Origin of the sequence: Asanoa ishikariensis, from assembly GCF_900107455.1 — a bacterium.
Lineage (GTDB): Bacteria > Actinomycetota > Actinomycetes > Mycobacteriales > Micromonosporaceae > Asanoa > Asanoa ishikariensis.
In genome coordinates, this window is sequence record NZ_FNQB01000005.1 from 400440 (window position 1) to 458110 (window position 57671).

At 67.9% G+C, this 57671-nt stretch carries 52 protein-coding genes, 3 pseudogenes and 1 riboswitch (2 of these 56 cut by a window edge); of the genes and pseudogenes, 20 read left to right on the plus strand and 35 right to left on the minus strand.

The genetic code is table 11. The annotated features are described in order from the left end of the window. Both BLV39_RS38765 and BLV39_RS38770 read right to left on the minus strand, forming a co-directional pair. Positions 1-906, minus strand: partial view of a hypothetical protein gene (locus BLV39_RS38765; RefSeq protein WP_143050075.1) — the beginning only. It extends 1662 nt beyond the left edge of the window; the window shows 906 of its 2568 coding nt (coding positions 1-906); it begins with the start codon at positions 904-906; its stop codon lies off the left edge, out of view. 50 nt (positions 907-956) lie between these two features. After that, positions 957-1098, minus strand: a riboswitch (adenosylcobalamin (AdoCbl) riboswitch). 139 nt (positions 1099-1237) lie between these two features. Beyond that, a complete protein-coding gene (locus tag BLV39_RS38770; RefSeq protein WP_239084038.1) occupies positions 1238-2131 on the minus strand; it encodes a prenyltransferase/squalene oxidase repeat-containing protein in 894 nt (297 codons plus the stop codon). 121 nt (positions 2132-2252) lie between these two features. Here BLV39_RS38770 and BLV39_RS38775 point away from each other — a divergent pair, with 121 nt between their 5' ends. Further along, positions 2253-2933 carry a hypothetical protein gene (locus BLV39_RS38775; protein WP_425304728.1) on the plus strand — a complete coding sequence of 227 codons (681 nt, stop codon included), beginning with the start codon at positions 2253-2255 and terminating at the stop codon, positions 2931-2933. Between the two features lie 465 nt (positions 2934-3398). On the opposite strand, the gene BLV39_RS43405 is transcribed toward BLV39_RS38775, so the two are convergent. After that, a complete protein-coding gene (locus tag BLV39_RS43405) occupies positions 3399-3545 on the minus strand; it encodes a hypothetical protein (protein WP_176985270.1) in 147 nt (48 codons plus the stop codon). Between the two features lie 111 nt (positions 3546-3656). On the opposite strand from BLV39_RS43405, the gene BLV39_RS45215 reads away from it, so the two are divergent. Continuing rightward, positions 3657-3977 carry an HNH endonuclease gene (locus BLV39_RS45215; RefSeq protein WP_090804132.1) on the plus strand — a complete coding sequence of 107 codons (321 nt, stop codon included), beginning with the start codon at positions 3657-3659 and terminating at the stop codon, positions 3975-3977. 217 nt (positions 3978-4194) lie between these two features. After that, the gene (locus tag BLV39_RS45220) at positions 4195-5412 is read left to right on the plus strand and encodes an ApeA N-terminal domain 1-containing protein (RefSeq protein ID WP_373315430.1); all 1218 of its coding nucleotides are present in this window, start codon (positions 4195-4197) and stop codon (positions 5410-5412) included. Between the two features lie 379 nt (positions 5413-5791). On the opposite strand, the gene BLV39_RS38785 is transcribed toward BLV39_RS45220, so the two are convergent. From BLV39_RS38785 to BLV39_RS38800, 4 genes are all read right to left on the minus strand, one after another. After that, positions 5792-7324, minus strand: a complete 1533-nt coding sequence (locus BLV39_RS38785; RefSeq protein WP_090803722.1) for an AlbA family DNA-binding domain-containing protein — start codon at positions 7322-7324, stop codon at positions 5792-5794. A 236-nt stretch (positions 7325-7560) separates the two neighbouring features. Next, positions 7561-7704, minus strand: coding sequence for a hypothetical protein (locus tag BLV39_RS43410; protein ID WP_176985307.1), 144 nt, complete (start codon positions 7702-7704; stop codon positions 7561-7563). A gap of 291 nt (positions 7705-7995) precedes the next feature. Continuing rightward, a complete protein-coding gene (locus tag BLV39_RS38795; protein ID WP_090804135.1) occupies positions 7996-8670 on the minus strand; it encodes a 2'-5' RNA ligase family protein in 675 nt (224 codons plus the stop codon). Between the two features lie 5 nt (positions 8671-8675). Further along, a complete protein-coding gene (locus tag BLV39_RS38800; RefSeq protein WP_483294850.1) occupies positions 8676-10103 on the minus strand; it encodes an NsdA family TPR-like regulatory protein in 1428 nt (475 codons plus the stop codon). A gap of 772 nt (positions 10104-10875) precedes the next feature. Between BLV39_RS38800 and BLV39_RS38805 the strand changes: the two genes are divergently transcribed. The 8 genes and pseudogenes from BLV39_RS38805 (at position 10876) to BLV39_RS38835 (ending at position 20305) form a co-directional block, all read left to right on the plus strand. Further along, positions 10876-11082: a hypothetical protein gene (locus BLV39_RS38805; protein WP_090803730.1), complete on the plus strand. Its 207-nt coding sequence runs from the start codon at positions 10876-10878 to the stop codon at positions 11080-11082. A 1013-nt stretch (positions 11083-12095) separates the two neighbouring features. After that, positions 12096-12383, plus strand: a complete 288-nt coding sequence (locus BLV39_RS43415) for a winged helix-turn-helix domain-containing protein (RefSeq protein ID WP_176985308.1) — start codon at positions 12096-12098, stop codon at positions 12381-12383. Between the two features lie 235 nt (positions 12384-12618). After that, positions 12619-12753 carry an FxLD family lanthipeptide gene (locus BLV39_RS38815; protein ID WP_090803735.1) on the plus strand — a complete coding sequence of 45 codons (135 nt, stop codon included), beginning with the start codon at positions 12619-12621 and terminating at the stop codon, positions 12751-12753. Positions 12754-12840: 87 nt separating this feature from the next. Continuing rightward, on the plus strand, positions 12841-15882 hold the full coding sequence (locus BLV39_RS38820; RefSeq protein ID WP_090803738.1) for a lantibiotic dehydratase: 3042 nt from the start codon (positions 12841-12843) through the stop codon (positions 15880-15882). Beyond that, the gene (locus BLV39_RS38825; protein WP_090804137.1) at positions 15879-17141 is read left to right on the plus strand and encodes a lanthionine synthetase C family protein; all 1263 of its coding nucleotides are present in this window, start codon (positions 15879-15881) and stop codon (positions 17139-17141) included. Before BLV39_RS38820 ends, BLV39_RS38825 begins: the two co-directional genes overlap by 4 nt. A gap of 83 nt (positions 17142-17224) precedes the next feature. Then, positions 17225-17890 (plus strand): annotated as a pseudogene (locus BLV39_RS44585) (thiopeptide-type bacteriocin biosynthesis protein); the annotation flags it as partial. A 141-nt stretch (positions 17891-18031) separates the two neighbouring features. Then, positions 18032-19267 carry a methyltransferase, FxLD system gene (gene fxlM, locus BLV39_RS44590; protein WP_239084058.1) on the plus strand — a complete coding sequence of 412 codons (1236 nt, stop codon included), beginning with the start codon at positions 18032-18034 and terminating at the stop codon, positions 19265-19267. Positions 19268-19744: 477 nt separating this feature from the next. Beyond that, positions 19745-20305 (plus strand): NUDIX hydrolase, encoded by a 561-nt coding sequence (locus tag BLV39_RS38835; RefSeq protein WP_090804142.1) that lies wholly within the window; start codon positions 19745-19747, stop codon positions 20303-20305. 127 nt (positions 20306-20432) lie between these two features. Here the strand turns inward: BLV39_RS38835 and BLV39_RS38840 are convergent. From BLV39_RS38840 to BLV39_RS43850, 3 genes and pseudogenes are all read right to left on the minus strand, one after another. After that, a pseudogene (locus BLV39_RS38840) lies at positions 20433-21065 on the minus strand (mycothiol-dependent nitroreductase Rv2466c family protein). Beyond that, complete coding sequence (locus tag BLV39_RS38845) at positions 21058-21939, minus strand: 3'-5' exonuclease (protein WP_204082980.1); 882 nt, start codon at positions 21937-21939, stop codon at positions 21058-21060. The pseudogene BLV39_RS38840 and the gene BLV39_RS38845 overlap by 8 nt, the downstream one beginning before the upstream one ends. Before the next feature lie 151 nt (positions 21940-22090). Beyond that, complete coding sequence (locus tag BLV39_RS43850) at positions 22091-22297, minus strand: phosphoribosylaminoimidazolesuccinocarboxamide synthase (protein WP_204082981.1); 207 nt, start codon at positions 22295-22297, stop codon at positions 22091-22093. 471 nt (positions 22298-22768) lie between these two features. On the opposite strand from BLV39_RS43850, the gene BLV39_RS38855 reads away from it, so the two are divergent. The 3 genes from BLV39_RS38855 (at position 22769) to BLV39_RS45225 (ending at position 24735) form a co-directional block, all read left to right on the plus strand. Beyond that, positions 22769-23698, plus strand: a complete 930-nt coding sequence (locus tag BLV39_RS38855; RefSeq protein WP_090803743.1) for an inositol monophosphatase family protein — start codon at positions 22769-22771, stop codon at positions 23696-23698. A gap of 230 nt (positions 23699-23928) precedes the next feature. Further along, positions 23929-24456, plus strand: a complete 528-nt coding sequence (locus BLV39_RS38860) for a class I SAM-dependent methyltransferase (protein WP_090803746.1) — start codon at positions 23929-23931, stop codon at positions 24454-24456. A gap of 18 nt (positions 24457-24474) precedes the next feature. Further along, the gene (locus BLV39_RS45225) at positions 24475-24735 is read left to right on the plus strand and encodes a class I SAM-dependent methyltransferase (RefSeq protein WP_373315431.1); all 261 of its coding nucleotides are present in this window, start codon (positions 24475-24477) and stop codon (positions 24733-24735) included. A 151-nt stretch (positions 24736-24886) separates the two neighbouring features. Here the strand turns inward: BLV39_RS45225 and BLV39_RS38865 are convergent, their stop codons facing one another. Together BLV39_RS38865 and BLV39_RS38870 are read right to left on the minus strand one after the other, a co-directional pair. Beyond that, positions 24887-25132, minus strand: coding sequence for a hypothetical protein (locus BLV39_RS38865; protein ID WP_143050081.1), 246 nt, complete (start codon positions 25130-25132; stop codon positions 24887-24889). Positions 25133-25198: 66 nt separating this feature from the next. Next, a complete protein-coding gene (locus tag BLV39_RS38870; protein WP_090803752.1) occupies positions 25199-25570 on the minus strand; it encodes a hypothetical protein in 372 nt (123 codons plus the stop codon). Positions 25571-25743: 173 nt separating this feature from the next. Between BLV39_RS38870 and BLV39_RS38875 the strand changes: the two genes are divergently transcribed. Next, the gene (locus tag BLV39_RS38875; RefSeq protein WP_090803755.1) at positions 25744-26724 is read left to right on the plus strand and encodes an ATP-dependent DNA ligase; all 981 of its coding nucleotides are present in this window, start codon (positions 25744-25746) and stop codon (positions 26722-26724) included. Between the two features lie 162 nt (positions 26725-26886). Here the strand turns inward: BLV39_RS38875 and BLV39_RS38880 are convergent, their stop codons facing one another. Then, positions 26887-27291 carry a histone-like nucleoid-structuring protein Lsr2 gene (locus BLV39_RS38880; RefSeq protein WP_090803757.1) on the minus strand — a complete coding sequence of 135 codons (405 nt, stop codon included), beginning with the start codon at positions 27289-27291 and terminating at the stop codon, positions 26887-26889. Positions 27292-27575: 284 nt separating this feature from the next. On the opposite strand from BLV39_RS38880, the gene BLV39_RS44925 reads away from it, so the two are divergent. Beyond that, positions 27576-27707 (plus strand): hypothetical protein, encoded by a 132-nt coding sequence (locus BLV39_RS44925; protein ID WP_280515081.1) that lies wholly within the window; start codon positions 27576-27578, stop codon positions 27705-27707. A gap of 599 nt (positions 27708-28306) precedes the next feature. Here BLV39_RS44925 and BLV39_RS38885 read toward each other — a convergent pair. Both BLV39_RS38885 and BLV39_RS38890 read right to left on the minus strand, forming a co-directional pair. Further along, on the minus strand, positions 28307-30148 hold the full coding sequence (locus BLV39_RS38885) for an AfsR/SARP family transcriptional regulator (RefSeq protein WP_143050082.1): 1842 nt from the start codon (positions 30146-30148) through the stop codon (positions 28307-28309). A gap of 64 nt (positions 30149-30212) precedes the next feature. Then, positions 30213-32123: an Hsp70 family protein gene (locus tag BLV39_RS38890; RefSeq protein WP_143050083.1), complete on the minus strand. Its 1911-nt coding sequence runs from the start codon at positions 32121-32123 to the stop codon at positions 30213-30215. Between the two features lie 630 nt (positions 32124-32753). On the opposite strand from BLV39_RS38890, the gene BLV39_RS38895 reads away from it, so the two are divergent. The 3 genes from BLV39_RS38895 to BLV39_RS38900 are packed head-to-tail and all read left to right on the plus strand — an operon-like array spanning position 32754 to position 37449. Beyond that, positions 32754-35396, plus strand: coding sequence for a BTAD domain-containing putative transcriptional regulator (locus BLV39_RS38895; RefSeq protein WP_143050084.1), 2643 nt, complete (start codon positions 32754-32756; stop codon positions 35394-35396). Continuing rightward, positions 35393-35686 carry a hypothetical protein gene (locus tag BLV39_RS42685; protein ID WP_143050085.1) on the plus strand — a complete coding sequence of 98 codons (294 nt, stop codon included), beginning with the start codon at positions 35393-35395 and terminating at the stop codon, positions 35684-35686. Before BLV39_RS38895 ends, BLV39_RS42685 begins: the two co-directional genes overlap by 4 nt. After that, positions 35683-37449 (plus strand): hypothetical protein, encoded by a 1767-nt coding sequence (locus tag BLV39_RS38900; RefSeq protein ID WP_143050086.1) that lies wholly within the window; start codon positions 35683-35685, stop codon positions 37447-37449. The genes BLV39_RS42685 and BLV39_RS38900 overlap by 4 nt, the downstream gene beginning before the upstream one ends. Positions 37450-37708: 259 nt before the next feature. On the opposite strand, the gene BLV39_RS38905 is transcribed toward BLV39_RS38900, so the two are convergent. The 20 genes and pseudogenes from BLV39_RS38905 to BLV39_RS44935 form a co-directional block, all read right to left on the minus strand. Beyond that, positions 37709-41050: a hypothetical protein gene (locus tag BLV39_RS38905; protein WP_090803772.1), complete on the minus strand. Its 3342-nt coding sequence runs from the start codon at positions 41048-41050 to the stop codon at positions 37709-37711. Between the two features lie 281 nt (positions 41051-41331). Continuing rightward, a complete protein-coding gene (locus BLV39_RS42690; RefSeq protein ID WP_143050087.1) occupies positions 41332-41565 on the minus strand; it encodes a hypothetical protein in 234 nt (77 codons plus the stop codon). Positions 41566-41580: 15 nt separating this feature from the next. Beyond that, complete coding sequence (locus BLV39_RS38915; RefSeq protein WP_090803775.1) at positions 41581-42618, minus strand: M23 family metallopeptidase; 1038 nt, start codon at positions 42616-42618, stop codon at positions 41581-41583. A gap of 154 nt (positions 42619-42772) precedes the next feature. Then, a complete protein-coding gene (locus tag BLV39_RS38920) occupies positions 42773-43876 on the minus strand; it encodes a hypothetical protein (RefSeq protein WP_090803778.1) in 1104 nt (367 codons plus the stop codon). A gap of 174 nt (positions 43877-44050) precedes the next feature. Then, a complete protein-coding gene (locus BLV39_RS38925; protein ID WP_090803781.1) occupies positions 44051-44275 on the minus strand; it encodes a hypothetical protein in 225 nt (74 codons plus the stop codon). Between the two features lie 8 nt (positions 44276-44283). Further along, positions 44284-44844: a hypothetical protein gene (locus tag BLV39_RS38930; protein ID WP_143050088.1), complete on the minus strand. Its 561-nt coding sequence runs from the start codon at positions 44842-44844 to the stop codon at positions 44284-44286. A gap of 38 nt (positions 44845-44882) precedes the next feature. After that, positions 44883-45170: a hypothetical protein gene (locus tag BLV39_RS38935; RefSeq protein ID WP_143050089.1), complete on the minus strand. Its 288-nt coding sequence runs from the start codon at positions 45168-45170 to the stop codon at positions 44883-44885. Positions 45171-45416: 246 nt separating this feature from the next. Continuing rightward, positions 45417-45929 carry a hypothetical protein gene (locus BLV39_RS38940; protein WP_090803789.1) on the minus strand — a complete coding sequence of 171 codons (513 nt, stop codon included), beginning with the start codon at positions 45927-45929 and terminating at the stop codon, positions 45417-45419. Continuing rightward, positions 45913-46854, minus strand: a complete 942-nt coding sequence (locus BLV39_RS38945) for a DNA-processing protein DprA (RefSeq protein ID WP_090803791.1) — start codon at positions 46852-46854, stop codon at positions 45913-45915. The genes BLV39_RS38940 and BLV39_RS38945 overlap by 17 nt, the downstream gene beginning before the upstream one ends. Beyond that, positions 46854-46982 carry a hypothetical protein gene (locus BLV39_RS44930; protein WP_275414334.1) on the minus strand — a complete coding sequence of 43 codons (129 nt, stop codon included), beginning with the start codon at positions 46980-46982 and terminating at the stop codon, positions 46854-46856. Before BLV39_RS44930 ends, BLV39_RS38945 begins: the two co-directional genes overlap by 1 nt. Positions 46983-47176: 194 nt before the next feature. Next, the gene (locus tag BLV39_RS38950) at positions 47177-48472 is read right to left on the minus strand and encodes a DUF4192 domain-containing protein (RefSeq protein WP_090803793.1); all 1296 of its coding nucleotides are present in this window, start codon (positions 48470-48472) and stop codon (positions 47177-47179) included. A 139-nt stretch (positions 48473-48611) separates the two neighbouring features. Then, positions 48612-49961 carry an NAD(P)/FAD-dependent oxidoreductase gene (locus BLV39_RS38955; RefSeq protein ID WP_090803796.1) on the minus strand — a complete coding sequence of 450 codons (1350 nt, stop codon included), beginning with the start codon at positions 49959-49961 and terminating at the stop codon, positions 48612-48614. Between the two features lie 452 nt (positions 49962-50413). After that, entirely contained in the window at positions 50414-51454 is a 1041-nt protein-coding gene (locus tag BLV39_RS38960; protein WP_090803798.1) for an ArdC family protein, read from the minus strand. Between the two features lie 391 nt (positions 51455-51845). After that, complete coding sequence (locus tag BLV39_RS38965; RefSeq protein ID WP_090803801.1) at positions 51846-52520, minus strand: hypothetical protein; 675 nt, start codon at positions 52518-52520, stop codon at positions 51846-51848. 111 nt (positions 52521-52631) lie between these two features. Then, complete coding sequence (locus tag BLV39_RS38970) at positions 52632-53057, minus strand: hypothetical protein (RefSeq protein ID WP_090803803.1); 426 nt, start codon at positions 53055-53057, stop codon at positions 52632-52634. Between the two features lie 186 nt (positions 53058-53243). After that, positions 53244-53585: a hypothetical protein gene (locus tag BLV39_RS38975; protein ID WP_090803805.1), complete on the minus strand. Its 342-nt coding sequence runs from the start codon at positions 53583-53585 to the stop codon at positions 53244-53246. 651 nt (positions 53586-54236) lie between these two features. Beyond that, positions 54237-55271 carry a GGDEF domain-containing protein gene (locus BLV39_RS38980; protein WP_090803808.1) on the minus strand — a complete coding sequence of 345 codons (1035 nt, stop codon included), beginning with the start codon at positions 55269-55271 and terminating at the stop codon, positions 54237-54239. 98 nt (positions 55272-55369) lie between these two features. Then, positions 55370-56032, minus strand: coding sequence for a hypothetical protein (locus BLV39_RS38985; protein ID WP_090803810.1), 663 nt, complete (start codon positions 56030-56032; stop codon positions 55370-55372). A 276-nt stretch (positions 56033-56308) separates the two neighbouring features. Next, positions 56309-56800: pseudogene (locus BLV39_RS45230) on the minus strand (GP88 family protein); the annotation flags it as partial. A 192-nt stretch (positions 56801-56992) separates the two neighbouring features. Then, positions 56993-57118 carry a hypothetical protein gene (locus BLV39_RS44935; RefSeq protein ID WP_275414335.1) on the minus strand — a complete coding sequence of 42 codons (126 nt, stop codon included), beginning with the start codon at positions 57116-57118 and terminating at the stop codon, positions 56993-56995. 9 nt (positions 57119-57127) lie between these two features. Here BLV39_RS44935 and BLV39_RS38995 point away from each other — a divergent pair, with 9 nt between their 5' ends. Continuing rightward, positions 57128-57671 carry the 5' portion of a DUF4407 domain-containing protein gene (locus BLV39_RS38995; protein WP_176985310.1) on the plus strand. It continues 23 nt past the right edge of the window, so the window shows 544 of its 567 coding nt (coding positions 1-544); its start codon is at positions 57128-57130; the stop codon falls past the right edge of the window.

Consider the following 57671-nt stretch of genomic DNA (forward strand, 5'->3'; position numbering starts at 1 on the left):
GCTGTTGGTGTTCGGCGCCTGGGTGGTAACCCCGCCGCCCCAGCCGCCACTGTCGTCCTGGTTCGCGATCAGCCAGCTCACGGCGCGGTCGATCGGCTCGTCGAGACCGTTCGCACCGGCTTCCCGCGCGGCCAGCAGCGCGGACAGGGCCAGCCCGGTGGCGTCGCCGTCGGGTGCCGACTGGTCGGCGGCCTTGCCTTCGTCGCAGCTGGCCAGCCGCGTGGCGCCCTCGTCGTAGTAGAAGAAGATGCGGAAGTACCCCTCGGAGCACTGCTGGGTGAGCAGGGTGTCGATGGCGAGCTGGTCGTTCTCGCCGGCCGCGGCCAACCCGATGACGGCGAGGGACTGGCCGAACATGTTCGAGTTGTTGCTGACGTAGTCGGCGTACTCGGGATTCTTCGAGTAGTCGCTGACCCGGCCGGTGTCGCGGCCGGAGCGCAGGATGGCGGCTTTGGTCTCGGCGACCATGTCGTACCCGTCGAAGCTCCGCGGGTCGCGGCCGGCGACCTCGGCCGCCACCAGCACCTTCGCGGTCGCACCGCCGACGATGATGGCGTCGAACCCGGCATCGGGTACGAGGCCGTCCCATGTGAAGTAGTCGCTGGCGTGGCCGTCGTCGTCGAGGTTGCGGACGATCGGGGCGGCGAGCGCGCCGTCGCCGGAGGCGTACATGGCGAACAGGGTGTCGATCATCAGCCCGTAGTCAGGCAGGATGCCGCCGTTCGGGTTCTGCAGGGTCCCGTCGGGAGCGAGTTGGCGGGCGAGCCACGCCGAGTTGGAGCGGGCGGCCGGGCGGTCGGCCGCCTCCGCGTCGCGGGGTGCCGCGAGCAGCACGGCCGCGCTGACGGCCACGATCGCGACCAGGGCCAGCGCTTTGCCCGCGGTGACGCTCACCGGGTGTCTCACACATCGTCCTTCGGGTGGTGCGCGAGAACGAGGTGTGTGCCTATGCGGCGCGGGTCCCCTCTGTTTTCGCGACAGCGGTTTGACTCACCGCCCGCGTGATGGACCCGACTTGTCACCAGAGGTGACCCACGGTTGCGCGACAGCGCCGGACTTTGACCGGCTTCCTCTATCGCGGGCAGCTCAACGTATGGAGTTATGTCGACGCGATGTGGCGCCGAGCAGCCTGGACACTAACGGGAGGAGTCCTCGAACGCCACTGTGACGTTTCGCATCAACCGCACCTGGCCGCGTGGCCGGACCCCTTGGGAGTGGGTCCGGCCACGACGGTCCGTCACAACGGCAGCCGTTTTGACCGGCGCGCCAGCGAGGGCGCGCCAGGTGCTGCGCCGGTGCCGGACAGATCGGCGAACGGGGCACCGGCCGCACCCGGCACCGCTTGCGCGGTGGCGCGAGGCGCTGTCGAGGGATCGAACCCGGCCGGGCTGTAGGCGATGGCGCCGCGGTCTTCGGCGGCTCCGTCGCAGCCGACCTGGAGGCTCAGGATGAACTGCCGGGCCTTCTGCCAGGCCACGGGTCGTCCGGCTGCTGCGAGGGCCTGGGCTGCGAGGCCGGTGCTGTTGGTGTTGGCCGTTCCGAACGCGGCGAACGAACCGTCGGCGGCCTGGTTGCTGACCAGCCATTGGATGCCGGGTGCCGCGTCGCTTCGGCGACCGGCGGCGATCAGTGCCTGCACGGCCATGGCGGTCGAGTCGACGTCGCTGTCGCACACCGGTTGGGCGAACTGGAGGGGAAAGCCACCGTCGGTGCAGCGGCTGGCGGCGAGGAATGCCACCGCGGAGTTCGGGGCGCCGCCGGAAGGTTCCAGGGCGAGGATGCCGAAGGACTGCGAGAAGGCGTTGCTGAAGTCCCCGAACGCGGAGCGGTCCGTGAACCGACCGTCGGCGCCGAGCAGGCCACGCAAACGCGCGAGCAGGTCGACGCCCCCGAACGACGCGGGATTCTGGCCCCGGACCTGCACTGCGAGGGCGGCCTTCGCTGTCGCGCCCGCGTACGCCTCGGTGCCGTCACCGATGTAGCCGGCGAGGACCGCAGGCTGCGCCAGCCAGGTGGTCGCGGCGGCCGCGTCCACGCGGTTGTGCGGCGGGGCCGCCGAGGCGGGAGCGGCCGCAACGGTGGTGAGGGTCAGGGTGGCGAACGCGGCTGCCAACGCTCCGCGGACGCGCATCGATCGCAAGGCCATCAGACTGTGCCTTTCCGGCACGCGCGTCGAGGCAACCCAGGACCCACACGGCGGGCCGGACGGCTCCGACCCGCGAGCCACGACGGGTGGTGAGGAACCTGCTGATGTGTCGACGGGCATTCGGGCTCACGGCGCGCACCAGGTGCGCGCACGTCTACCGTTGCGGGCCAGCGCCGGACTTCGACCGGACTTCCCCCATCAACGCACGGCTATCCAGTTGTCGCGGACAGTGTGCACACGATCTTGGAGGCTGACCGACGCCGAAGCAGCCGATGTCGCCAGCGCCTCCTTCACCAAGTTGCTGGAAGAACGTCTCATCGGCCGTATCTACGCGGCTGCCGAGTCCGCCCGGCAAGAGGAACGACGTAAACGACAGCGGTCGCTTATTGCAGACATCGTCCATGCCGCCGACAACTGGACCAACACGATGCAGGAACTCGCTATTGGCAGCGCACGACGTCGGTGGGAAACGCGCGACATTGTCGAGTGGGTAAACAGCGATAGTGGGCGTGCGTTGGTAAGCAACATGCAGCTCATCAAGTCGAACGCACGTAAACTTCGTCTCGAAACACCGCACCCGGATCTGCTAGTGGCACTCGATGCCGCGCAAACGGCCGTGAGCAACCCAGAGGTCTTTGATCCGATCTGGAACGGATCTGGTAGCGCACCAGAGGCGAGGGCGGTCGTCTACCGACATCTCAACTACGTCAAACGAGTCTTCCTAAATCTCGAGCAGATCGGGATCAAGGTGCTGGCTGAGCCGCAGCCCGACGGCACGCAACCCTGATCATCGATGGCCGCCCAGGCAGGAAGACTCAGCGGCGGTGCCAATCTCGCTTTGAATGCGCCATCGGCCAGCTCGCGTCCGGTGGCGAGGATGGTCTCGTCGCCGCTCATTGCCTCGTTAGTGGGCCGACCACCTGTGCGGGTCCACGCCGATGACAGCTCGGTCCCGATGCGACGTTCAAGAGTCCTCCGCGCTCGAACCGACTGGTGTTGAACTGGGAGGGCGACGCTACTATCCCGATTCATGACGACCGAGCCCACGCCGGCCTTGCAGATCGACGACCCCTTGACCGTGCCGGCCAGCCTCCTGCCAGACGTCCTTGAAATGGTTCAAGCGAATCGCGATGGTGATTACTACCAGTTCACGTTGGGGGCTGAGTTGGACGGCTCGATGTACTGTTCGGCATTCACTCACTGGGTGGGCTGGACGGATGACACGATGCGCTATGAAATCCGGGAGCCCTCGCTAGTCGTCGGGGTTGCCGCGTTCGAGCAGCTTTACTACATCGACCAGCCGGCGCTGGTCGTAGAGGGCGCACGTCAGTTCGCGGTTTGGAACGTGCTCGGTGGCCACGGCATTGTCGAGCGAGCAACGGCGGAGGAGTTGATGCAAGATCGGCTCGTGCCGGCTGCATGCTCGCAAGCACCTACTGGGTCGGGGTTTGTGGTCCGGAGCGGATGCAGCAGCCAGGAATTGCAATACGCGCCGACCGCGAAACTCCGTATGGAGGTGCTCACCCGAGACGGATTTCGTTGCCGAGCTTGCGGGCGTAGCCCGAACGACCATGTCGACCTCGAGTTGCACGTTCATCACATCAGGCCGTGGGGCATGGGAGGCCTAACGCACCCGCTCAATCTTATAACGCTATGTAATACCTGCCATCGAGGGCTTCCTGCACGAAATGGCCCAGATCACTATGTGCGAGCCTTTCACGATCTCGTTCCAAGGAATACGGCCGGGCCAGAGGTCGAGCGCGGTGCCATCCAATACCGCGACGCGGTGTTGCGGTATCGCGAATGCGTTGTGCGCCGGTTGGCGGAATAAGAGCCAGCGTGCGCGGCGGGCCGAAGGCCCAAAGCGCAGCTCCGATAGGGCGCGCCGTGAGCAGCGCCTTAATTCTGTTTAAGCGCAACTCAGCAGTCAGTCGCGAAGCGGAGGGCGAGACAACACAGTGACCCAGGAGAAGATGGATAAGGTACTCGCCGGTGCAATCGGCCATTTTTGGCACAACGATCTCGCCATAAGAAAGACTGATCAGAAGATGGAACGTGGTTATGTTCGGCTTAACGAGCATGACGAGGTCGAGATTGCGAGTCTCAATGAGGATCCACGTCGTCGCCTCTTTGATGAATCGATTCCCTTCCCCAGGTCGATCACAGGAATTACTGAGCACGGCGGCATCATGGCGCTTGCCATTACGGGCAGAGGGTCCACGATCGGCTTCGGCCACGTAGCGAGCGTACTCCGCTATCGGGCGGGAGCAATTGTCGTGGGCGTGAATCCCAACGAATTGAGAACGGCCGGAATCAAGTCGCTTACGCTTTATTACTCCGGACTCGGATCCTGGGCTGGCATCGAGCGTGCGGACGAGGAATTCGGCCAGGACTCACGCGGCATCCTAAAGACTTACTCAATCGCTCTAGACGGCGCGGTTGATGAGACCGTCGGGCTCTCCGGTGGAACACAACTAAAGGTGTCCTCGCACTGGAGTGTGACAGGACCAAGCGATCGACGGATCCTAGCGACTCCCACCGCGATAACGGTGCAAGCAAATCGGCCGCGCCCTGCTAATGAGCTACGAGAGCGGCTTCACTGGGTGCATGCTCTGGCGTGCCTGGCTTATTCCGGGTTTATTGTCGCGGATGGCGGAGCGGTTATACCTGATCTTGGGCGTGAGGGTGAGAGCCCAACATATTGGGATCGGAGATTCATGCGCCGCCCAAAGGGAGCGCCGGAACCAACCGACCATGACTTTCCGATGTTTAGACTTGCGAGCATCGGCGGAATTGGCGGGCTGGGCCGATGGGTGCGGATCTGCGAGCAGCACCCTCGGGCGGTGCGCCCAGTAGTCGATGAGTACCTTCAAGGATTCCGATCGCCGAGTGTCCGGCTCTTAGAGGTTGCGTCCGGGATCGAGTATTGGGTCAATAGGCATCGGCGCTCGGCAGGGTGGGCCAAGGCAAGCGGCAGCAAGGCCCTCGTCCTGTCGAAGCACGTCGGGAAGTCCTTCGATCAATGGACCGGAAATTCGGCAAACTGGGCGCGGAAGTTCTGGGACGCATACAACGGCCTAAAGCATGAGCCATCATTCACGATGGATCCTCGCGAGACTGCAATACTAGCCGCTAGTGGCAGTCTGTTGCTGGGCGTCTCGGTTCTGAACCGTGCTGCACGAAGCAAGGCACCAGCGCGTGAGATATTCGGTACTGGTCATTTCAACTGGCAACTCAGAGACGCCGTGCGAGACCTGGTAGCCTAAAATACTCCGTCGTTCTCCGGCCTCGCCTTTGCTGGCAGATCGTCCCGCCGCGAAGCATGAGGCCCGGCTGTTCCCGGCCCTGGCGGCGTGGCGAGCGGCCACGTAGCGAGTTGACGGCCTCCCACACCGCCTTGACGAAGCACGGCTGTACGCCGCGGCATTGTGCTCAAGGGTGAGTGAGGGCGAGGCGATGCGTGTTGCATCGGTCTCAGCCACGGGTCGCTCGGAGCTCTACCTGAGTCGGAACGACGACGACCCCTGGTTCCTCGGTTGCGATCGTGGGGTAGGCGCGGCGCTTGTGAGGGAGTGGATAGGGCCAGCGTCCTCTCGGATACAGGTCGACGGCTTTGTTCGGACAGCGAGGTGCTGTTCTGGAGCGCTAATTCGCATGCGTTCTGGTTGTCGCGTGACGTTTCAGAAAGTCAAGTACAGCCATGTTGCGCGTGTAGGTGAAGCTTTCCCAGCCGTCGTATTGGAATCCTGCCTGGTGTGCCATGGCGTCGATCTCACCCATCGCATTGGCGATCCGCTCCTCGTCGTCGTGGCCGCCGACCTGGCGGCGCATGGCCTGATCGGTAGCCAACTCGACGAAGATCGGTTCGGTGCGGTGGTGGTTGTAGCGGGCAAAGTTGGGCCAGTAGCTTGGGCTGCCGGAGCCAACTGGATCGGCAAGGAACACGACGCCGGTGAGCGCGTCGAACTGGCACAGGCTGTCGAGGATCTGGTCGTCGTCGGCCGGCACACCGGCGTGTAAGGCTGCGGTTCCACGGACGACGTTGCGGGCGAGGCTGATGATGTCGGAGCTACCTTCGTCCAGCATCCGGGAGCGGCTGGCATTCACGATGGTGTAGCGGAACCAGTTGCGATAGAAGTCGAACTCCGAGCCTCGGACTTGCTGCTCGGCGAGCTGCCGGACGGCTGGCCAGTTTGTCATCCGTACCGCAAGCGAGCCAAGCCCGTAGGCGTGGGCAGCGATGTGTAGCCGCCGTTCCAGGTTAGCGACTCGATCACCGGGCCCGACGGGGTGCTCGAAGATTCGGGCCAGTGCCTCGACCGCATCAGTGAACCAAGGCTGCTCTCTGTAGGTAAGCGCCTGGGCTGCAACGCTGGTAATCCGCTGCAGCAGGGTGCCGAAGTCGGGCAGATCGAGGCTGGCCGCGTCTGTGACGGCCTGCAGCAGGGCGCGGCGCAGCGGTATGTGGTCCGACCGGCGGAGTAGCTCCAGGGTCAGTTCGTCGAAGGCGTTGGCGTCCAGCCTCCAGGTCATCGCAGCGGCGGGAAGCTGCTGCAGATTTTGGGCGCTGAGTCGCACGTTGATCATTGCACTGATCTCATCGCGATACTCGGTGCGCCAATCTTCCTTGTGGCGAGCGACGATGGCCGCGATGATGCGTTCCCGATCGTCGGGCTCCCACACCACCGATGAGGTGCCGCGACGCACGTACACCTCGCCGCGGCGGAACTCGGATCCCCTGCGTTTGCCGCCTTTTGCCTGTGAGTCATCGATCTCGTAGTCGCCGTTGCGGCTGAAGATGTGGAAGCCCTTGGGGCTCGCGCCGACGTACAGCAGCACCATTGGGCAACCGTCGATTGTGTGCCGGGCGACACCAAGCACAAATGGTTCCGAAAGGTACTTGACGATCTTCGACCGGACACGAGACTCGTCGAACAGCTCCAGATGGCGAGCCGTCAAGCCTGGGGCCGGGCGGCCGTCGTCTTGTGCACCGATGACGATGTATCCGCCGAGCTCGTTGCTGAGCATGGCGGCGATGTCCTTGACCAGCGCAACCACGTCGTAGGTGATGGAAAGGTCGGACATCGTCTTGAAGTCCAGGCCTGCCTGTTCGCAGCCTTCGTCCAGCAGCGAACGCAACTTTTCTTCTGTTAGCACCGGCTCGACGACGACCGCCATCTGAGGCCCTTCTACCTGCTCTGCTCGACACGTGAGGGTTAACCCGTTCAGGTTGAGTCGATCCACCGTGGACCCAGTACCGGTCGGCCCTTGACGTTCGTTCGGATCAGTGGAATAACTCACCGTGCGGCGACGCAACTTCCGCCGTAAGGTGCAAGAAGACCCCGCCCGGTTACCGAGGTGTCGCTAGCATCTCGGTGTCTGGTGCGGGGTCTCTTGCCTCTCAAGGAGCTACATCAGAGTGCGGCGCACTCCCGGCAGAGCGGCTTGCCGCCCGTGCCGCTGCGGCGGTTCTCCGGCTCGATGTTGTTCCCCGTGTTGCACCGTGTTTCGTTGTGGTGCACCGACGAGAGGATGGAGTGCCACGAAGCAGTCTTCACTTCGCCGCCCTCCTTTCTCTGCTCCCGGCCGAGACCGAGCGCCTCGGCCTGCGGCACCGCCTTGCGGCGGGGTCGATCTCGATGACCGACCTGAAGAGTGAAGCACAAAGGACAGACGGTCGGCTCGCCCAATGACTTGGGCAGAGAGCGCGATCAGTGGGCGCAAATGACCATGAAGGGGGACGACACACCCGACGGAATGTGGCGTTTGACACATGCCGCAGCTCCGATCATTCCCTCTTTCGGGTGGACTGTCGACTCCTCTGTCAACAAACCGACAGGTTAGCCACGCTAACGACTTAACGACCCACAGAGGTGGATAGCATCCACCGTGTCCCACACATACTCCCTGTCGTTGCGCCGCAACTCGATAAGTTCGACGGCTTCTACTTGTAAGGACACGGGTCGGAGTCGACGCAGCGGTCTTAGGCTGGCGACGATTTCTCCACTGGGAGCGTTGGCGCCGCTGTAGGCCACGGTGATGTGTGGCCGAAACTCGACGTCTTCCGGCACTCGAGACCAGACCGAGGCGATCGCGTCGCGTATGGCGGTGCGGAGTTGGGTCAGCTTGTCCCAAGGCCGTACCAAGAGCCCGATGCCCTCGGCATCCGGATCGACGGGCCCCAAGTTGATCTCAAAAGAAGGAAGTTGGGCGCAGCGGTCCCGTGCCGCCTCCACGATGTGCGTGATGTCTTCTCCGGACACCTCATCGGCGAATCCCAGGCCTTGCACGGTCAGGTGCAGTCCCGACAGCGGAACGAGGTCAAGGGCCTCCGTCGGTAGGCCTGACTGGATCTCGGCGACGAGCCGATGGAGATCCGGCTGGTTCTTGAACGTCAGGTGCCAGGTGTAGAACGTGCGCGCCGGTCGCCAGCCAGGACGCCAATACCAGTGGTTGGTTAACCGGTCCGCGCGCTGGTATGCCTCCCAGCGAGCGGAGAGGCTCTCCTCTTCGCGCGTGGTCACGCACGTCATGGTAAAGCGGTGCTGGCAACCAGCGCCCGCTGGCTGATGCGCCGATCGTTGAAGGCGTCGGCAACGGAACGTATGGCGGGGACGTCGCTCCAGCGCTGCGTCGAGCGCAGGAATTCGGCCGTGCGCTGGCTAACCGACTCGTACGGGTGCCCCTCGGTGAGGTTGAGCGCTTGCAGCACCTGTGCCGCACCCTCCTCAGGATCCGCTGGGTTCCGGCCGATGGCAGCCATGGCCTTGTCTAGCCGGGATAGAGCTCGGGGACCTTGTAAGCCGGCGGCGTCGAAGGCAGCAAGTGCGGTGTCCAGGTAGCCGTCGACCTTTCCGGGCCTTCCGATCGCGAGATATGCGGTCGCTGCGTTGGCCGCAACGCGCGGCGGACAGTAGGCCTCCAGCGACAGGCTCGGGCTGATGTGCGCCCGCGGAGGCATGGACGAGGTCAGGTCGAAGGCGCGGTTGACTGCTTCGTCGACACCGCGCTCATCGCCAATGCGGGCGAGCGCACGCGCTTCTCCGTTCACCGCTAGGCGTACCTGATGTGTCGGCGTCTGCGCCCGCCTCTGTCCATCCTGGGCATATGCGAGAGCGTCGTGATAGTTGCCGTTGTAGTAAGCGACGAGGCTTTGTACTGCGCGTGACCAAGCCTGAACGTCACCGATTGCCGATGCCTCAGCGATCTCAAATGATTCTCGTGCGTACGCCTCGGCAGATGGCCGTGCCCCCAAGTCGAGCGCCAGTGCGGCAAGGATCCCGGTGAGGTGAGTCGCTGCTACGTAGAGGCGTAGGCGCTGGTGGGGATGCTGACTTCCTTGCAAGAGTCCGACCACAAAGTCGTGCAACTGCCGCGCAACCGGCGTGACCAGGAAGGGACTTTCCCGCTCAACCTTGCCAATCAGCTCGCCGACCGAGAGCTCAATATGGGCAAGGAACGACTCGGATGTGTTGGAGCTCCGCGCGAGTCGGCTCCTCGCGTCAATATCAAAGGGACTCTCCATCATCGCCGTCTCCGTCGCGCCACCCGCGGCGACGGGCAGTGCTGGTGGGGGCAGCAGATCTCCGGCTACCGAGCCCGACTCATGGGTCGACCGAGAACCGGGCTGCTCGGGATCTGGAGGGTCGGAGTACGGAACTGCGAGCGCTTTGCGGCGTCGGTCCTCGAAGCCGAGCTCGGCATCTGTCGATGCCCCGAGGACGTGGCGGTAGGCGGCACGCCGCCACTCGCGTGGCCAAGTGACTCTTCCTTGTTCGATCTTGGCGATCGTGTTCTCGGTGATTGGCGTGTCGGGGTCCGGCTTTGTCGATAGCCACGTGTTGCAAACGTCTGCGAGTTCCTGGCGGCTCATAACTCGGCCGGGCATACGTTGGGACTGAATCCGCTCACGCGCCAGCCTGAATCTGTTGGGCCCCCGGGTGCCGTCGCCGGACATCAACCGCCGCCCTTCGCGCTAGCTGTCGTGTGGCGTTGAACCACAGCGTAACCCCGCGAATTTGCAGGTCGGAAGCCTCGATGATCTCCACTTTCGACGTTTATGCACGTCAAGGCCCATCGTGCCACCTAACATGCCTAGCTACTTGCCAGCGCTAAGGACGTTCTCTGCCGCCGGGGCCTACGCGATCGTGGAGCACTATGAGGCCCCGTTCACAGATTAGTGACCAAGGTCCCAGCGGGGATCGCAATCTGCTTCTTCAACACGCTTCAATCGATGGGTTGGCCTCCTATGGGAGGCGAGCTGCGGCTACCGTCCTGACTCTCTGGTCTGGCAGGTGGTCCGCCTTCACAACCCCATTCGGCCGTTCGCTGGCGAGGTCGCGCGCTGGCGACGCCAGTCCTGGGACCAACACGTTGATCCATCCCTGCGGCGTGCCCGCGGACGTTAGGCAAAGAAATAGAGGCCAGGCCCAGCTCTCGGACAACGAGGTCGATGAGATCTTCAGGTCGGGGACTCTTTGGTCGTGGGTCTTCGTCGCCGTGCTCTCGGTCTTGGCCGTAGTCCTCATCTCCTGGAGCGGGACTACAGGGTCTTCAGCCTCTAGGCCGTCCGAGTCGTTCGCCAACATGGCGATGGGAAGTCCATCGTGAGGCGCTGGACGAGCCCGCGTCTGCTGTCCGACTGCGACAGCAGAGCTCGGTGGGAGGTTCTATCTAACGGTGAGTTCTGGTACATCCGTGACGGCCAGGATGGCGGTAGGGGCGCGGTTTTGGAGTTCACCTCGAAGGAGTGGGTGGACCTCGTCGCCGCGGTCGAGGCGGGTAGGTGGCCCCCGTGGGTGACCGTGCTGCCTGACGGTGGTGCTGAGGTGCGGATGCCGGGCAACCCGTTTCCTGTGCTCATCTTCGACCTGGCGGAGGTGGAGGCGTTCGCTGGCAGTGTCCGCAGCCAGCAACGTGACCTTCTGCCCGCCTAAGCCAAGTGCCGTTCGTTCGTGCATTCGATCGATCCTGTCGCCGTGGCGGGTGCTGGATCGCCCCTCGAAGGACCTCAACAATATGAAGATCAACGAACGCGTGGCGCGGCTAGCGGGATCTCCGCGCCGACTAGTTCGACGCCCACGTCAACACCCGAACTGGACACTGGTGGCATCGACGCTGCGATTGGCGGTAGCCCCGGTGTTCCCCGGTCGTCGTAAGCGCGCTGGACTTTCGCCTGGCGGGCCGCGTAGTGCCGCGAAGCCTCGTGACCCGATCGGGATCGGCGGTGGTCACGAATCGTCCGCAATCGATTCGGCTACGAGACCGGGGCGGTGCATGGCGCGTCCTGCCGGCCGGCGTCGTGCGCGGGGAAGGCGTTTGCTGGGCCGGGTCCGTCGACTGCGGCTGCCCACGGACACGACCCGCGCAGACCCCGGTGACCTATCGGGTCCTGACGTGTCGCGGTTCTCGCGGGTCGTCGCGGTTTCGAACGCATCGGGACAGCCAGGGTCCGGCAGGCCGTGTCTTTCGGTGGTGGCAGGCAGGCACAGGGCACACGGTTCGGGCGAACCGCATGTGTATGGCAGCGAGTCGTTTTTGCTTCGGAAGCCTTCGGATCTTGGCACAGAGTGTCCCGCTCGGACTTTGACGGGCGGACGAGCAGCTCATCGGGCGGACCAGGTGTGGCTGTCTCTACTGATCGCAGGAATCCATGCCTGTTCAGGCCTATCCGGCTCGACGAAATGGAGTCAGACCGGACCTTAGCCAAGGACGAATAGTCGCGGTCCGAACGGTTTCGCTGCGCAGATCGATCCAGACCCGGCGGACCTTCGAGGCACAGGCTGGGTGGCCGGTGCGTATCCCCCGTGCGCGCCGGCCACCCCCAGCCCGACGGTCGCCGAGGCGCCCAGGACCCGAACTACCAGAACTATCACTGGCCGCCCGTGCGCAGATCCACGCACGTCAACCGCGATGGCCCAGGCTGCCGGCGCTGCGAAGGGAGGACATCATGAGCCCGCCCATGTACCAGGAGATTGTCGATGACATCCGGCAGCGGATCATCTCGGGCCAGTTGGCTCCCGGGGCAGCGCTGCCGTCGTGCCGTGAACTATGTCAGAGCTGGGGCGTGAGCCGGCAAACTGTTGGGTCCGCGATGATCGTGCTGCGTACCCAGGGCCTGATCGTTGGCGCACAGGGCAGGGCCGTCTACGTCACCGCGGACCACCAGAAGATAAGCGCCCTCAGAAGCAGCGCCGAGCTTGCCAAAGGTACCGCGCTGCCAGCCGCTCACCCGTGAGGGCGTGGAGATGCCCGCGGCGCTCGAACGATCGGCCAGAGAGGGGCGCGAGCCCGCCAGCGTCACGCGAGCTCATCGAGGCGTCCGCGCTAGCCCAGCATCGTAGGGCCCGGGCGCGGTCCACCATTTCGCACTTGATCCGATCGTTTCACGTCTCGCCGATCCCAACTTTGTCGTCGTGCTGGTAGCCGCGGGGGCTACCCGCCCGTCATCTCGGATCCCTTGGAGGGAAAGCATGAATGACCACCTCGACGTCGATGGCGACCCGTTCGAGCTCGACGTGCAGATCGTCACAGAAGGTCCTGTCACTGCGGCGTTGCTGTCCAGCACGGACGACGGCTGCGACACCGTGAAGGGAAGCGACTGCTAGTCCGATGTACGTGCCGGTCCCGGTCAGCGACCCGAAATCTGACCGGACCGGCACCTCGGGGAACACAACGACGAGAGGGCGGCGCCGGTGAGAGGTGTCAAGTTCCGAAGGGTCGACGCTGCGACGATCCGCATCTGCGTTCACTCCTGGCCGGATGCCCCAACTACGTGGCCGGCCTACGGGGATGCCGCGGCGTTTCGTGGCTGGGTTCGAGAAGCTTGGGGCACCCCGGGGCTCGCCGAGGCCGTGTGGACCGCTAGCCCGCAGTTCGCTTCCCGTGTGGAGGCGATATGCGCGGGTGTGGCACAGGACGCGGATCGTATTTCGCCGGTCGCGCTTTCCTTGGCCCGCTATCTGGTGCGGGCTCAGCGCCGGGCGACACCCTTCGGACTGTTCGCCGGCGTAGCGGCGGTATGTTTCGACACGGCGGCCCCGGTCGCATCGTCGGGGGTGTTGGCAACGCAGGTGCGGCCGGATGCGGCCTGGCTCGCATCGGTGGTCAAACGGCTCGAGGCCGATCCGAATGTTCGCTCAGGCCTGCGCGTTCAGGCGAACAACCTGGCCGTTGTGCAAGGAACACGCGTCGTCGTACGACGCCGGCCGCACGCTTCACCGCCGGGGGAGGGGACCTGCTCGGTCAGGAACACGCGAGCCGTGCAACTAGCCGTCTCATCGGCCGCCACGCCGCTGTTGTGGGCGGAGTTGGTCGAAACGCTTGCCGCCGCCTTTGCCGAGTTCCCTCACCAGTCCGCCGAGACACTGGTCGCCGATCTTGTCGACCAGGGAGTATTGATTTCCGTCCTGCGGCCACCGTCGACCTGCACGGACCCGATCGGCCATATCCTCGACCACCTTGACCCGAATGAAGCTGACGACGGCGATGGTCAGCGGTGTGTCGCCGCCCGTCTGAGGTCGTTGGCCGCCCATGGTCACGCGCGCGTCGCGCACCCGGCAGAGCCGCGTGCGCTGGCAGAGCGGATGCGCGGCCTGGCGAACGTTGAGCAACCTCTCGCGATCGATCTTCGGCTTTCCGATCGCGTCACGCTTCCCGAACAGGTAGCCGCCGACGTCGTGGTGGCCACCGACGTACTGAGACGGTTGACGCCTGACCCGACGGGACGGCCGGAATGGTGCGTCTACCGTTCCCGGTTCGTCGATCGCTACGGGATGGCCGCTGTCATCCCACTCGCGGATGTCATCGATCCCGTCACTGGTTTGGGCTACCCGACGCACTTTCACACACCGGCAGACGGGGCAGATCCGTCCTTGTCCGGTCGCGACGAGCGACTGCTGGCTTTGGCGCAGCAGGCATCGATCGACGGCGCACGTGAGGTTGTGCTCGATGACGCCGCCATGGTCGCGCTGGCCGGCACCGACCACGACAGCTACCGCGTCAGCGCGCACGTTGACGTCTCGGCCGAAATACGTGCCGTCTCGTTGGACGCGCTCTCGGCCGGTCAGTACACAGTCGCGGTTACCGGTATGGGCCGCTCGGCGCTCGCGACCGCAGGGCGGTTCCTCGACCTGTTGCCCGAGGTCGACAGGGAAAAGATGTCCAGGGAGTTCGCCCTGCTGCCCGTGGCGGTCGAGGGGGCCATGCCGGCGCAGGTGAGCTTTCCTCCGCACAATCTGCGTTCGCAGAACGTCCTGCGCGCCAGGCAAGTCCTTCCGTGGCTGATCTCGCTCGCCGAGTGCCGACCGCCAGCGGTGGGTGCGATCGACCTCGACGATCTCGGGGTTGCGGCCGACCGCGATCGGCTCGTTCTGGTCTCTATGTCGCGCCGCCGGGTGGTCGAACCAACCGTTGCGCATGCCGGTGCGGTGCACACGATGCCGATGATCGCCCGGTTTCTGGTCGAGTTACCGCGAGCCACTGATGCGCGGCTCAAGCCGTTCGACTGGGGAGCGGCCTCATGTCTGCCGTTTCGGCCCGCACTGCGGTACGGCCGCGTCCTGCTGACCGCCGCGCGGTGGCGTATCGACCCGGCTGCCCTGCCCGACGTGAGCGCGGCAGAGGCCGAGTGGGCGGCTGCGTGGGATGCATTACGTCAGAGGCTCGACCTGCCTGCTTGGGTCCAGGTCGGTCACGGCGACCAGCGGCTTCGACTCAACCAGGATCACGCCGTGGACCGTGCGCTGCTGCGTGCCCACCTACACGCCAGCGCCGGACCTGTCACGGTGCTCGAGGCGGCTGGCCCGGACGATTTCGGCTGGCTGTCCGGCCGAGCCCACGAGATCGTGGTGCCGGTCGCATCCACCGTCGCGCCCGCCCACGCGCCGGCAGCAGTCACCGCACGATCGACGTGGCCGCCGCCCGCTGCGGCCAAGCCGGTCATTCCGGGATCCTGTGGCCTGGTGTCCGCGTCACTCACCTGTGCACCATCCATGATGGACACCATCTTGTCGCGATGGCTGCCGATGCTGCTTGCAGAATGGGATGAGCCGCCGCGATGGTGGTTCGTCCGCCTCCAACATCCTGTGCCGCATCTGCGGCTTCGCTTCCACACCGACGACTACGGCCACGCCGCGCACAGGCTCGGCCGGTGGGCCGCCCGGCTTCGACAGTCGGGCTTTGCCGGAGACCTCAGCCTGGACACCTACCATCCTGAGTCCGGGCGTTATGGCGACGAGCCCGCGCTGACGGCTGCCCACGACTTGTTCGCCGCCGACTCCAGCGCGGCTCTAGCACAGTTGAGCGTTGTGGCCCACCGTCGGAGTAACGGGCAGGCGCTCACCGCCGCCAGCATGGTCGACCTGGCCGCCGCGATGCTCGGCAGCCGCGGTGACGGCTGGGAATGGCTGGTCGCCCGCCGCGACCGGCCAGGTCTGCCACCGATCGACCGCGCGGTGCTTCACGACGCCGTCACGCTCGACCGAGCCGGCGTCCCACCGCCGGTCCGCCGGGCCTGGCAGGAGCGGGCAGCGGCGGCGACCCGCTACGCAGCCGCACTGGCCGCTTCCGGCGGCGCTGTCACCTCGGACTCGGTGCTCGCGTCGCTGCTGCACCTGCACCACATCCGCGTCCACGGCCCCGACGAAACCGCCGAGGAGGCCACCTATCGAATTGCCCGCCACATCGCGTTGGCAGCGGTGCGCCCTCGCCGCAGCGCCGCGGGGGCCTCCCGATGAGGATTCCGCCGCTCGATCCTCCGCTGGAGCAGGCGGTCGACTCCACGGCCGTACGCATCGCCGACATGCTTGCCCACCCGCCGCCACCGGACTTCGCGCCGGATGACTACGGGCCGCGCAGCAGACGCTGGCACGCCCAATCGCTATCCAAAGGAGCCGCCGGGGTAGCGATCCTGCACGGCGTACGCGCACAGACCGGCCACGGAGAATGGGAACCGGTCCACGAGTGGCTGCGGCGCGCGACCGCCGACCCGCTGAATAACGCCGGCGGGGCCGGTCTGTGGTTCGGTGTGCCCGCCGTCGCCCATGCGCTGACGACCGCTACACCGCACGCCCACCCCCGAAACCTCGGCCTTCTTGATCGCGCCGTCGCCGACCTGGTCCGCCGCCAGCTGGATGCCGCGGCGGCACGTTTCCAGGAAAGGGCGCGGCCCTCGTTGGGGGAGTTCGACCTCGTACGCGGGCTGACCGGGCTGGGCAGCCACCTGCTGCGCCGCAACCCCGACGGACTCCTGCTCCGCCGGGTGCTGGCATACCTCGTGAGGCTCACCGAACCAGTCGCCGCCCACGACGAAGCCGGCCCGACCGCGCCGGGCTGGTGGGCCGCCGACCCGCTCGTCCGCGGAACCGTTGTGCCAGGCGGGCACGCCAACCTCGGGATGGCGCACGGCATCGCCGGCCCGCTGGCGTTGCTGGCCCTCGCCGCTCGCCAGAACATCACGGTGCCCGGCCACGCCGACGCGATCGGCCGCATCTGCACCTGGCTGGACACCTGGCGGCAGAACGGTCCGACCGGACCATGGTGGCCGGAGCGACTCACCGCCGCCGAATTCCACGCAGGCCAACCCACCGCGACAGAACCGAACCGACCCTCCTGGTGCTACGGCACCCCCGGCTTGGCCCGCGCACAGCAGCTCGCCGCGATCGCCCTCGCCGACCCCGGCCGGCGGCAGTCGGCAGAGGACGCCCTCGCTCGGTGCCTGGCCGACCCCGCCCAACTCGGCCGGATCATCGACCCGTCGCTGTGCCACGGCTGGGCCGGGCTCGCCGCCACCACCTGGTACGCCGCCGCCGACGCCCGCTCCACCAGCCTGGCCACCGCCCTACCTCCGATCGTGCGGCAGCTGATCCAGCACGCCGACAGCACAGCCCCGGCGCGATCCGGCCTCATCGAAGGGCACGCCGGAGCCGCCATCACGCTGCACACCATCGCCACGCGCACCGACATCCGCTGGGCCAGCAGCGTACTGATCAACTAGACGAGGAGACCGTCATAAACCTCGACCACGAACCCGACATCGAGCAGCCACCCGATCCCGCGCCGACCAGCCGATGGCGTCAGATCAACCTCAGCTTCGCCGACTGGCAGACCGCCGAGCAGTACGCGGCAACACGACTGGCCCCGACCCTGTCGACCGCCGAAGACACCGGCACGGTCACCGCGTACTGGTTCATCCGCAAGAACGAAACGTGGCGGCTGCGGCTACTGCCCGGCCCCCAGCTCGGCGACCTCTACACCGTCCTGGCCACGATCACCGACGACGAACGCATCCACCACATCGCTGAACCCCTCTACCGGCCCGAGACACACGCCTTCGGCGGCGCCCAGGCCATGACACTCGCGCACAACCTCTTCCACGCCGATAGCCGCCACCTCCTCCATCACCTCGCCACCGCTGGCGGCACCCACCGACGCGAACTCGGCATCCTGCTCGCCACCCGCCTCATGCGCGCCGCCGGGCTCGACTTCTACGAGCAGGGCGACGTCTGGCACCTCGTCGCCATCCACCGGCGCGAGCCGGCGGCACCCCAGCCGAACGCTCGGCTCATCGCCGCAGTCCAGCGACTGATCACCGCTACCGACGACGCACTCCACAGCCCGCTGAAGGCCAACCCGGACTGGCCGAACGCTCACCAGCATGCGGGCCAGGACCTGGCCGTCCTCGACCGTCACAGCGCACTGACCCGCGACCTGCGCGCTGTCCTCACCCACCACACCCTGTTTCTGTTCAACCGACTCGGCATCAGCGCGGCCGCCGCTGGCCTGCTTGCGGCAGCCGCCGCAACCGTCACCTACCAGCAACCTCACCCCGCATCCGACCGCCGCGCCCGCCATGACCCGACGAACACCGACAGTAGGGTAGAAGAAATGAAAACGGCCAAAACAACATCCGAAGCGGCTACGCCGACCGAGCTCCGCGAACGCCTGGTCACGACCCTCAAAACGGCCGGCCACCTGCGCACGGCCGGCGTCGAAGACGCATTCCTTAGCGTGCCTCGGGAGCATTTCCTCCCGGGCGTCGACCTTGAAACCGTCTACACCCGGCGCCAGATCGTGACCAAGCGCGACGACAACGGCGCCGCCCTGTCATCGGCGTCGAGCCCCAGCCTCGTCGCGGACATGCTCGAACAACTCGACCCACGCCCCGGCGACCGCGTCCTGGAGATCGGCGCGGCCACCGGCATCAACGCCGCCCTCCTCGCCAGGCTGACCGGCCCGAGCGGCACGGTCGTCACCATCGAACTCGACCAGGACCTCGCCGACGGTGCCGCTGCCGGCCTCGCCCGCGCCGGCTACACCACCGTCAAGGTGCTCTGCGCGGACGGCGCCCTGGGCCACCCCGACGCCGCACCCTACGACCGGATCATCGTCACCGCTGGTGCCTGGGATATCAGCGCAGCATGGTGGGACCAACTCGCTCCCGACGGCCGGATCGTCGTACCCCTGCGCTTGCACGAAAGCGGCCTCACCCGGTGCATCGCGTTGGACCGCAGCAGCCCTCACCACCTGGTCAGCGGCACCCCGCCGCTGGTCTGCGGATTCGTCCCCATGCGCGGCACCACCGAGCACGCCGACCAGCACGTCCGTCTCGACACCGACGTGGTCCTCAAACTCGACGCTGCCGACCAACCCGACCGCGAGGCCCTCAGCCGGGCGCTCACGCACCCGCGGCAGGAACGGTGGACCGGCATCACAGTGACCGACACCGACTCCATCCACCACCTCGACCTGTGGCTGCTCGTCCACACCGACACAGCATTCGGTCGCCTCGGCGTCGGTGACACGGCACGCACCAGCGGCCTGGTCACCCCTGCCTACCGGTGGGCCGGTGCCGCCCTCTATGAGGGTGGCACCATCGCCTACCTCGCCTTCAGCAACGCTGAGAGCGATCAGCACGAAATCGGTGTCATCGCCCACGGACCCGACGCCGAGCGTCTCACCGCCCATCTGGCCGACCTGCTCGAACGCTGGGACAGGCAAGACCGGCCGGACCAGCCAACCATCGCCGCCCGCCGCAGCGGCACGACGGAAGACCAACCCGCCGCCAGCGTCCGACAACGGCGCATCAGCCGACCCGACGCCACCCTCACCGTCGCGTTCTGAACGCGGCGCGGCGCCAGACAAACCAGATTGAGGTGAGTCACGGCGTCGAGGTCGCCGGCGACGCCGTTGAGTACGAATCGCACGACGTCGATCCTCTGCGGTAATCGGAGGCGCGCCCCGGTCGACTACCCGGTGCGCGTTCCGAGCTCAGTCGAGGCAGCTGTCCGTGCCGCACTGAGCTGACAACCACCGTCACCGTCACCGTCAACTGGGACTTCATATCGCAGCGGGAAGTCGGTGAATTGAACCGACGATGGCTCCGCCACGCCCGGTCGGTCCTATGGGGTCTGCTCACGCTCTCGGGTGATCCAGCAGGATGCGGTCGTGGGCGCGCGCGTTTTCGCCCTGCCCGCCTTGGAGCGTGCGAGGCTGCTCGCCCGCGGGACGGTCGTCCAGGCTTCTCGGAGAGGTCTTGTCCTCCGCTTCCCATCTCAGTGCCCGGCGAGCCGGGCTTGCCGATTGTCTTGGAGGCATCTCGTGTCGATCGCTGACTCGAAGATTGCGGGTGCTGTTGCCGGCTACCTCGACCGGTATCCGGATGAGACGGCTTTGCTGGCTGAGGCGATTCAACTCCTCGGGCGAGGTAGGCATTTTGCCTCTCGCCGCAGTTTTCCGATGCATGTGACGGTTGGTGCTCTGCTGATGCGTGGTAGCGCAGAGGTTTTGCTGGTCGGGCACCGGGCGTACGGAATCCCGTTGCAGCCCGGCGGCCATCTTGAACCGATCGACACCACTTTGGTGGGCGCGGCGGTGCGCGAGCTCGTCGAGGAGACGGGCGTTGATCGAGATGCGGTCGTTTCCATGTCTGAGGTACCCGTGTATATCGAGTTCGGCGCGGTCCCGGCGCGTTCGCAGAAGGACGAGCCGGAGCATTATCACCTCGACCTCGGGTATGCCTTTTCGACGGTGGCGGGGGACGTGGGATCCGTGCAGGAGTCGGAGGTGACGAGTGCGGCGTGGTACCCGTTGGACGAGGCCGAGCGTCTGGTGGGACGCCGTATTGCGCGGGTGCTTGATGCCTCGGTTCGGATAGGCTGACCTCAAGTCCAGGCCAGTACTGGCCGGCCTGGACGGGTGTCTGAAAGCCAAAGTGAGAGTGCGGGTGTGCCAGGCAGATTGTTGGGCACCGGCGCCCCGCCCGTAAGCTCTCCCTGATCGGCTCTGGTCAATCGAAGGACGGCTTGGCGGTCCGGGTGCGCTTAAGCTCGAAGAACCCGTCCGTGCCTGCGACCTGGGCTAGGCCGTCCCACAGCCGGCCCGCGGCCCCGCCACGGGGCGTTGGTGTGACGACCGTGCCGAATAGGACCGTGCCAGCGATGCGGAGGACGGGCGTCCCCACGTCGAGGTCGACTTCGTCGAATGCCTCGTGATGTGACTGCTTGATCTAATCGTCGAGCCGTGTACTGGAGGCTGCTCCCGCCAGTGACTCGGGTAGGCCGATCTCCGCGAGGGCCTCGGGGAGAACGGTGGGATCGTCACGGCGGCGTTGGTTGTGCGGCTAGGTGCCGATGGCGGTGTAGAGGGGGCCGAGAACCTCGTGGCCGGCGTGCTCGGTGGCTGCCGCGCCGACCCTTACCGGCGGCCATGCCCTCTCCATCAGCGCCCGGTACTGCTCGCCGAGTCCCTTGCCCTCGCGTTGGTCGAGGTTGAGGTAGGCGAGGGACATAAGTCGCCAGTCAGCGCGCACGTCTTTGACCTGTTCGACTTCCAGAAGCCAGCGTGAAGTGATCCACGCCCATGGGCAGAGAGGGTCGAACCAGGACGGGACCACCTCACGGGCGCTCTCTACGTCACTCATCCTGGCGTGCACCGTCCTTCCAAGATGGCCTGGTGCCTTTCGTCGACGCTGTGGGCGGGAGTTCGAACAGCCCGACTTGACGCGGAAGATTGGCCTTCGCTCTACGACCGGCGATCTTCACGAGAGAGGCGAGGTTCCCGATGCTGCCGCCATCGTCCGCCAGGTTGATGAGCCGGCGGAACACCTGTGCGGTGACGTCGACGTCGGCGGTGGCCCTGTGACGGTCTGCCGGCTGCGCGATGCTGAAATGCGCCAGCAGCGTGTCAAGCCGGTAGTTGGTCAGGCCCGGCACGCAGTACTTCGCGAGTGGTATCGTGTCGAGGAAGTCGATGCGGGCCAACGTTGGGCAGTGTTCTTGCTGGTTGTGGATGAGGTTGGCCTCGGTGGCCGCGTGTTGGGCCACCAGCAGATACGGCGTGCCGTCTGCGAAACGCCGGTCCACCGCGCCCAGCGCGAGGGATGGAGTGGGCGCGGCGCTCAGCTGCGCGGCAGTCAGCCCAGTCTGCGCGGTGTCAGCCGGTGTCACCGGCGCGAAAGCAGGAGGCCGGATTAGCGACGTGCTTCGGCCGGTCTCCCGCCAGCCGCCGTCCCCGTAGCGCAATGCGAGAACGGCTATCTCGATCGGCTGAGACGGATAGCCTGTCGGCGTCGTCGCTTCGAAGTCGATGACTACGTAGGTCGTCGACCGGAAGGCGGGGTCCGCGGTCAGGCTCCCCAATGCGTTTGCCTCCATTACTGGTTCAGGCACGAGGTCAACGACCGCGCCGCCGGTCAGGTGATCCTCCTCCGACAGCTTTAGCCGTACGGACCCCATCATTGGCCGATCAGTCGGGTGACGGTGCGTGTGGCATCTTCCAGACTCGGCGCGTTCCACCGCCGCTCTCCCGTCCATGCCTGGCTTAGCGAGCGGTACAGGTCCGGCATCACCGGTACGAATTCCGCGGGTAGCGGCGCCGGTTGGGGCCACCGTTGCCTGGGCACGCCGTCGGCGATCAGATGGGCGGTCGGGACCTCGAGTCCATTGTTTACGTACCAGTTCCGCAGGACTGCTTGCCGCAGTGCGCGCCGTTGAACAACAGGCGGCACTCGTCGGGAGTACCGGGGCTGTCTGCCAACACCAGGCGATGGTCACTGGAGAGCAGAAACTCTGCTTTGCCGTCGCTGAGGCTCAGTCCCACCGTGGCGGCGTGGCGTTTTAGTACCTCGTTCACCGCGATCGCGGTGTCCCGCATCGACTAGCCAGCACACCAGGGGGAGTCCGAGCCCATCCGAGGGGACGGCATCTTGCGGCGGGACGGAGTAATGACGACCAGACGAACCTCCAGGATCCTCCGACCGAGGATCGGCGGCTGGGCCTTTTATCGCGAGGGTTGCGAATGGACTGTAATTTCTCAGACACGTGACAGATCATCCATCCGTCTCAGCCGAGAACAACTCGTGGAGCTGACCTTCGCTACTCTCGGTGGTTCTTGGCCGCCATACGTTTACTGGTCACCGGATCGGTCGTGGGCAGCCGTTCATTCTGCCGACGGGCACGGTGCTCTGGTGTGACCAAGCCCAGATGAACATCGTCCGCACACAGATCATCGACCATGTCCGCAGCACGCTCGTTCGGGCACATGAACGTGAACGGCGATGGGTGGTCCGCCACAGGTTACGCACGATCACCCGTCGCACCTTCTACCGAGAGACGTGGAGAGATCATGGGCTTAGCACCGACTCCTGCCGGCCTCGGCGATGACCTGGCCGATGTCGTCCGCATCGCCATGGATGAAGCTCGCCCTAAGCTGATCGAAGCGGCGTTTTCCGGCGATCCCGGAGAGAACGACAATGAGCGTCATGCCGACAACTTCCTGAGCGTCCACGACCTCTGGATGCATGACCGCTATCGTGAGCTGCTCGCCGACCGGCTGGGATCCTTCGTCTACGCATCTGAGGAAGCGGAGCCACAAGTCGTCGGCACCGAATCCGAGCCCGACCTGTGCATCCTGGTCGATCCGCTCGATACCAGCGAGCTCGCCGTACGTGCCCTCAACGGCTACACCCACGTCATGGCCTACTCGCGATCACTCGCGCGTCCCATCGCAGCAGTCGTCGGCGACATCTACCACCACGTCCAGCTCTACGTCGCCGCCCAGGACGAAGACGGGATCGACCGCGCATACGCGATGACGAGAGACAACGTCAGACGCCCCCTCGGGCCCCGCGCACCCCGCAAGCTCTCCGAGTCGATCGTCACTAATTTTCTGATGCGGCCCAACGAGCGGTTCCTTCCGCTGAGCAGGCAGACAGGCTTGATCGAAGCGCTCGAAGAGCCGGCACCAGACGGCAGACGTCGAGGACGTATCGGACTGGACTTCGGCTCGGTGAGCCTGTTTCACGTTGCCGCCGGCTTCACCGAAGCGGTGATCGAATTCGCTAAAGGATTCGCCATCTGGGACCTCGCGCCAGGCCACTACATCCTGACCGCTGCCGGAGGCGTCGTGGTCGACCTTGAGGGTCACGACGTTCCACTCGACTACAGGCTCAAGTCCAAGTCCGATATCGCGGAGGCGATGGAACCACGCCAGCCCTTCGTCGCAACCGGAAGCCGGCAGCTGGCCGACGAGATCGTACAGGCCCTGACCCGCTAGTTTCCGCACACTCGCCGCGCCGCTCACCTCCCCAGGCGTTCGGCGACGACGTGGGAGCCGAAACGCCCGGCCGTCCCGCGACGCCGCCGCTGACCCGCTCATAGCGTGTGGACCTTCCCCGTCTCTACAGTGATGAACTCAACCGGTGCGTGAAGGTTGCCGGTCATTTTGTTTGCTCGCCTTGGTCGAGGTTGCTACGCCGAGACTTCCGACGGTTCGGGATCTTGTTGATGAGGCCGGACGGTCACCGGGCCAATCGTGGTCAGGTCCTCGACAAGAACCTGACGCACCACCCGATCACCGCCATCGCACGCACCCGCTACGGCGTTCGCATTCCCGTCACGACCGCCGACCTCATCCAGCGTTACCTCTACATGTTCGGCACCTGGGAACCGAATCCGACCGCCTGGATTTGCCGCCAGCTGCGACCGGGCGACCCGTTCATCGACGTCGGCGCCCACATCCGACACTTCTCCCTCCTGGCCGCAACACTGGTCGGCCCGTCCGGCTGTGTAGTCGCGATCGAAGCATCGCCCCGATTCGCGGCCACCCTCGCGCAGACCGCGACGGCCAACGGCTACACCAACGTGCGCGTCGTCGCCAGTGCGGTCTCCGCCACCGCACGCGAGCTGAACCTCTACATCAAGACAAGAACAACCTCGGCGGCAGGACCAGCGTGCGCCCCCCGACGCGACCGCTACCCGCTTTCCGCGCACCGGCAGCATCTCTGCCCGCTCTGCTCAGCGACACGGAGCTAGAACGCTCGCATCATCAAAATCGACGTCGAGGGCTCCGAGGCCGACGTCATGGACGGACTCGAGCCTCATCTCCACCGACTTCGACCAGACGCCGAAATCGCCATCGAGATATCACCCAAACGGCTCGCCCGGCAAGGCCGCACCCCCGACGACGTGACCGCAGCCCTTCACACCGCCGGTTTCGACCGTTACCGGATCGAGAACAGCTACGCCGCCCGCAGGTACGCCCAACGGCGCGTCTGTCCACCACACCCGTGGCCCCACCGATCACGCAGATGAGCGACTTCGTGTTCTCCCGCCAGCAGTATCCAGCTACGGCCGTCCCGGCTTCGTTTGGGTCCAGATGACCACCGTCGCCAAGATGGCGACAAACACCACGAGCAAGCACGGACACAAGAGCAGCCACGCCAGACCCTCCACACCGCGCAGCCTAGGTGGTCCGCCGCGGTCGACTGTTGGGGATCCATAGGTAGCGCCACGGCGGACCCGCCCCGGCGATCGGTTCCAGGGCGTAGACGCCGTCGACGTCCGCGTCGAGGAGCTCGCTGCCGTACTCGACCCACATCCAGCTCTGATCAAGGTAGGCGGGCGGGACGCCGTCGTCGTCGAGGCGAACCCAGGCGTCACGGCTGTCGAGCGGCCCCTCGACGCACGGGATCTCGACGACATCGCTCACCACCCGATCATCTGCCGCAGACCGGTTCGCTCGACTACGTTCCGACGAACCCACACCGCCGGCCCGTCAGTGGCGCGGGCCGCCTCGCCGGTGAGCGATGATCTCCCGATGGGTGGCTTCCTGCGCGGCCGCAGTCTTCGGATCAGCGCCCGCCGCCACGTACAGGTCGACCAAACCCCGTTCCCAGGACCGGTCGTAGGCACGGGCTGTGCCCAGCAGCACGCCCAGTAGGACCGGCCGACGCGACGTCGGTACCTGTGCGGCGTCGAACAGGGCGTCTAGGGCGGCTATCTTCTCCTCAAGGGGCAGGTCCCGGTCTAGACCGACGGTGACCCGTTCGGCCGCCCCTGACACCGTCGCCAGGGCCATGCCCTCACGCTTGGGCAGTCGCCCGATGTTCACCACGCCCGCACCCTCCTCGCCCGGTAGCCGCCGCATACTCTAGAACATGCGTTCGACTGCCTGGCAAGTTCTGGCGAACTGCGGTCACCGCCGTTAGGGCAGGTCGACGATCAAGGCATGGCACCAGAGTATGGCGGGGCGGCCGACCGGTCCCGGTGACCGCACCTGGGCAGCGGGACCGGGCGAGTCTCCACTACCCGGTGGAGCCGATGACCGCTGCCACCACTCGAGAGCTGCCCGTCGCCGCGGCGTGGGCGTACGAACCGAAATGGGATGGATGGCGGTGCCTGGCGTGGATCCGTCCGGGCCGGGTGCAGCTGCAGACCCGCAGCGGCAAACCGATCGGTGTCCAGTTCCCCGACATCACCCGTGCCCTGCGGGCAACGCTGCCACCCGGGGTCGTCGTTGACGGAGAGCTCGTCGTTTGGGATGACGCGCGGGAACGCAGCAGCTTCTCCCTTCTGCAACGCCGCGCCGCAGCCGGCCGACACGTTCTGCAGCTGGCCCGCCAGCATCCCGCCCACTACGTCATCTTCGACGTCCTCGCTACCGCCGACGCGTCCTGGCTACCCGCGCCCCTGACCGAACGCCGTGCCCTGCTCGAGGACCTGCTCGCCGGCGCGCCGACGAGCCTTGTGTTGTGCCCACACACCACCGACCCTGCCGTCGCCCGCGAATGGCTCGACACCTGGACCACGACAGGGATCGAAGGGATCGTTGCCAAACGGGTCGACCAGCCCTACCGGGTCGGGCGGGGTGGATGGCAGAAGCTGCGCGCCCGCACGTCGGCCGAGGCGATCATCGGTGGGGTCACAGGGTGGATCACCGCACCGCGGACGATCCTGGTCGGCCAGTTCGACACCCGCGGCCGGCTGCGGTTCACGGGCAGGTCCACACCGCTGACCGAGACTCAACGCGCCGAGCTCGCGCCGCTGCTACACCGCCCCGTCGCGCAACGCCAGGGCCTACGGATGGAGCATCCGTGGCCGCAGCCGCTGCCGTCGTCGTGGACCGGGTCGTGGCAGACCCGCACAGCCCAGCGATACACACAGGTCGAACCCGACACGGTCGCCGAACTACTCGTCGACACCGCATTCGAACACGGCCGCTACCGCCACCCCGTCCAACACATCCGCGTCCGCCGCGACATCTCGGTCTACGACGTACCCATCCTGGGCATCGACGAGTGACCCGCAAAGTACGGCGTGGCTACGTGCCGCGGGACTGCACCATATCTGCGAGCTGAGGGTCACCGACCTGCGCGGATCCGCGACTATCACGGGCGAGAACGCCCCGCACCTCCAACGAGGTGCGGGGCGTTCGATGACCGGCCATGCGGGTGGCCGCTGTGGCTAGGGCCCGGGAGCCAGGAACGGTGATGCCAGGGCGGTGCGCGGCGCGCGACCGTCGTGCTGTTCGTAGGCGTCGCGGACCCTTTGTGGGACGGCGCCGCGGTCGCTGACTGGGTCGAGGCCGAGCTGGGGTCCGTACTTCTTGCCCCAGGCGCGGATCGCCTGAGTCTGCTTGCGCAGGCTTTCGCCTCGGGCAGAGATAACGGTGCGGGTGTGGCGCGCTCCGGATGCGGTCACCTTCGTGGCTGCCTCGACGAACGGTTCGAGCGCTTGGCGCAACTTGCTGGCGTTATCGTCCGAGAGGTCGATCTCGAAGGCGACGCCGTCGAGAGCGAACGTCACCGTCTGTGTTGCGGTGCTCCCGTCGATGTCGTCGACGAGCTTGACGATGGTCTCTTTGGCCATAGGAGCGGATTCCTCACTGAGATGAACGAGCGTTCGCGCCGCTCGTACGCTAGCTAATCTTTGATCACGTCCGCCGCCGCAGGCCCGCTGCCTCCAGCACAGGCGCTCGAAACAGAGGTCGTGCCGCGGCACCTGTAGCCACCGGGTCTACAAGGTCAACCGTTCTTGCGCTGTTGCTGGTGGCTGAGGGCGGAGAGAGCCGGTCGCGCAGCGACATCGTCCCTTCGGGTGCGAGGGAGGTGTGGGCAGGCCCGACCGGTCCGTTGAGGTGTGGTGCGGTTGGCGTGTTAACGGCGTTGGGGTCGCGCGGGCCGACGGCCACCGATGACAGCGCCGTCCAGGTCTCGGGCGGTGTCGTGGCACACCAGCAGGTCGTCGCGGTTGCCTGCGGCCAGGCCGACGACCAGGGACGCTGAGGTCGAGGTCTTCTGATCCGGCGGTGCGCTGCGCCAACCTCGCCAGCGGGCACTTCGTGGAAGCGGCGACCAGGCGCACCGGTGCCGGGCTCGCTGCGCTCTGGGTGTCCAGCGGGAAGATCCGGACGGGGTACGGGGTGAGGTTGACGATCGTTGCCATAGCGGTCCTCCGATCTGGTCGGCATGCCGTGGGCACGCGCAGATGACCGGTCCACTGTGTTGGACAACCAGCTGCCATGGTTGGCTTGGTACGGAGTGGCAGATGCTCCCTCGGGGAGTGACCTGCTGGCACGTTGAGCCAGACCGGCGATAACGCGGGTGGGCGCCAGGCCCGGTCGCGCTGACCTGGTCGTCGAGGCCGACGCCGCAGTGATCCCTCGGCCTGCCACGGCCGAGGAGCGGGAGCGCCTGCTCCTGCCTGGTTGCTGGCCCGTGCTCCACAATGCCCGCGACCCTCGTCGAGTCGACGGCCATGCCGCCGGCTCGGCGCCGGCGGCATGGCGTCCGGCTTGGACCAGGCTCGGTCTGGCCACTCACTGGGCGCCGTACGGCTTGCTCACCGCTGCACGCACGACACGGGATCGCTGTTTGCGGCGTGGTTACGTGCGGGAGCGGAGTTGTATGCACGCTTCGTGGAGCCGATGTTGCAGGTGTTGGTTGACGGGGTCGATTTCGGTTGCGTGGCGCAGGAGGTCGATGGCTTGCGTTGGTGTGGAGGTCTCGCTCAGTGCGGTGCATGCGTCGATGACGTGGCGGTGGATGGTCTCGCGGGGTTGTGTTAGCCAAGGCCATTGTCGGCCCGCGGCAAGTTCGCCACGGTATGTATCGATAACTGCTCGCAGGGCGGCGGTTCGGGCTTCGCTCTCGGGGGCGTTTACGGCTCTCTGGTGTGCACTGGTGAGGAGCCACAGGTCGACGTCGACGATGTCGGCGTTCAGCCGGTAGTTGTCTGCGTCGCGTTCGATGATTGTCGCGCCGTTGTCGGTGGGGACGGCTTTGCGGAGCTCGTTGATGGTGGTGTAGAGACGCCCGGCGATGGTTGTCGGGTGTAGGTGTGGCCAGATCGCGGTGATGAGCTGGCGGGATGTCGCGCCAGCGGGGTGGATCGCGAGGTAGGCGAGGATCTGCCATCCGGCTGACCGTCTGATGTGGATTGGTGCGTCCTGTTTCTCTAGGGCGAGTGTGCCGAGGAGACACAGGCGCAAGGAAGCCGATCGGTGGCCTGCCGTGGTGCTGAGGGGTGCGGGGACAGGGGATCCACCGGCTCCGTTGCGGGCTGTGGCGTACGTGTGTGGTTGGGGGAAGCCGTCGCTGTTGGCGGCGGCAAGGGTGAGTAGGTCGTTGGCGGCCGTGGGTGTTAGGACGCAGAGCCGATGCGGTGAGTGCCCGTCGCGGGTGTGGGTGGTCCCGTCGTCGTCGACGTGCCAAGCCGTCCGCGCTCGCTCGTTTCCGAGAATGATGGTGACAGCGGACCGGGTGTGGGGGAGCTCGGTGAGGCGGGCTGTGTCGTCGTTGTCGGTGATCTCGAGAATCGTGATGGACGGTCCGGTCCGATCGCCTTCCACGCGTTCGTCGACCTCTTCGGGGCCGGCGACCACGTCGATGCCGGGCATGTCGGTGGGGCGGTGGGCACCGAGCAGGGTGTCCAGTGTCGTCGCGGTGGTCAAGATGCGGGTCTGCCGGTCCAGGAGTGTCGAGATCAGGATGCCGCGTGCCGCGGCTGCTGCGCCGTCGCCGGTGAGGGTGAGCCCTCCCGCCGGTAGGTGCGCGACAGGCATCGGCGGTGGTAGAGGTCCAGTGGGGTCGTGGATGGTGGCGTCGTGGTCGCTGGGCTCAGTGTCGTCGGCGGCGAGGTGCGCGATGACAGCGGCGACGGTGGGGGAGGGTGCGGGCAGATCGGAGTCGCGGAGCCCGGCCGGTGCGGTGTGGGGGCGGTAGTCGCGGCGGCGGCGCCACCAGAGGGCGGCGGCAGCGGCGGTGATGGTCTCGGCGAGGGGGCGGGGTATCCAGCTCCCGTCGGCGAGGCCAAATCCCGCAGTGGTGCTGGCCGTGACGGGCTGCTGGCTCGGCTGGTGCTGATCGGCTCCGGGTCGGGTCGGCTCGTCGGCGCCGGTGGTGGCCGCCGCCGGCTGGTGGGTCGCGGCAGGGGCGGCGGTGCCGAGGGCGGCGGTCCCGGCGACGGCGAGCAAGGCGGTCTTGACGGGGTGCGGCAGTGGTAGGCGTCTCAGCCAGGCGGTAGGGCGTGGGGCGGCGAGGATGCTGACGACCGCGGCGGCCGCGAGGATGGCCCAGATTAGCGCGGCGGCGAAGACGGCGGCTACGGCTACCGATCTGGCGGTCAGGGGGTTGTCGGCCCACGAGCTGACCTGGTCGAGGGTGGGCCGGTGGTGTGGGACGACAGCGGCTGCTGCGGCGGCGACGGCGGGGCCGGTCAGGAGCATGGCGATCAGCAAAATCCAGCGACCCGCCGTGGGCCGGGTCGGCTGCGTTGCGGGTGTGGGCTTCTTAGGGGGCACGGCGGTTGTCTCGCAGCGGGCTGCGGTACAGGTCCCAGGTGCGGGAGCCGAGCCAGACGGAGATGGCGAGGGCGTACATGACGCCGAGGACTCCGCCGGTTCCGGGTGGGAGGATGGCGCAGAACAGCCCTAGCGGGATCGCCGCGATGGCCCGGAAGAGGAAGCGGCGCAGTACGGCGCAGGCGACGGCGACCCCGACGAGCAGACCCCCGGCGATGTCCATCAGTGACAGCAGCACGGCCAGCGGGCCGGTCGCGCGGACCCCCGAGAACTCGCTCATGGCCAGCCCTACGGTGACCAAGACGGTGGAGGCGACGGGAAACCGTAGGAGCTGCTGCCAGCCCTGGGTGGGGACCCGGCCACCGCGGACGGCGGCGATGGCCAGGGCCGCGGCGACGGCGATGGTCGGCAGTTGGGGGAGTAGCGCCCAGCGCAGCCCTGAAGAGACGCCGCGCTGCCCGATGTAGAACGCGGCGGTCACGCCGTACAGAGCGGCGACGACGACCCCGAACACGGTCGCGGCGAGGACACCGTGGCCTAGGCTGGGGCCGTCGAGCCGTCGGCCTTTCTCCTCGGCGAGGAACCCGGCAAGGACGACACCGCCGCCGAGGGCGGCGACGACCGCGAGCGCGGCGGCCACAGCCACCATGCCCCAGTTGAAGTACGTATACGAGCCGGGGTACAGGTTGCCGCGGAACGGTTCCCACCACGGTTCGCGCAGGTCGACGCCGGCGAAGGCGACGCACAGGACAGTCAGGGACAGCCCGCCGGCGCCGAACATGGCGGCGGCCTTGCGGACGTAGGGTTTCGCGCTCGCCCAGTCGTTGACGGGTGCGGCCTGGCTGGGGGTGATGGTGGCGTCGGCGGCACCGTGCACGATCGCGGTGCCGGGGTCGTCGGGGACAACTGGTTCGCGGCCGAGTGCGGCGGCGACTGCGGCGACGGCGGTGGTTGAGGTCGCGCTGCCGCCGACGCAGACGACGTCGGCGAGCTGGTCGGGTGTCAGGTCGGCGGCGGTCACGGCGTCGGCGGCGAGTTGCGCGGCGCGTTCCCAGACCGGCCGGGCCGCCACGTCCAGGACCGGCCGGGTGAGCACGACCGGTGACCCAGGTGGTGGCGCGGCAACGGTCACTGCCGACGCGGTGGCGAGGGCCTCCTTCGCGGCCCGGACCGCCGCGAGGATGACCGTACCGTCCAGCCGGTCGGCCACCGCCACCGGCGCTGTCGACGGTGTCAGCTGAGGCTGTGCGGCGGATGCCACTTCGGCCAGGAGCAGACCATCGACGGCCAGGCCACCGGCGTCGGGGTCGGACATGGTGGATAGGACCTCGTATCCGTCGACGGTGCGGCGCAGCACCGTGGCCTCGCAGCCTCCGCCAAGGTCAACGACGAGGATCAGGTCGCCGACCAGCCCGCGGATGCCGCCGGCGGCGACCAGATGCCGTGCGGCGGCGACGGGGGCTTCGACGAGGACCGGCTGGCCCAGTCCGGCCTGGTTCGCGGCGTGCCGGATCCACATCCGATGCCGGGGCCCCCATCCCGCGGGTACGGCGAGGCGGACCTCCCCGATTGTCGCCCCGTGCGTGGTGGCCTGCCGGGTGATCAGCGCCAAGGTGGCGGTGACCAGGTCCTCGACCGCGATCTCGACGGCGCCGACCGTGGCCTGGTGACGGCCCAGACGTAGCGGAGCGGCGACGAACGCGCCCGTCGAGGGCGGCTGTGACCAGGCCCGCTGCCCGGCGATGACGCCCCCGTCATGGCCGACGACGACCGCGCTGGACAGCACCGGGTCGGCGTCCACCCGCAGTGGGGACCAGACACCGTCGCCGTCGCAGCACAGGACGGTCGTGTTGACCGCGCCGTACGCGACCGCGAGCCGCACCTGTCCGTGACCTGTCACCTACCTACAGATACACGATCGTCGACGTCTCGTCACTAGTCGATCTCCCACCGCTACGACCGCGGCACCGTGCTGGGTCGCGTGACTGGCCCAGCCACTGCCGCCGCTGGTTTGGGCGGACTGGCTTTACCTGGTCGGGCCGGTCCCTGATGGGGGCTCCGCCAGGGCGTGTGAGGTCGTGTGAGGTGCTGTCAGGTGGTGTGAGGTCCGCGGCCGGTGTGCGCAGGTGTTGGCGGATCTAGCGTGGAGCTGAGCCGATCGCTGTCGATGGATGTGTGGGGCCCGCGGGGCACGCCGCGGCCGGGGTGGAAAGGAGAGGCGCTGATGATCCTTGCGACCATGGCCCGCAAGATCGCCGTTACTGCCACCGTGATGGTGATCGGGCTCGGCGCTGCGGCGGCGATATGGAGTGTGGACCAACGGGGGCTGCCCTCGTCGGCTCAACTGGCGACGTGGCTACGCGAACCGCTCACCACGGACACCCTCTTGTTCGTCGTCGCCTCGGCTGTGGTGATGGTCGTCGCGGTGACCGTCGCGGCGGCGATCCGGATCGCCGCGATGGCGCTCGGGTCCGCCGGCTCGCAGCGCCGGGCGAAGGTCCGGTTCCGGCCCCCTACCCTCGCCCAGTCGGTGGCCGCCGCGCTCGTCGGTACTGCGGCCGTCGCCGGGATCGCTGACACCGCTGCGGCTGCGGTTTCCACCGCCGGGGACGGGGCGGCCGGCGACGCACCGCGCGAGAGCGCCCCGCGCGGAGAAGACGCGCCACCGCCGGGCCAGAGCCGAAGCCCGGCCGCCGCCGACGCAGCGGCGCCACGCCGCAATGATCTCGACACGCAGTCAGCGGTCGGCGCGGTGCGCGTCGGCTATACCCCGTTTGCTGGCGCCGCCCGCGCCGCGCATTCCAATCATCTGCCGCCCGCGCACGCCAACGCGTTGACGCCCATCGCAGTGAACCGGGACAGGGTGACCGTACGGCGCGGCGATACGCTGTGGGACATCGCAGGCTCCGAACTCGGCGATCCACGACGGTGGCCGGAAGTATTCGACCTGAACAAAGGCAAACGGCAGGCCAACGGCTACGCGCTGCACGACCCGGACGAGATCCACATCGGATGGATTCTGGGCCTGCCCGCCCGCCACCGCGCGGCGCCGCCAGCACCGCCACGCGAGTCCACGAACCTGACACCGCCCACCCGTCGCGCGGACGTCACACCCCCGACGCCGGCCACGCCGGATCTGACGAGTCCACCTGCTCAGAGCGATGACGGCGTCGTCGTCACCCCCTCAGCAACTGTGCCAGCGTCACCGGCACCGGGCGGCGGCCAGGCGGCGTCGGCCGTCACACCGATCCCATCCGCCGATCGGACCAACAAGGCCACACCGCAGCCAGCCGTCTCCGACGGCACCTCCCCGACCTCGACACTGGGATGGGTCCAGATCGCCGGCGGCGCGATGAGCGTCGGGCTGGCCGCCGCGCTGGTGTACGCGGCGGCAACGGTGTGGCGGCGACGCCGTCATCACTACCGGCCCGCGCCGATCACCAGCCCGAACGTGCGTGACGCGGACCTGAGCGGACCCCTTGCCACGCTGACCTGGTTGCGCCGAGGTGTACGTCGCGCCGCACCACACCTGCTGGACCGCAAAACAGAGCGCGGCCCAACCGTCCGCGAATACGTCACCGCGCAGGTCAAGCCTGCACTGCCGCCACAGGGACCCACCGGCGGAGAACTGGCCGGCGTCGGCGCACTCCCGGTCACCGCCGGGCTCGGCCTGGACGGACCCGCCGCACGCGACGCCGCTCGCGCCCTGCTCGTGGCCACTCTCACCACCGGCAACGCCGACGACCCCCACGCGCAAGGCCACGTCATCACCCCGGCCGCGACCCTAGCCAGCCTGCTCGGCGTGTCCGCGATCGCTCTCCCGCCGATGCAACGACTCACCATCGCAGCGACCTTCCCGGCGGCGCTCGCCCTCCTCGAGGAGGAGATCATCCGCCGCACTCGGATCGTCGCCGAACACGAAGCCAACAGCGTCTTCGCGGTGCGCGAGCAGTGGACGTTCGGCGAACCGCTGCCCCAACTGCTCCTCATCGCTGACGCTCCCGACCCAAGTTGGCATCCACGGCTCTCCACCGCAATCCACCTTGGCAAGAACGTCGACATCGGCGCCGTCCTGATCGGCACCTGGCCCGACGGTGCCACTCTGACCGTCGCCGCCGACGGCACCACCCACCGCGGCAACGGCGAGCGCGTCGCCGTGCTCGACACCGCCGCCACCACAGACATCCTGACCATGCTCGCCGAAGCGCACGGCGACACCGAACGCCCCGCCGAGGCCCTTTCTCCCGAAGACGCGCACCTCGAACCCGCGACAGCCACCCCCCGGCCGACCGACAACACCGCATCGGCCGACCCCGACGCCCCCGAATCCGAACCGACGATCGCCGACGCGCCAACGCAGCCCGCCACCACCCTGGCCGATCGAGGCGACAGTCCTGCCGCCAACCGGGTGCGGGCCCGCGCGCTCGGCGAGCCCGCGATCCTCGGCCGCGACGGCAGACCGGTGCGGGGCCTGCGCGCCAAGAGCGTGGAGCTGTTCGTGTACCTGGTGGTCCACCGCGCTGGCGCCAACCTGGACGACATCATGGAAGCGCTCTGGCCCGACGTGACCGTCTCCCGCGCCGGAGACCGCCTTTCCACGTGTGTCGCCAATCTGCGCACCACCATCCGCTCGATCGCCCAACCGGATACCGACCAAGCCGGCAACACCACCAAGATCGAACCGGTGATCAACACCGGTGGCCGGTACCACCTCAACCCCAGCCTGCTACAGGTCGACTGGTGGACCGTCCAGGATGAGTACGCCCGGGTCGCTGCCGCAGCCGACAACGACGCCCGTCTGAACCACCTGCGGGCCGCGATCGCCGCAGCCAGCGGCGGTTTGGCCGACGGCAGCGGCTACGAATGGATCGACACCGACCGCGAGCACGTCCGGCGCCGACTGTTGACCATCTACGCCCAGGCCGCGGACCTGCAGGTCGACAACGACCCGAGTAACGCGCTCGCCCTCTACGACACCGCGTACTCCCTCGACCCGCTATCCGAAGACCTGGCCCGCCGAGCGATGCGAACCGCGGCGCGCCTCGGCGACGCGGCCGGGGTGCGAGAACGGCTCACCGCGCTGCGCCGCGAGCTCGACGACAACGGCATGGACATCGACCCGGACACCGAGGAACTCGCCACCACTTTGCTATCCGAGGGGGCCAAGCCATGATCGAGCCGCAACTGCTAACGCTGGACCGTCCCTTTCTCTGCCGCAAAGTGGACGGCGGCCATGAAAGCCAGTTTGGCGGCGGCGGAATGCCGGTGACGGCGGCCGACAACAGCAGGGTGCAACACCCCAGCCATCTCAAGGCCTCGGCAACGTTTGAAGCGTTGCCGCTGGCGATGACCTTTATCCAACGACAGTCCACCGCGCCGATCTGTTCGGCACCTATCCGCACCCGCCAGCGGGTAGCGCTGCCAGACGCACGTGGCCGCGCCAACTCTGGTGCTCGAGCATGATCGTCTCTTTGAAGCCGGAACTGCTGACACGGCTTACACGGCTCGAGGATCCGCGAGCTACCGCCGTCGCGGAGGAACTCGATCAGCACCTTGCCACCGCGGTACGGCGCACCGCGTTCATGCGGCGGCTGTTCTACGCCGCAGTCCTAATCGTCGCCCTCTACGGGACGGTCACCGGTGCGGTCGCGGCCTTCAAGCTGCCGTGGTGGATCGCGATCGGTGGCATCTTCGCGTTGGAGCTCGGCGGGGTGACGTTCCTGTCCAACGCGGACGTGCGCCGCCGCCTCGGCGAACACGCCGCCGCATCGCGGCTGCTCGGCGGGATCATCGCCGCTACCGCGGCGGCGTTCAACATCGTGACGCACGGCGACCATCTACTCGGCGGCTTCTACGCACTGATGAGCCTGCTCGGATTCGTCAGCTGGTGGGTCGACGTGGAGAACAAGCGCCGCGACCGGCTTCGTGCCCGAGGACTCCTGCCCGCAATGACCCCGCGATACCAGTTGTGGGCACATTGGGTCCGCCACCCGATGATCACCGCCCAAGCCCGCAGCCTGGCCACGGCATATCCGCGCCTGGGGTTGCACGGCTCGCTCGAAGCCGCCCAGGTCGTCCGCCGCCAGCACCAGCGCGACGCCGCTCTCGCCGAGGTGCTGCGCAGCCGCATCCGTGCCGCAGCAGGCAAGAAGATGGCCGAGATCGCCGTGCTCACCTACGACATGGACGAGGTCGCCCGCAGACTGCGCGCCACCGCCGACTACGACGGTCTGGCCGCGCTACTGGCCACCGAACTGACCGCCGAGCAGCTCCTCGACGGCCGCGACGACCAGGCCGCGGCCCATGCCTTGCTCGCCCCGCAAGCCAATGATCGACTCTCGCATACAGAGACGGACGACCGCCTCGACGAGGCCCTACCGCGCGCAGACCGCGACGAGGTCCCTGACACCAACAGGCGGCGTTCGTCGCCGGACAACGAGCCCGATCGCAGCCGCCCGGCACCGGCCGAAACGATGTGGCACCCGCCCTTCCCGTTTCATGATCGGTTCGCGGTCGACGGCCCAGCCGTCATGCTGGCCCCCGGCGCCCCGCAGGTGCTCCCGGCAAGGCCATCGACAACCAGAGGCATCACCGTCACGCTCACGCAATCCGCCGACAGCCGTGGCCCCGGCCAGGGAACCACCCCGCCGTCTCGCACGCCCACCGGCACCACAACCCGACCGTCCGCCGATTGCAGTCCCGCATCGGGCGGCCGGGTACCGATCGCCGTCATCGGACAGCCAGCCATCCTCGACGCGGCCGGCCAGCCGATGCGTGGCCTGCGCGCCAAGAGCATCGAACTACTGGTCTTCCTGGTCGTCCACCGCGACGGTGCCCCGCTACGCGAGATCCTCAATGCGGTATGGCCACACATCCCCACACAGAAGGCCAACCAACGCCTCTCGACCTGTCTGAGCAACCTACGCACCACCATCCGCAGCGCATCACAAACCAGCGACCTCGAAGACCGCGACAAGGCCGCCGACGGTCCACGACCCGAACCCATCATCAATACCGGCGGTCACTACCATCTCGATCCTGAAGTCGTCACAGTCGACTGGTGGCAACTGATCGACGAATACCAGGCCGACGCACCCTCGGCAACCGGCGCTGTCGTCACCGCGGCACGCGCCCGCATTGCCGACGGCCACGAATGCCCCTGGCTCGACACCGACCCCGACGGGCCACGCTTCGATAGGCCCGACACACGGTGGGAGCGCAGATGAGTATGCGTCGGGCATTGACGGCCGTTCGACATGCTGCCGCGGCGACCGCGGCTCGGCCACCGCATTCGGTCTATTCCTGATCCTCGTCGTGCTCGTTTTCGCTGCGGCCAGCCTCTAAGGCGGCAACGCGATAGGGCCTACGTTTCGACGGTGTTGGGCTGGCCGTGACGGAGGCCAGCCCGATAGGTCGCAGGCCATCTCGGCCACGCGCGGGAGGACACCGCGGATCGAACGGATTCCCGGCCGGCGCCCGGCCCCGCTAGCCGGGCGGCTGGTCCACCACCTCCTCCGGCGGGAGGACGCGGTGCTGCGTCCGGTGGCGCGGTTTCCGGTCGGCATCGGGGCGGCGTTCTCCAGGGGCCGGTGACCCCACCGGTTCCTTCGCGATGATTGTCAGGGGCGCCCAGGCGCGTACTCGCTCGGCATGCGTCTCGTCGAGCTCGCCCTCCCGGATCATGCGGGCGATCCGCTGCCGCAACCGCCGTTGCAGCGACTTGTACTCGCCTTGAACGCATGCGAGCACCTCGTACTGGGAGAAGATGTGGTACGGGAATGCGGGCGGCTCGGTGTCCCCGGGATTCTGGATGAAGCTGAACAAATATCCGGACAGAACCATCTTCAGCTCGCGCCACTCACGGCGCGGCCACAACGAATCCGTCATCTGGGAGATCTCGCTGCGCCATTGTTCCGGGCTCAGCCGATCGTCGTGTCTGCCCCGGACGATTGCCCCCAACCGGCCGGCGGCGAAAAGCCACACGTGGCTCTTGGCCCATGATGCATCCGGGAGCGTCCGATCCCAGGCTCGGAGCTTTTCTAGCAGTTCGAATTCCAACTCCGGCCGGCGAGCCAGCATCAATTGCATCCCGAGCAGGGTGAAATCGAAGTTCTTCCTATGCCGGTTGCCGTTCCGGACGGCGATGTTCACCTGCCCGTTCTCGAGAATGTCGAGAGCCGCCAGCCGAGCCGCGACCGACACGCTTTGGCCACGGACCTCAGTCAAGACGCGTCGAATCTCACCGAAGGACGCCCGGCTCTCCGCCGCCAGCACGACATCGGCGAATAGGCAGGCTTGGCCCGGGTTCTCGACCGGATGCAACCGGGCGAGCGCCGCCGCCGCATCGACCGCATTGTCGGCCAGTAGCTGCTTCACCTCGGTGAAGGGAAACCTCGGCACCGGGGCCTTCGCCTCGTCGCGCCGGACGACGGCCAGCGGTGGCTCCGCCGCGGCGGAGTCGTCGAGGTCGGCTTTCGCCAGCTGGGCCGCCGCGTCGCGACGGAAACTCGCCCATTGTTCCAGGATTGGCCTGGCTTCCTCCTGACGTCCCAGATGAGAAAGCACCCTGATGTACTTCACGGCAGCCATCCAGTTGACCGGATGCCAGCTCCGGAGACAGTTGAGGGCCTCGTCGAATCGTCCGACGTCCATCAGCAACCGGGCCGCGCCGAGCGCGCTGCTTAGATCGAAACTGCCCGCCTCGACCAGCAGGTCGATCGCCGACGGATCTCCCGATGCGACGCGGGCCACGGTCAACTTGCGAATCGACCGCTGCCACCTCGCGTCGTGGCGGCCTTCGAGGGCGACGATTCGATGTGGTGCGTACAGATCCGGATCAGCGATGATCACCAGATCGCTGCGATCGGGCTCGGCCAGGCAGTCCAAGGCGGGACGCAGCTCATCCAGGCCGCCCTCGACCGTCCACTCGTCGTTCGCAGCCAGGTACGAGTAGATGACGTCCACGGCGAACGCCTGGGGAGCTCGCATCGCCACCGCGGCGATCATCGTCAACGACGGTCCGGTTTCGTCGCCCAGGCCGGGCTGGAGCAGGATCCGAAGAGCGGAAAGCGCATCCGCGGAGAATCCGGTGCATCGGCTCCTGGCCCGGTCCAGCACGCCGCCGCTACCGAGGACGCCCTCGGGAAAGCGCTCGGTCACATTTTGCAGGAACACCATGATCGGGCGGTACGCCGCGCTGAGTTCGTCCGGCCCGGCCAGATCCGCGACCCAGTCGACCAGGAATTCCGTCAAGCAGTTGGTGGCGAGCTCGATTTCCGTGCGGCGGCCGGCCAGCGAGTCGAAGATGTCGAAGTCGAAGCGGATGAACGTATCTCCGCCGTCCCGCGGAAGCGTGACCGCCGCGCCCGTGTCGAGCAGATTGGAAACGACCGTCTCCGCCTTGGCTGCGTCGCCGAGAGCCCGGCAGGCGATCGCCACCATCGCGGTGGGCATCTTCGGCCCGACCGGTGACAGATTCCTCAGCACGGCCAGGCTTAGCTGACCCTCTGGTCGTCCCCGCAGCATCGACAGGACATTGTCGACGGCAGACGTCTCACCCACCAGGGCCTCGCCGAGCACATCGTGAGACAGTGTTCTGAAGCCGGACACCGGGTCCCAATTCTGCCGGACCACGGCCAGCAGACGAGCGAGCTTGAGGGGCGAGATGAACCACGCCGTCTTTAGGTCGATGGCGGACGACAACAATTCCCGCTCACGTGCGTCCATGTCGTGCAGCGACGCGTCGAAAAGCTGCCGGCCGGTACGGTTCGGCAGGTCTTTGAGGCGTATCTGCATCGCCGGCAGTCCCAACGCGGAGAACTCGGTGAGCCAATCGCCGTAGGGACTCCGATGAACGTCCGGCGCCAGGCTCGACCGGGACAGCAGGACCACCACGAACGGGATCGGCGGCGTCTGGGTCAGCTGCTCCGGGACGATTCTCGAGTCGTCCGCAGGGCGATCGGGCAGGCAGAGCGTGGTGACCGCCCGTGCCAGGTCGCGCGACATGTGCTCTGCCTCGTCGATGACGATCAGTGCCGGTCGACTGGCGAGGCCAAGCGCCGAGGCGGCTTTCCGGTAACTGACGAGCGCTTTCGCGGCCGCCGCGCTGACCTGCCCGGCGTAGTCGTCGACACCCTTGGCGGAGGCGAGAACCGCCTTGAGGACGTCGAAGGCGTCGTAGGCCACCTGTAGTGTCTCGAGCACCTGCCCGGCCGCCACTTTGCCGACCCGGAAGAGGAAAAGGCCCGCCTTCTCCTGACGTTGATACTCCTGAATCGACCGGTGTAGTTGCCGGTGCAGTTCCGCGAAGATGGTTTCGGCGGGATTCCGGTCACTGAACGCCTGAGCCGCCAGCCATAGGAATCCGGGAACCTCGGAATCCACTCGCTCGGAGACGAGCGGCAGCAATTTCTTCCGCTCGCGATCGACGGATTGCAGATCCTGTGGCGGCCACAGCGGTGTTAAGCAGGGGCGCCAGTATCCTGGATGGTCGTTCGTCAGCGCATCGAACACCTGCTGGGCCAGGTATGTCTTCCCTACTCCTGGTGACCCGGTTATCCGGACCAATGTGGGCAAAGACTGTTCGGCGCCCTCGTAAATGGTGGTCAGCAGGTCAGGCAGTGCGCGAAGGGGCTGCACACCCACACGTCGCCCTCGGTGTGCTTTCTCGATATTCGGCACACGTCGAGTATCCATCAGCTTCGACCGCCCGCCGGCGCGAGCCGGGTAGGCGATCAAGGTGAGCATCTTCTGGATCTGGGCCTGCCCAGCGGTGGTCATGCCAGTCGCGGGGCTGATCGCCGGCGGGTGGCTGCCGGCGGTCTCCATCCTGGTCGTCTCGATCGAGCGCGGTCGCGCTCGAGGCCCGCAAGTTCGCCGAGATAGACGGCACCCGCCTGCCTCAGCGACCGGGGACCCGGACCCTGCCCGCTAACGTGATCTCCCTGACCGAGCGCCGGCTCGCTCAGCTTCCCCCGGACACCCAGCCACTGCCCACGGTCACCAAGCCTACGACCAGCACTTGCGACGACGCGCAGAAGGGAGCGGGACCTGACAGCCGCGACCGAGGACTGACCGAGCAAGCAGCCGACGCTGCGGTCCACAGTGTTCTAGTTGGCGTCCGAGGTGAGCACAGAAACGATCTCGTCGCTGCGATCGACGCCGACATCGTGCCCTCGATGAGTCGCTGACGTGCAGGGTGGCGTCGGGTAGTTCGCGCGCGAGCCGACGGGCGAAGGCGATCGGCGGGTTACGGTCGCGAGCCGGTGCCATAGACGCACCGGCGTGGTGACCTCGCTGAGCGGAAACGTACACTCGCGCTTGATCAGGGCGAGCTCCTGCACGTTCGTACGATCGCCTTACGAGGCAGCCAGATCGACACCGCGGATGGCGAGGAAGCCAACGGGGTCAACGGCATTGGCCTTGGTCGCGGGTCGACTGGTATGGGTCTCCAGGTGCACATGTGGCCCCGAGGAGTGGCCGCTACTGCCTACTTGGCCGATGACCTGACCGATGGCGACCTGCTGGCCGACGTCCGCTGACGGGCGGCGGACCATGTGGCAGTAGCGCGTTACGGTCGAGTCGGGATGCAGCAGTTCCACGTACCAGCCGCAGCCCACCACGTTGACCGGATGCCCGTCCACATCGCAGGAGTACGGGCCACCATCGACCAGGTGCGCGTTGCAGACGACCCGGATGACAAGCCCGGACGCTGCGGCGTGGATCGGGGTGCCCTTGGCAGCGGCGATGTCGACACCGTCGTGGCCCGGCCGCCCCGCGTCCCGGAACCTGGAGACGAGGCGACCCTGGACCGGTTTCATCCAGCCACCGACGCTGATGCACTGCTCGCCAGAGCCGCCGGAACTCGCAGGTTGACGGCCGACAAGGCCAACCAGGACGGTCGCGTCGCTCTCCCTTTTAGCGTAGGCGTCGGGGTACGCGGAGCGCTGCACCTGTTGCGCGGCGTCGGTGAGCGGCAACGTCGTCCAGCCGGGAACGGTGATGAGCTTGCGGTAGAACGCACCCGCCGCGTATGCGGGGTCCCTGAGTTGCGCGGGTGTGCCCCAGCCTTGGCCCGGCCGTTGCTGGAACAGGCCGAGGGAGTCGTGGTCGTTGTGGAGGCCGCGGTTGCCGAGGTTGCGCAGCCCCGATTCTTGCAAGGCGGTGGCCACAGCGATGATCTGGCCGCGGAGGGGGATGCCGTGCTGGACTCCGATGGTGACGATGACTCGGACGTAGTGGGTTTGTTCGGTGTCGTAGCGGCCGGTAGTGCCGTCTGGGGTGGTGATGACCGAGCAGGCCGACGCGGCCCCGGTGAGGGTGAACATGCCGGCGACGCAGAGAAACGCGATACCGACGACGACGGAGACGAGCAAGGCGATGGCGCGGCTGGTCATGGCTGCCGGCGCCGGAAGGATGCGGGCATGGTGATTCCCTTCGAGGTGGCTGCCTCTGCGGCTGGTCTGTCGTCACGGGCGGGAGCGTCCGGCAGGCAACCTCGGAGCGGGAGCGCCGGTGGCGGACGCGGTGTTTTGGTCACCGGCGGCAGGGCTACGAGGGTGGTGCCGGGCGGTGCTGGACCTGGCCGTTGCTCGCGGCCAGTTGGGCGATCCGGTCGATCAAGGTGTGCGGTGAGTCGAGCAGCCCGCTGAGTCCGGTCCGGCGAATCCACTGGACCTGCCGCAGCGAGGTGCCGTGCCGCTGCGCGAACTCGGCCAGCTCGATATCCGGGTCGGCTTTGAGTTCGGCCCACATCTGCCGCCACCGGTCGTAGGACGCCTGGTCTTGTGGCACGCGGCGCAGCACGTCCGCTGGCGGCATCGGCCCGGCAAACGTCGGTAGCGGCACCTGTTCCGGCGCGACGTCCGGGTCGGAGGCGGTGTGCGGCGGTGCCGGGGGCAGCAGGTCAGCGCCGATGACGCGCGCCCAGCCGGTCACGTCGGCCTGGGCGGTGAGCTCGGCGGCGAGCACGTCGAGATCGAGCGTGGTCGCGGCGATGTCGGCGCGAACTGGGTCGTCGTGGCGGGCGCGGATCAGCGTCTCCACGTGCTTGGCGAGCGCGGCGCCGCGCCTCTCGTCGCGCAGCTGCCGGCGGGCAGCGTCCAGGGACTCGTGTACCGCAAGCCGCTCGGCCAGCGCGAGGGACCGGGCGCGGCGGGTGACGGCCGGCTCGCGCCACCACTGGGTGATGCCGTAGACGGGTCCGGTGTCGGCGAGCTTGCCGGCGGTGCGCAGCGCGTCGCGGCGGCGGGCGGCGCTGTGCATCAGCCACACCGCGTAGGCGAACGTGCCGAGGGTGCCGAAGACGACGGCTAGGTACGGCACGTCGGCGTGGCCGAGGACGTTGATGGCGACGCCGACGGTGACCGAGCTTGCCGACAGCGTCCGCCAGCCGTAGGCGGCTTCGCCGAGCCGCTGCCGCCAGTCGGCGAACGCGGCGGTGACGGCGCCGCCGAGGTCGAGGACCACAGCGAACGGGGCGACGAGCAGCGCCCGCCACCACCAGTGGAGGCTGTCCGGCCAGGGTGGGGTCTGCACGCCGGCCCAGATCTGGCCGATCGTGGATCCGAGGGCCGCGATGAGGTAGAAGACCCACGCGGCGTGTTCGGCGGCCCGGCCGTGCCGGCCGTTGTCGGGTGCGGCGGTGAGGTTCATCGCTCACCTGCCGACGCGGCGATGAGTCGCGGGCGTGAGGTCATGGGTCCTCCTGCGAACGTGTGCAGGCCCAGCGCCCCCGTCCGGGACGCTGGGCCCCGAATGGGCGTAGGCGTCCCGCCGGGACGAGCACCCCACGGGGGTGTCCGTCGACGAGCGAGAAGGTGTTGTTGGTCAGGTGGTGATACGGAACCGGGCGGACTGCTGTTGGGTGCGGGTCACCGGGCCGGCCGGCGCCAGTCGTTCCAGGATCCGGCGAATGGAGCCGTGGGAACGGTCCCGAACCTTGCCCAGCTCAGGCGGGCAGACGTCGAGGTGTGCGTGCCGCGCATGTTGCTCGAGCACCACCGCGTGCCGATGCCCGGCCTTCAGCCGTGCGGTGCTCTTACGGTTGGTCAATCGGCCGCTCAGGGGAGGGGCGCCGCAGGCAGCACGCGCACCTGACGATCCGCTGTATCGGTGGCCAGCAGCTCGTCGCCAGCGGCGAGAGCCTGCAGATCATTGTGCCGGAGCACGATGGTGGCCGTCGCCGTCGAAGATGGCTTGTCGTCGAGGATCGTGTCGCACAGCCGTGCGTCGACCCGATACCAGGTGTAGCCGAGCCCGATGCGGTAGCGGCCCCGCCGCGGCGCGGTCGCGGTGATGGCATCGCTGTCGCCTGCCACATGCCGCTGGTCGAGGACGAGCTGCCCGTCGAGCAGGAAGATACGCGGCAGTATCCCGTCGACGTAGCAGATTGCGTCCTCGAGCGCCTCCCCGTCGCGGACATGGTCGGCGATGGCTGCCTCCCGCAGCCGTTGGTGGTGGCGGCACATCGCCTCGACGACAGGGCGGTTGACCCGGATGACGCCCGGTTCACGGTCCGCGACCCCGATGACACCTGTTCGGTACCGCCGCCCGGCATCGTGGGCCGCGTCGCCGTCCGCCTCCGGGCTGTGCGGGCGGGCGAAACCGTCATGGGTGAACACCGACGCCGTCGCCTGACGGCGGGCGTTGGACGGGCGACTCATACCGCACCGCCCTGGTAGGCGATCCGGGCGATGAGGCATGCGGCGACGGCCTTGTCCACCGGTCGCCACGTGTGGAGCAGGTCGATGCGCAGCGTGCCATCGGCGAGTTCCGCGTCGCCGGAGCCCATCTCGTTGCCGGTGTACGGGGCGATGCAGGCCAGCTTGTCGGTGATGGTGATGGTGATGGCGATGACCGCGGCGGCGGGCTCGTCCGCCGACTCGTGTGGGCAGGTTGGGATGGCCCCATTCGGGCCGTGCTGGTGCTGTGACGCGATCATGGACACGCGTTGTCCCTTCGGTGTTGGAGAGCGAGGGCGGTGGCGTCCTGCTCGGAAGTTGTGGATCGCGACGCAACGGCGCGTCGCGTCGTCGTGAGCCGCGGGTGCAGCGACGCAGATGTGCGTCGCCGGCGTTGGCTGCGACGTGTCGGGGTCAGGAAGCCCGGTGGCGTCGCAAGACGGCTGGTCTGGCGATCGGTCGCCGGTGGGGCGCGGGTGCCGCCCTGGCCGCCGGCCAGGGCGGCGCCCGGATCAGGTGGTGGGTAGCGGCCGGATGGTCAGCGGCGGGATCCGGGCCCAGGACGCGGCCAGCAGCCCGGTGCGGGCGGGGTGGACGCGTACGTCGTAGTCGCGGACCCACACTGCGAACCAGGGTTCGGCTGGTGCTGCCTGGCGTAGGCGCGCGTCATCGGACGGCGGCAGTCCGGCCAGCGCCGGGTGGCCGCTGGCCCGGTAGTGGTCGCGGCGCCGGGACAGCATCGGGCAGGCGCGGGTGCTGTAGGCGGCGCAGGCCGGGCACGTCGCCGGTTCGACGGTGCACCGGTTGCGTAGGTCGGCGGCTCGGGCGAACAGGACTGACCGACCGGGTAGCCGCTGCCCGCAGACCTGACACAGCCGTCCGTGCAGGCACGCCCGCTGGGCTGAGGCGATGACCGTCCCGAACAGGTGCACACCGCCAACAGCCGGGGTGATCCATGGAACGACCAGGCCGCCTTGTCTCTGACGGCCGGCCAGGTGGACCGGGATGTCAGGCTGGTCCGGCATCGGTCACCTCCGGTCGCGGCCATACGGGCGTGAACGCCCCGCGCAGGTCGGTGAGGATCTCCGGGACGCTGGTGACGGGCCGCACCTGCGGGTGGTCGCGTAGCAGCCGGTGGCAGCCGGTGGAGGCGGCGGAGGTGATAGGGCCTGGCACAGCCATCACCACCCGACCGCGTCGTAGCGCCTCGCTCGCCACGCCCAGCGCCAGGCCCCGTAGTGACGCCTCCACGACCACGGTCCCCGCGGTCAGGACCGCGAGGTACAGCCGGCTGAGCTCGGCGCGGGCTCGGGTCGGCTGGGCGCCAGGCGCGAACGCGGTCATCAGCAGCCCCGCGTCGCCGAGCTGACCGGCCAGCACAGCCTGGTCGTCGCTGCGGAGCTCGTCGAGGCCGCACGGCAGCACCGCGACCGGGTGTCCTTCGGCCACCATGCCGGCCCGCAGCACGGCCCGGTCAACGCCGAAGCCGTTGCTCGTAACCAGCGTGCGACCCTGATCAGCCAGGCCAGAGGCCAAGTCGCTGGCCACGTGCTCGCCGTACGCGGTGCATGCCCGCGCGCCGACGACCGTGACCGACTGCTGCGGTTGCGGGATCCAGCCCGGCCCGGACACCCACAGGCAGACGGGGGCCCAGTCGCGTGCGTCGTCGAGCCCTACCGGCCAGTGCTCATCGTCCGGGATGACGACCCGACCGCTACCGCTGGTGCCGGCGGCTGTCTCGGCTGATGCCTCGGCGGCGTCCCACATCTGATCGGCGGTCCATCCCGACAACTCCCGCCGCGGGGTGAACGACACCTCGCCGGAGGCGAGCAGACGGCAGCCGTCGACGGGACCATGGGCGGCCAGCAGCTGCGCGAGCTGCTGGTCGCCGGGCTCGAGCAGGAAACCGAGCACTGCCCGGGCGATACGCGCGTCGTGTGGGTCGGTCATCACGCCACCGCCGACCGGTGAGCCTGACTCTGCGCGGCCACCGTGAGCACCGACGGGTGTCCGGCGGTGGCGGCGCTGGTGTGGCCGCGGGCGTCGCCCGCGGGGTGGTGAATGGTGGTTGTGGCCATCGGATGTGGCCCTCGCTTTCCCCGCCTCGTGGCGGCGGACAGGTTGGGGCCCCGATCGCGGTCCCAGCCTGCCCGTAGGCACGAGGTGGAAGCCGACGCGCAGCCGGGGCGACGGTGGCCGGCGTGCCGGCAGTCGTCGCACAGCTAGGAGGGACTCGGTCAACCCGCCGCGGCGGTCGCCGAGCCGCCGATGTTTAGTCGCGGCCGGTGATGGCCGCCCGGAACGCTGCCGGTGGGATGCCGGCCTCCAGCGCGTCGGCCACCAGCTGCGCCGTCTGCGATCCGGGGTCGATGGCCAGCGACCGGCGGATCGCGGTCACGGCCAGGGCGCCGTCACCGTGGAGGTAGGCGGTGACCGCGACCAGGCACGCGGGGGCGGCTGCGGTGACACCGACCGCGCGGCGGGTCACGTCGATCCACAGCGCACGCTGCTGGTCGCTGCCGTCGCTGGCCCGCACGGCATACGCGCGGACGTCCGGGATCAGCAGCACCGTGGCCAGCCACGCCACCGCATCGTCGGTAAGGACCTCGCCGCGATCGGCCGCAGCCAACGCCTCCCGCACCGTGGTGACGCCGGAGGCGACCACGTGCGGCGGCGGGCCAGCTCCCAGCATCGCCCCCAACGTCATCTCGGCGCCAGGCGCCGCGGACTGGGACAGGGCTCGTAGCATCCGGCGCAGGGCGGTGATGGTGGCTTCCCGCATGTGGTCCCGGTCGGCGCCGGAGGGCGGCTCGAGGAGGTTGTCGATGGCCTCGCGGTCCGCAAGCGGCGCGACGCCGTGCAGCGTCGCCGTGGCCGGCACGGCACTGGCATCCGGGTCAAACGCGATACCGTCCGGCGAGCAGCCGCAGCCGCTGCCGAGGCAATAGATCCGCCCGTCGTGGACCCGCAACGCCGCCACGACCTCGATCCCGGCGGTAGCCATCACCACAGCGCCGGCTTCGATGTGCGAATCGACCTGCTCCGCCGGCCCGTAGCCCAGCAGAAACACCTGGTGCCCCGAGGCCGCGACCACGCGGGCGGCGACCATCCAGTCCGGGCCGGAATCGGGTGTCGCGGGCAGCCGCAGATGCGTCGCGACGGTCACGCCTTCGCCATCGACGCCCAGACACACCAGACACTCGCGGGGATGGAAACCAAGCAGATATGGCACTGCAGCGACCAGGTCGACCGGACCTTTGACCACTGCTTTGTCGGAGAACGGAAACATTGTGCTCCTTCCACAGGACACGAACGGATCCGCGGTGCCTGCCATGGCGGCGGACACAGCGGGGGTTGGCGAGCCGACGACGCGTCCAGGGCGTTGCCCTGTCGGCATGTGCGCGCTCGTCGGCAGGTGGTGACGCGGACCGCCGGCGCACGGCGGCGGTGTGCTTCGCTCGGCCGGTGCCGGCGCGCTAACGACGCGCTCGGTGATAGCCAGCGGCCGCGCCCGGCGTGCGGTCGGCCGCGCAGGTCCTACGACCGCGTACTGGCCTGGGGACGACATCGCCCGGGCTCTTCGGGCGCGCCACGCTTCGTCAGCGGCCAGGTGTCGCCGGATGAGCTGGTTGACCCGGGCAGCGGGCGGAACAGGCGCTACGCGTGCTGGTCGCCGCGCGCCCGGATGCCACGGCCAGCGCAGGGTTCTAATCGAGTTTCACGGCAGGGAGGGTTGCCGCCAGCGCTGCCGTCTTGGGGGCGGTCCGGAAGACCGACACCGCGTTGGCCTCGATGTCGGCGACACCGTCTGCCCGCTCCTGGTCGGTGAACTCCAGCCGGGCGTGGGGGCCGACCCGCCACGCGGGCAGGTCGCCGTGCCGGCGCGCAACGATGGACCCTCCGACCGCGACGTCGGAGAACAACCCGAAGTCGAGTCCTTCAATGTTCGTCTCCCGGTTGCCGGTGCAGACGACGACCAGGTCGTAGGTGCGGCCGTCGACGAGCCCGGCGCCGGGCAGCGCGACGGGCATGGCCCGGCGGGTCACAAGGTTGAGCCGCTGGACGCCGAAGCGGTCGGGTCGCAGGTAGCGGCCGATGGCCTGGTATCGGCCCCGGATGTCCTCCTGCCACTCCTCGCAGGTGGTTGGCAGGTCCTGGGCGTACCAGTCGACCCGGTCGACCTGGTCGAGGGCGACGGCGGCCATAAACGCCGGTGGCGCGATGCCCAGGCACGTCTCGACGGCGCACTTGGCGGAGTCGCCGCCGCCGATCACCGCGACGCGTCCCACACCGCGCAGTGGCCACATCCCGGACATCCGCTTCATGAACTGGGGGAAGGTCAGGATGGTGACGCCGTCGGCGACGCCCTCGTCGGCCGGGTCGCCGAGGCCCCGCGCGTCGATGACTCGCCCGGCGGCCAGTGACGGGCCGTCTCCGGTTTCGATGCGGACCCGGTCGCCGTAGTAGTCGGCGACGGAACGGACGTCGGCGCCGGGTACGACGTCCGCGTACTGGGCCAGGGTGAGGCGGACCACGAAGGCCAGATCCGTGTTCGGCTGATATTCGGCCATGGAGACGTTGCTCGCTTGGATCGGAGCCCCCGGAAGGTAGTTCAGACTCGCGCCTTGATCGCCGGCCATGCCTCCAGCGCCCCTGCGGTTGCGGGAGTTGAGCCAGAACGTCGGTCGCGCGGTCATCGCGAACGTTCCGCCAACGCGCTCATCACGTTCCAAGACCAGCGGCTTCGGGTAGCCGCGCAGGACGCGGATTGCCGCGTATATCGCCGCGTGGACACCGCTGCCGATGATGACCTCACCGTTGATGTCGGCGGACGTCATCAGGTCCGCCCGGCGCTGTTCATCGCGCCAGTAGGCGTCCAGGAGCCGGTCGGCGAGCTCGCGACCGTTCGGGTCGAGGGCGACTCCGGTCAGCTTGGCTTGCGCTGCGCTGGTGAACTCGGACGCGCGTTGCGTCATCGCCCGCATTCCCGTAGCGGCCGAGTCCCTCAAAGCGATGGCGTTGAGCAGGGAGACGATGTGCGCGGATGGCTCGAACATGACGTCCTTTCCTGGGTTGCCCGGGACGCCGTGCCTCGCCGTACGCACATCCCGACACCAGCGCCGGGACGCGGCACGGAGCCGGCATGGTCCCCGGAGGGGTCAAACGGTGTGATTGCTGAGGTGGCGACCATCCGTCCTACATGGACGAGGCACCGCATGCGATCGCGTCAGGTCAGACCGCCGTGGGCGGGCTGCGGCGCCGAACCGACAAGCGTTAGCGTCGACGCCGACCTAATCGGTTGGCATGACACAGCGCGGTCGTCGTCAGCCCGGGGCGTACCGGGTCACTGACGTCGGCCAAGACCTGGTCCAGAGGCGACGAGTTGAGCTCGACCCTGTTGGGGTAGTGCGCGTCGACCCGGCCAGCAGTTGCCACAACAGGGAATCTCCGAGTTCACGCAGCCAGCCGAGCGTGGCCAGCGCATATCACTCGTCGGCGTAGGTGCACATCAGGCTTCCACCGGCCCCAGCGTCGCGTCGCCCGCCATGTCGAACCCGACCGGGTCCGGTTCGTCGGGCTCGGCCTGCGTAGGGTCGGATCCGGTGTCGGTGCCGCTGGGCGGGGTGAGGTCGGCCAGGATCTGCTTGGCCACCCGAAGCACCGTTTCGGCGCACGCCTTGACCAAGTCCATGTCCCCGTTCGCCCAGCCGAACACGTAGGCGTCGGAGTAGGCCGCGCTGTCCACACCCAGCGCCCGTAACACGATGTGGGCGACGCTCTCGGCCTCGGTCTCGCCGCGTCCGCGGTGAACGGTCTCACCGGCCGGCGCGTCGTCGAGATGTCCGCAGCGGATGTGCGCCAACTCGTGCAGAGTGGTCTTGATCCGCTGTGCGGGTGCCACGTCATTGCGGACCTGCACGAACTGCAGTCCGCGACGTCGGACGGTGACACCATTCGCACCGCCCAGATGCCCGGTGCTCGGCGAGACCAGCTCGTAGCCGTACCCTTCGCCTTTGATAAGCGTGACCAGGTCGTCGAAGACGCCGGTCGGGTCCTCGCCGACGAGCAACTGCGGGGAGTTGCCACGCTGCGCAACCCGTCGACGCACCATGACCGTCGGCGGCTCGAACGGTGCTCCCTCGGTCTGCGACAACTCGAAGGTGCTGGCCAAGGTGAAGCCGACGACCTGCACGGCCGGACGACCGGACGCCTCCCGTTTGACCCTGCGGCCGGCGGCTTCCCACTCGGCTGCCTGCTCCTCGGTCGGCCGCCGCCTGACCGGCGCCCAGACCTTGAAACCGGTTTCGTCCTTGCGGACGTGCCGCTTCTGGGCTTTCCAGCCAGTCGACCCGTCCTTCTTGCCGTAAGGCAGGAAAAAGCGGGGTTCGATGCCGCGTTCCTCGGCCTGCACCAGGAGCAGAATCTGGTTGCTGAGGCTGTAGCGGGCGCCGAACGTGGCAACCTGATCCATGAACTCCATCCACTGCGCCGGTCGCGCGGCCATCGCGGCCAGCCGCGCATCAAAGTCGGCTTTGATCTTCGCCAACATTTCCGTGCGGTCACCGTCGCTAAGACCTGATGGTCGGGCCGTGCGGCGCACCGTGGCGGCTGTGCTGGTGGTGACCCTGGCCTTCTTGGCCTTGAGATTGCGTATGGCCATCGGATGTGGCCCTCCTGTCTCCGCCTCGTGGCGGCGGACAGGTTGGGCCCTGCTGCGGCCCAACCTGCCCGTAGGCACGAGGTGAGGCCGCCGCACCGGCAGCAGACCGGGCGAGCGAGCGGATCGAACTTAGGCAGAATGACTGCTGGAGTGGGCGAGCAGGTCACCTTGACGGGCTGACGCCAACCCGCCGGTGTCCGGGCCGGGACGCGCAGATGCTCGCGGTCTAGTCCCGCTCAGTGTCGGCGGGGCGAGCCGACGAGCCGTCCGTGGCCGATGGTCATTCGCCGAGGTCCTCAACGTCCTCGACCGTCACGTCAAAGGTGACGCTGTCGTCGTTGACGCCGTCGACTCGCTCCAGATCCAGTTTCAGGTAATTGCGGACGTCGCTGCTGGTGTACTCGGTGTCACGGCCGTCCGAATCAACGTCCAAGCTGCCGCTGATCGTGAACCGGACCCGGTGGCGCGGGTCGAACGGGTTGAGATTGAGGTCGTCGAGGAATCCGTTGAGCTCGTCGCGACTAAAGTCGTTGTCGCGGAACCGGTTGATGGCATAGCCGCGGATCTCGTTGAGGCGCTGCGCCTGCAACCGCCGCTGTTCGCCGAGGTCATCCTCGAGCTGCCAGATACGTTTGGTGGCTTCGTCTTTGGCGGCGACGGCCCAGACGGTCGCCTGCCGCGCCAAGGCCGCAACCGTGGCGGGATCAGTTACGGGCTCGACCACGACGTCCTCACGCAGCGTTTGGACAAGTCCGTCGATCAGCACCCGCACGTTGCCCGTCGTGGCGTCGCGAGCCAAGATGACGCCGGTCTCGTCGCGGCCGGCGGAGACGATACGGACCGCCTGGCCCGCTGATGCGGCAAACGCCCCGATGGGCTGCTGCTGCGGCTCAGCGGTGACCGCGAGCTGCGGAGGCTGATCTACGGAGGTCACGGTGGCTTGCGGGTAGGTCATCGGACGTTCCTTTCATGTAGACACGATTGGCGGGTCGCTGGGAACCGGGGGGTAGAACCGTCCCTGCGACCTCTGGCCGGGACGGACTGCTAGCTGGGTCGAGGAAGGCGGTCACAAGGGGATGCCGTTGACGCTGACCTGCGGTGTCGGATCGGTCAGCCGCACGATGGTGTTCGGTGGGACGACGGCGCGTTGGCCGTCGATGAAGCTGATGACCCACCAGCGGTCGCGGCCTTGCCAGGCCGTCGCGACCGTGACCGTGCTGCCATCAGCGGCCACCAGGTCGTCACCGGAGCAAAGCGCGTGAACGGGGCGTAGCCGGACACCGTCGGCCGGCCGGACCACCCATGGCACGACTGCGTCGGCGAGCGGGATGCTCACCGGGAGCTCGGCGGCGTACGCAATCCCGATGCGGGTGTGCGCGATGGAGATGACGGTGGCTGGCAGCCACGCGGTGCGGGCGTTCACGTGTACTGCCTGGCCGAGGTGTAGCGCAGGCCGGGGGAGGGTGGCCGGGGCAGCGAACAGGTCGGTCATGCTGAGACTCCCTTGTGGATGGAGGAGTTCGGGCACGGCCGATGGCCGTGCCCGGGACACGCCAAGTGGCGTGCGCGTGTGGCCGGGCGACGGCCGGTGAAGGGTTTGGGGCAACCGCGGCCCCGCACCTTTGGGATGGGCAGCTGGGGAGGTGTAGACCTGACAGTGGGCCGCGGCCTGATCAGGTCAGGTGATTGGATTCGCCGGCCGTGTGGGGCCGGTCGTGCCCCCGTCGACCAGGTCGCAGTCGCGGACGTGGTCGGTGATCATGTTGGCTCGGGCGGCGTCGATGGTGGTGCCGCATCCGGGGCGCGACCACAGCCCTTGCGTGGCGTGGAGCAGCGCGGCGATCTGGGTATCGGTGGGCAACGTGTCGAAACAGCCGTCCTCGGTCAGGTCGGCGCCGGTGTCGGTGCGATGGACCTCAAAGCTTCGGCCCTGGTCGGACCACACCAGCTCGGTGAGGTGCACCTGCACGCCGTCGACGATGCGGGTGCCGCGGTCGATGTCGCGAACGGGTCCGGTCATGGTTTCTCCTCTCTGGTGACGCCGGTTTGTCCCCAGGCGCGGAAGGTGACGGTGCTGACGGCCAACCCTTCGCCCCACAGGCGCAGCAGGCCCGCCGCGGCGCCGAGCTGGGTGGGCCAGGTCTGGGACAGCCGGTCGGTGTCGAAGACGATGTCCCAGGCGTCGAACCCCTCGGTGGGTGCTCGTGGCCGGTCGGCGCGGCTGAGCGCGACGCGCGGGTCACCGCCTGAGGTATGGCGGATGCCAAATACGGCGGCGCATCGGCGCGGTGATGCCGCCGACTGGGACGGGTGGGTGCGACGGCCACGACGAGGGCGGCGGTCGTCGTCCCGGGTGTGCGCGTTCGGGCCGCCGGCGTCGGCAGCCCGCGAGACGGCCGCGTCTAGTGGATGAGCAGGGCCAGCAGCGGGCTCTTCTCCACCACCAGCAGCGCGACGCTGTGCAGGCTCACGAGGGCGAGGATGTGGGCGACCGGGTGCAGGGCGTGTCGCATGATGCGACGGTGGATGGGACGCTTCGGCTCAACAGCTTCGTGCTTGCCCATGACGGTGCTGCCCCTCTCTATCGAATACCTACGTGTTGGAACCTGGGCCCGGGCTCTGCGGCGACCGGGCTCGGGTTGCGGTCAGCGGTGCGCAGGATCGAGCAGCTTCACGCCGCAGGTGTGAAAACGACACCGACGCCAGCGAACGCCGCGGAAAGGTCCTGGAACGTGTCGGCAGACCAGCTCGGCCCGGGCATGCCTTCGCCGTCGAGGTCCCCGAACTCCAAGACGTTGAATACCGCGTCGAGCAGCCTCAGCCGCTCGGCCTTGCTGAGCGAGCGCAGTGCGCGCTGCGCATCGGTTCGCGGCTCCTCCAGCGACCAGCCGGCATCGTCGGCCGAAATGGCGGTCGGCGGTCGCGGGCCCGCTTCCATGCCAACGGGGTGCTGGCCAATCGATGAAGCGGCACCGCGATCGCGGTGCCGGACCCCGGGGCGGACGCCGGGCGAGAGCGGCTCGCCGTCGCGGACGGGGTCGTAGTGCTCGATCCCTCTGCCGCAGCGTTTCGCGGCGTACATGGCCCGGTCCGCGCAGCCGAGCGCGAGATGCGGGTCGCCGCCTGGGACATGGCAGATGCCGATACTGACGCGCATCGGCACGGCGATGCCACCGATCGTGACCGGCGGCGCGAGCGCCGACGCGAGAGCGAACGCCACGGCCGGTGGGGCGCGTCGGGTGACCAGGACGAACTCGTCACCGCCGAGGCGGGCGACGAGGTCGCCGGGTGCGGCAGCCTGGACGAGCCGCTGCGCGAGCGCGGCGAGGAACAGGTCACCACCGTCGTGGGTGTGTGCGGTGTTCACGTCGTGCATGCCGTCGACGTCAACGAGGGCAACTGTCACGTCAGCGCCGGCGGAGCCGCGCAGGTGCTCCTCGGCGACCCGGCGGACCGGAAGCCCAGTGACCGGGTCCGTGTACGCGATCGCGAGGTCGGCTTCGAGCACCACGATGCGGTGTTCGGCGCGCGCCGCGCGGTCGTTGAACAACGCCAGCAGGATGGCCTGCACGGCAATGCCCGCGATGGCCACGACGCAGGCCACCTCCGCACGTCCGGACAGCAGCAGGTGAACAGACGCGGACTGAAGAAGCATCGTCGTGACGACGCTTATCCACCGCATGGCGGAACCGAATGCGAGGCGCATCACCGCGTTTCTCCTTCCTGAGAGCCGAACCGCGGGGTTTGCAAGTCGGGCAGGCGAACCGGGTCGACCGGTTCGCCTGCGGGGATGGGGTTGCGCCGTCAGCGGGTGCAGAGCGCCACGAGGGCGTCGCGGGAGTGCAGCGCGGTGATGCGGTGATTGGCGTCGGCCAGATAGGCCACCTCGGTGGCGTACTGGTCGCTGACGGCCACCAGATGGGTGCCGTCGAGGCAGAGGAAGCTGTTGCCCGGCACGGCCCCAAGCCAGCCGTAGTGGGCGTAGCCGTGCACGCCGGCCTGGAATGCCTCCAGATGGCTGGTTGGCAACGCCATGAGCCTGTTCGGCAGGGCGTTGTAGGTGAGCATGGTCGCGATCCGCGGTTGCGCGAGGTACTGACGCTGGGCCTTGGCCAGCGGGTACTTGCTCGGCGCGTCGCAGTGCCGGTCGAGGAAAGTCCAATAGGGCAGGGCCGGCCGGGTACCGGCCACGACCTGGTTCCAGATGTGCCAGCGGTACCAGTAGACACGGTGTGCGGCGACGCGCATGGCGTCGAGGTCCAGGAGCCGGACGGGTCCGCCGGCGGCGGTGTCCTTCCAGGGCTGCAGCAAGCTGCCGCGGTGCCAGCGGGTCTTGGCGATGAAATGCCCGGCGCTACCGAGGCTGGTCAGCGTTGTGCTTGCGAGCCGGCTGGCGGCCGTGGACGCCAGTTGGTCGGTGGCGGTGTCTTGCGCCAGGCACACGATGGTCAGGGACGTGTGGGACACGATTCCTCCTCGCAGGGCGTGGAGAGACGGGCATGCCGACGGCGGCGTGCCGGAAAGGGGGACATGAGGCGTGACCGCGCAAGGGGTCAGCGGCCGGCGGGCAAAGGCCCGCGGCGGGCGCGCGGAGCGTGTCAAGGCGTACCGGTGGTGCGGTGGGCGAGGCGCCTACGGACGGGGCAGGCCGACCGGCCCGGGTGGGCGGGTGGGCGGTTGCGACCGCGGTCGTGAGCGCTGTGGCCCGACGTGGTGCGTTAAGGGTTCAATAGAATTGAGCTCTCACCGTAGCCCGATCACCCAACACACCCCGCCGACGGCTTGTCCGCTCGGAAAACCGCGTTGACCTGGCCTTGTGGGTGCGTGCGCGCGGAAGGGGCGGTGGTGCGCTCCGCCGACCCTGTTGGGTCGCCACGAAGCCCTGTTGGCCAACATGCCGGGCGACAGCGTGATTTGTTGGGTAGCTCGGCGTGACGCCAGCGGGGACCTCCGCGCTGCGGCGCGCCCGAGCGACGGTCCGGCGGGCGGCAGGTCGGACGCTTCCTGCGACGACGAGCCCGCTTCGATCGCATCCTCGTCGGGGAACACGTCGGCGACGCGGTCGACACCGGGGTCGAGGAGATGATCTTGAGTGCCGCCGTAGGAGTACACCCAGGACAGGTTGCCCGGCGTGTCGGGTTCGACCAGTTACCGGAACCGGTCGTCGTCCTTGGCGTAGGCGTAGAACCGCACCTGCGGCCGGGTGCGGCAGATCCGCAGACACGCTTGCAGGTGCGAGTAGAACTTGCGGAGTTTGCCGGGAGCCAGCGATAGGGTTCGGCCGCGGTTGGCCACCCGACCCGACCCCGGGCAATGCTGCTCACGATCGGGCTGGCAGCCTCACCTCCTGAGCCGGTCGTCGAATCGGCTCCGCGGGGGCGTGTCGCCACGCCGTAGATCGCCCGAACAGGTGACCGTCGCACCAGTTCAGCCATCGAGGCATTCCACCGATGTCGATAGGCTACAGCGGTGAATGACCGCGTCGGACGGCTTGTACGCCGGCTTGCCGGGTTCGACGAAGATGCTCTCGACCGGGTCCCACAGGAACGCCACAGACTCACCTTGATCAGCACCGTTCTGATCGGTTCCACCCTCGTGAGCACGTTCAGCGTGGCGGTGGCCGTCGACATGGTGCTCGCGTTCAGCTGGCTCGCCGGCGTCTTCGTCGCCGTCTGGGGTGTCTTCACGCTCTACGTCGACCGGTGGATGCTCGCCACCCTGGTCTCGGCGGGTGCCTGGGCCCGCCTGCGGATTTTCCTGCCGCGACTCTTGATGGCCACCGTGTTCGGCGTCGTGATCGCGGAACCGCTGGTGCTGGGTGTCTTCCGCTCGGCGATCGACGTGCAGCTCGGCGCCGCTGCGCAGACCGCTGACCTGCTAACCCGTCTGCGCGCCTTCGAGCAGATCCAGCAGGCCGACCCCTCCGTGGTCACGGCGGCATGGTCGCTGCGGCTCTTTCTCATCGTCGTTAGCACCCTGCCCGCCCTGCTAGCGATGCTCGGCGGGCGGAACCCGTACCAAGCTGCCGTGGCTGCCGTACACCGGGAACGGACGATGATCCCTACCCGATCGAACGCCCTTGTCACCGAGCGGGTCGCGACCCTCG

Bases quoted from the DNA above. Each gene is read 5' to 3' on its own strand.
- BLV39_RS38770 (WP_239084038.1), bottom strand. From the start codon at position 2,131: ATGCGCGTCCGCGGAGCGTTGGCAGCCGCGTTCGCCACCCTGACCCTC.
- BLV39_RS45215 (WP_090804132.1), top strand. From the start codon at position 3,657: ATGGAGGTGCTCACCCGAGACGGATTTCGTTGCCGAGCTTGCGGGCGT.
- BLV39_RS45220 (WP_373315430.1), top strand. From the start codon at position 4,195: ATGGAACGTGGTTATGTTCGGCTTAACGAGCATGACGAGGTCGAGATT.
- BLV39_RS38785 (WP_090803722.1), bottom strand. From the start codon at position 7,324: ATGGCGGTCGTCGTCGAGCCGGTGCTAACAGAAGAAAAGTTGCGTTCG.
- BLV39_RS38800 (WP_483294850.1), bottom strand. From the start codon at position 10,103: ATGTCCGGCGACGGCACCCGGGGGCCCAACAGATTCAGGCTGGCGCGT.
- BLV39_RS43415 (WP_176985308.1), top strand. From the start codon at position 12,096: ATGAGCCCGCCCATGTACCAGGAGATTGTCGATGACATCCGGCAGCGG.
- BLV39_RS38815 (WP_090803735.1), top strand. From the start codon at position 12,619: ATGAATGACCACCTCGACGTCGATGGCGACCCGTTCGAGCTCGACGTG.
- BLV39_RS38825 (WP_090804137.1), top strand. From the start codon at position 15,879: ATGAGGATTCCGCCGCTCGATCCTCCGCTGGAGCAGGCGGTCGACTCC.
- fxlM (WP_239084058.1), top strand. From the start codon at position 18,032: ATGAAAACGGCCAAAACAACATCCGAAGCGGCTACGCCGACCGAGCTC.
- BLV39_RS43850 (WP_204082981.1), bottom strand. From the start codon at position 22,297: ATGCGGGACACCGCGATCGCGGTGAACGAGGTACTAAAACGCCACGCC.
- BLV39_RS38855 (WP_090803743.1), top strand. From the start codon at position 22,769: ATGGGCTTAGCACCGACTCCTGCCGGCCTCGGCGATGACCTGGCCGAT.
- BLV39_RS38860 (WP_090803746.1), top strand. From the start codon at position 23,929: ATGAGGCCGGACGGTCACCGGGCCAATCGTGGTCAGGTCCTCGACAAG.
- BLV39_RS38870 (WP_090803752.1), bottom strand. From the start codon at position 25,570: ATGCGGCGGCTACCGGGCGAGGAGGGTGCGGGCGTGGTGAACATCGGG.
- BLV39_RS38875 (WP_090803755.1), top strand. From the start codon at position 25,744: ATGACCGCTGCCACCACTCGAGAGCTGCCCGTCGCCGCGGCGTGGGCG.
- BLV39_RS38880 (WP_090803757.1), bottom strand. From the start codon at position 27,291: ATGGCCAAAGAGACCATCGTCAAGCTCGTCGACGACATCGACGGGAGC.
- BLV39_RS38885 (WP_143050082.1), bottom strand. From the start codon at position 30,148: ATGCTCCTGACCGGCCCCGCCGTCGCCGCCGCAGCAGCCGCTGTCGTC.
- BLV39_RS42685 (WP_143050085.1), top strand. From the start codon at position 35,393: ATGATCGAGCCGCAACTGCTAACGCTGGACCGTCCCTTTCTCTGCCGC.
- BLV39_RS38900 (WP_143050086.1), top strand. From the start codon at position 35,683: ATGATCGTCTCTTTGAAGCCGGAACTGCTGACACGGCTTACACGGCTC.
- BLV39_RS38905 (WP_090803772.1), bottom strand. From the start codon at position 41,050: ATGGAGACCGCCGGCAGCCACCCGCCGGCGATCAGCCCCGCGACTGGC.
- BLV39_RS38915 (WP_090803775.1), bottom strand. From the start codon at position 42,618: ATGACCAGCCGCGCCATCGCCTTGCTCGTCTCCGTCGTCGTCGGTATC.
- BLV39_RS38920 (WP_090803778.1), bottom strand. From the start codon at position 43,876: ATGAACCTCACCGCCGCACCCGACAACGGCCGGCACGGCCGGGCCGCC.
- BLV39_RS38940 (WP_090803789.1), bottom strand. From the start codon at position 45,929: ATGCCGGACCAGCCTGACATCCCGGTCCACCTGGCCGGCCGTCAGAGA.
- BLV39_RS38945 (WP_090803791.1), bottom strand. From the start codon at position 46,854: ATGACCGACCCACACGACGCGCGTATCGCCCGGGCAGTGCTCGGTTTC.
- BLV39_RS44930 (WP_275414334.1), bottom strand. From the start codon at position 46,982: ATGGCCACAACCACCATTCACCACCCCGCGGGCGACGCCCGCGGCCAC.
- BLV39_RS38950 (WP_090803793.1), bottom strand. From the start codon at position 48,472: ATGTCGTCCCCAGGCCAGTACGCGGTCGTAGGACCTGCGCGGCCGACC.
- BLV39_RS38955 (WP_090803796.1), bottom strand. From the start codon at position 49,961: ATGTTCGAGCCATCCGCGCACATCGTCTCCCTGCTCAACGCCATCGCT.
- BLV39_RS38960 (WP_090803798.1), bottom strand. From the start codon at position 51,454: ATGTTGGCGAAGATCAAAGCCGACTTTGATGCGCGGCTGGCCGCGATG.
- BLV39_RS38965 (WP_090803801.1), bottom strand. From the start codon at position 52,520: ATGACCTACCCGCAAGCCACCGTGACCTCCGTAGATCAGCCTCCGCAG.
- BLV39_RS38970 (WP_090803803.1), bottom strand. From the start codon at position 53,057: ATGACCGACCTGTTCGCTGCCCCGGCCACCCTCCCCCGGCCTGCGCTA.
- BLV39_RS38975 (WP_090803805.1), bottom strand. From the start codon at position 53,585: ATGACCGGACCCGTTCGCGACATCGACCGCGGCACCCGCATCGTCGAC.
- BLV39_RS38980 (WP_090803808.1), bottom strand. From the start codon at position 55,271: ATGCGCCTCGCATTCGGTTCCGCCATGCGGTGGATAAGCGTCGTCACG.